The following is a 57,671-nucleotide window of genomic DNA, read 5'->3' as shown; positions in this document are numbered from 1 at the left end:
CCATCCCTAAGTTTCCTGTACGTGCGTGCATAACTAATTTCATAAGCGCCTCCGTTTTTAAAGTATTTTCCATTCCCCCGTCTGGGTGTCAAGATATCGTATGGTATAGGCCTTAGTGCCAAAATCTGCTTCCAGAGTCACGCAGCTTTCCCCCTTTGTCCAGGTGATAGACAGGGAGCCGTCCTTTTTGTCGGGTCCCACAGTAATGTCTCCGCCAAAGGCAGGATAGGAATTGCGGAAACGCATGATCTCATACATCCGCTGCAGCATGGGCTTTTTTATGGCCCTGTCAATTTCTTCCTCCGAGAAAGTATGACGGTTGATGCTGCGGGGCTCTTCTCCGCGCTTGAGCGCCTCTACGTCGTTTTCTCCCGCCAAAAGCCCCACGTAATAAACCTGTGGAATTCCGGGAGTGAAAAACTGCACGATGCGGGCCAGAAGATAGGCGTCGTCGTCACAGTTTAAAGCAGAGTAGTAGGTGCATCCAAGCTGGTAGAGCTGGGCCTTTTTACCGCTTGTCTTTATGGTAATGGGAAATTTCATATAGGGCTTGGCGTCTTTCAGGATTTCATCCACATCCTCCCTGACCAAATCGATCTCGTCCATGGAAAGCAGTCCCACCACGTCTACAACGCCGATCCCGTCGTGGGTGTCCAGGGTGGTGAATTGTTTTCGGGGACAGATGTTCAGCCAATGGATCAGGCGGTCTGTGCGCCCGGTTTTTAAGCCGTGCAGAAGCAGCATGGGGAGGGCAAAGTCATATACCCAGTAACCCTTCTCTGCCATTTTCATTTGAATGGTATAATTTTCGTGGATTTCCGGGAGCATCTGTGTGCCGCTTTCCCGAAGGGGCTTCATGCCGATTTCAAGCACCTCCCAGATGTCCGGCTCCACAAAAAAGCAGCTGGTGCCGGGACGCTTGGAGGCGTAGGCGAAGGCATCAAACCGGATCAAAGGCACATGGGAGGCAATCCGTTTCAGATTTCTGTCATAGTAATCCTGGGTGGCCTCTGCGTAAGGATCAATGTCCACCTGTTCTTCAAAAAAGGTGTTCCAAAGACGCACCTGTTTTCCGTCCTTGCGGGTAAAGGTCAGATAAGGTCCTCCCTCCTTTCTGCGGTACATCACCTCCATATCTTCTTTTGTGGGACGGCCCTTGGGCCAGAATTCATCCCAGTGGATAAACATATTGCGGTAAGGGGAATTGTCGCCCTTTTCCATATAATCCTTAAATTCATGGCTGCGTATGGAGACATGATTGAGCATGAAATCCGCCATCATATAATACTGGTCCGCCAGCTGGTCAATGTCCTCCCAGGTGCCGAAGGAGGGCTCCACTGAGTCATAATCGATTACGGCAAAGCCCCTGTCGCCTGAGGAGGGATAAAAGGGAAGGACGTGGAGGCCGCCAAAAAGCCCCGGAAACTTTTCTGATAAAATCCGGTTCAAATCCTTCAGGTCTCGGCCCAGGGTGTCCGCATAGGTAATCAGCATGATCTTATTTTCTATCTTTCGCATAGATAACTCCTTTCTGTCAGCCCTTTACAGAACCGATGGTAATGCCCTTTACAAAAGACTTTTGGAAAAAGGGATAGGCAATCAGAATGGGGATTACCGCAATCACAGCCAGGGCCATGCGGATGCTGACGCTGGGAAACCGCTGAGCGTTGCTTAGGCCCGTGGAGTGGGACTGCAGTGCAGTTACATTATTCATAACAGAATTCAGGAAATTCTGAATGCCGTATAAATCCGTTCTTGTGGAGATAAAGTAAACGCCGTTGGTCCAGTTGTTCCAATAAGAGATAGCGGACATCAAAGCGATGGTGGCCAGAATGGGACGGGACATGGGGATCACAATGCGAAGCAAGTTTTGAAATTCGTTGGAGCCGTCGATCATGGCCGCCTCTATAACCTCATCGGGTACGTTTGACATAATATAGGTTCGTGCCATGATCACATAAAAGGCGTTCATCAAAAGGTAAGGGACAATCATGGCCGCCAGGGTGTCGTTGATATGGAATACATTGGAATAAATCAGGTAGGTGGATACAAAGCCGCCGTTAAACAGCATGGTAAAAAACAGGAAGAAGGAAAAGAATCTTCTTCCGGGAAGATCCTTTCTGGAAAGGGGATAGGCAAACAGAAAGGTTAAAGTCATATTTACCACAGTGCCTATGGTGGTAATTAAGATACTCATGCCATAGGAGCGGAAAATGGATTCCCTTGTGGTCCACAAAAATTCATAGGCGGCCGCGCTGAATTCCCTGGGAATCAGGGAGTATCCGTTCAGAGCCAGGGACGCCTCCGAGGTAATAGAGCTGGAAAATAAAAGAATAAAGGGAATGATGCAGGCCAGAGCCAGAAACAGCATCACAAGGTGCATGAAAAATTGAAAAAGCTTATTGTTATAAATCATGTAAAAACCTCCTTTGATCAATGGCCTCGGACTTTTAGAAAAGAGCGCTGTCCTTATCAATTTTGGACACCACAAGATTGGCGGCCAGAATAAAGATAAATCCCAGCACGGACTGCAGAAAGCCCGCCGCAGTGGAGCGTCCGATATCGTTTAGCTGAAGCAGGGCCCTGTATACATAGGTATCGATGGTCTGAGTGGTATTGTATAAAAGTCCGCTGTTCATGGGCACCTGATAAAACAGGCCAAAATCGGAATAGCAGATCCGGCCTACCGCCATCAGCACCAGCGTGATGACAGTTGTTTTCAAGGCGGGGAGGGTGATATAGCGGATCTGGGAAAGAATTCCCGCGCCATCCACCACGGCCGCTTCGTAATAGGTTTTATCGATGCCAATCAGCGTGGAATAGTACAGGATGGAATTGTAGCCGAAGGTCATCCACAGATAGACGATGACGAGTATGACCGGCCAGTATTTGGCCTCGCTGTACCAGCTGATGCTGTCCATTCCCAAAAGGGGAAGCAGCGTATTGTTTACAAAGCCGTTGCTTCCGCTTAAAAAGGCGTACACAATATAGCTGATAATCACTGTGGACAAAAGAAAGGGAATCAGGATAACAACCTGGCTGAATTTCTTGAAAAATTTGTTCCGGATACAGTCCAGCGCAACGGCCGTAAAAATTGCCATGATATTCCCAAAAACAATAAACGCCAGGTTATAAAGTATGGTGTTGCGGAAAAAAATAAAAGCGTCCTTTGTGCTGAACAGATATTTAAAATTGGATAGTCCTGTCCAAGGGCTTTCAAAAATGCCTACGGCGTAGTTTACTTTTTTAAAGGCCAGCACCAGCCCCGCCATAGGCATATAATTGTTGATAAACAGGTACATAATGCCGGGGAGAAGCATTATGTACAAGGGAAGAAAACGTTTCATTCTGACCAGGGTCCTTTTTTTTCTTTTCATGGGATCAGAAAATCTCCTTTCGCTGATTTTTGATGGTTCTTCTGAAGTACTAAAATCACAATAGCATCAAAATGTACAATACAGCTATCATTTTTCTGAAATAATATGTCATTTTTCTGCTCAGTCACAGAGAAATAAATATAAAAAAGGATAAAAGGCACAATTAAAAAAGCATAATTGTTAGAAATGTGACGATTTATGACAGAAAAGTGATAGAGGGATACAAAAGGGCTCTGTTAGGATAAGGTTACAAAACAAAAACGCCAAAGGGCGGAGAAAATTCAAAAAGGAGGAAAAACTATGAGAAAGAAACTGGTATCGCTTCTGCTGGCCGTATCGACTGCAGCTATGCTGCTTGCGGGATGCGGAGCGCAGGAACAGGAGGATAGCACAGCATCCAGCCAGCAAGCCTCGTCTGAACAGCAGGAGAGCAGTCCCGCGTCAGAGACGCAGACGGAGGATGGAGAATATCCGGTAATCCGGATGGGATATTTGATCGTGGGAGATGTGTCTCTGGAGACAGAAATCGAGGAACGTCTCAATGAGATTTTAAGGGAAAAGGCGGGAGCTGAGGTGGACTTGATCGGAATTGAATTTGGAAATCTTTCCACCCAGATGAACCTGATGCTTACCGGAGGAGATACTGCTCTGGATTTATTTAATTCCTTCTGGTATACCTCTGAAAGCAATCTGGTAGCCAATGGCCAGGTAATTGCCCTGGATGAGCTTATGGAGTCGGACGGTGCCGATATTCTGGCACAGTACGAGGGTTATGAGGAGTATCTTGACTGCGCCAGAATCGACGGACAGCTATACGGTATTCCAAGCATCTATGCCTGGAGCTGTGAAAACCTGTATCTCGTATCCAAGGAAGCTTCTGACGCAGCCGGGATCGACTGGAGCCAGGTAAACGATCTGGATACCCTGACAGACGCAATGATTCAGATGAAGGAGGCGTCCCCTGATAAATACTTTATTCCCGGTTCCACACAGACCTATTGGATTCCCAAGGATATCGACTATCTGGGAGACACCAACTTCCTGGGAGTTTTGACGGACCCTACCAACAGCACCACAGTGGAAAACTATTATGAATCTGAATATTTCCTGGATTTTCTGGAGCATGTAAAGCAGTGGAAGGAGGCGGGACTGATCAGCCCGGATCCTATGAGCAATACGGACGCTACTCTGGTAAATCTGCAGTACGGTGTAGTGGACGGCACACCCGGCTATAACTGGGATACGGAAGTGGGCCGCAGAAATTCAGAAGTAAACTATGGCGTAGAGCTGTATGGAACAGCTTTGTCAAAGCCTCTGGCAACCAGCGGAGATGTGACCACCTATATGTGGCATATCAGCAGCTTCTGTGAGGATCCGGCGGCTGCCATGAGAGTTTTGAACGTGCTGTATTCCGACGTGGAAGCCGCACAGCTGGTAGGCATGGGAATTGAAGGGAAAAACTATGTTTTAGATGAGAACGGGCAGATGACCTTCCCCGAGGGAAAGACCCTGTGGGATGCAGGCTGGGGATGCTCCGGCTCTGCATTGTGGCCCAACATTACGTTGTGTAAAACCTGGTATTATGAGCCTGTGGATGTGTATGAGCAGATGAAGGAAAAGAATGCCTCTGCGGAGAAATCACTGGCTCTTGGCTTCCAGTTTGACTCCACGCCCGTGGCGGATCAGATGGCTGCCTGTGCAAACGTAGTTGCCCAGTACTACCTGCCGTTAATCAACGCGGAGGCCGATATTGACTCAACGCTTCCCGTATTCCAGGAGCAGCTAAAGAGCGCGGGCATTGACGAAATCATTGCCGAAAAGCAAAGACAGCTTGACGAATGGCTGGCTTCTAAGTAAAGAATGTAAAAGCAGGCACAGCGGAAAAGGCAACCTTTTCCGCTGTACTGAATATGAAAAAACGGAATATGGGAATAAGGGAGGCTTAAGAGAACGTGTCTAAAAAGGAAACTCTATGGAACCGCCATTACATCATGGTGCTTACCATCAATATTCTAAATGCCTTTTCCTTTTACATGATTTCCAACATATTGTCCAGCTATTTGGTGGATATCGGAATCAGCATCGCCCTTGCGGGCTTTGTGGTAGGTCTTTTTTCGCTGACCTCTCTTTGCTTCAGGCCCTTCAGCGGCCTGATGTCGGACAGACTCAATAATGTGACTTTGTTAAAATGGAGCAATGTGCTTCTGGGAATCGGTCTTTTGGGCTTTACCGTGGTTACCCGGCTGCCTCTTATCATTTTGTTCCGCATTATCAACGGAATTGGCTTTGCCATAGGGGGTACTGTGCAGATTTCCCTGGCGTCAAAGTATATTCCCGACGGAAGGATGGGAGAGGGCATCGGCTACCTGGGACTTGGGATGGTGGCCGGCTCCGCAGTTGCCCCTGGTATTGGATTGGCTATTTCAGATTATGTTGGAATGCGGGCGACCTTTCTTCTGGCGGCAGCTCTGGCGGCAGCAGCTTTTGTGATACTGTGCCTGTTCAAAGAGGATGCGGCGCCAAAGAGGGATCTGGTAAAAAAGGAAAAGAAAAAAATACGGTTAAACGATATTATTGCGCCCAAGGCCCTACCGTTTACGGTGATGGCAGGAAGCTATTCTTTGATCAACGGAATCATCGCTTCTTATCTTGTCTTATATACCCAGGAGCTGGGAATCCCCCAGATCAGTATTTATTTTACAGTATGCGCAGCGGCGCTGTTTTTGATGCGGCCCGTTTCGGGAAAACTGATGGACAAAAAAGGGATCAGAATCACCGTGATTCCGGGAATGCTCTTGACAGCCAGCTCCATGTTTATACTGGGAAGAGTGGGAACACTGCCCCTTGTCCTTTTGACTGGAGTGATCCGTTCCCTGGGACAGGGAGCCGCCCAGCCCTCTCTGCAGGCCGGATGTATTCAGAGGGTGGGCTTAAAGCAGAGCGGCGTGGCCACCAGCACCTATTACCTGGGCGGAGATATCTGCCAGGGGCTTGGACCCATGGCGGGCGGCCTGATCGTGGGACATATTGCAGGACTTGCAGGCTATAGAGTGGTATTTGACTTATGCGGCATTATCATGCTGTGCGCGCTGGTCTATTTTATATTTTACACTAGAAAACGGAATGGAGATTAATATGGACAATCGATTTTTGTTAGAAAGAATCAGCCCGGAGGAGGCGGGAATCTCCAGCAGCCAGGTTGCTTTATGCTTAAAAAGCCTCATGCACGGGCGCACGGAAATGAATGGGTTTATGGCTGCGAGGGACGGGAAGGTTTTTGCCGAAGCATGGTGGAAGCCCTATGGGCCAGAACTGGTGCACAGCAACCATTCCTTTGGAAAAAGCTATACGGCCACAGCCATTGGGATTGCCCTGGGAGAGGGGAAGCTTTCCCTGGATGAAAAAATGACGGATATTTTCGCGGAGGAAATCCGGGAAAGGAAAATTCAGGTTTCGGAGCTTGCAAAAAAGATAACGCTGCGTCATGTATTGTCCATGAGCAGCGGACACGAAAAGCATCCTCCTGTGACGGAGGACTGGATCGGAGATTACTTTAAAACCCCTGTGATCTATGAGCCGGGAACCAGGTTTTTGTATAACTCCTCTGGTTCCTTCCTTTTGGGGGCAGTGATCAAAAAAAAGACAGGGCAGAATCTGAAAGAATATCTGACCCCCAGACTGTTTGACAAAATCGGAATCGATGCAGGGCGGTTTGTGTGGCTTAAGTTTCATAACGGAATTGACGCGGAGCCGGGAACCTTTGCTGCTACAGAGGATAATCTGCGTCTTGCAATGCTTTATTGTAACGGAGGAAGCTGGAAGGGAGAGCAGCTTCTGCCTTCAGAATTTGTGAGGGAGGCTCTGTCCGTACAGATAGAAAACCCCTATGCCCCGGAGCAAAAGGACGGAAGATGCGGGTACGGCTATCAGCTTTGGGCCTGCAGCAGGCCGGGTGTGTACCGCTTTGACGGAGGCCAGGGGCAGTACGGAATTATCTGGCCCGAGAAGGGGGTGGTGGTTTCCATCCACGAGGGAGCCATGATGCCCTATGGCCCCCAGGCCACATTGGATACGGTCTATGAGTGTCTGCTTGACCATATAAAGGACGAGCCCCTTCCCGAAAATAAAGCAGAGTGCCAGAGCCTTTTGGAAATGGAGGAGAAGCTGGCCATTTCTGCGGATGAGGTAAATGTGCCCTCCGTAAAGGAAAATCTTACGGGAAAGTACAGAGTAACCGAAGGAACGCCGGATCCCTGGATGTCCATAGCGCCTCCCGGGGGCGAGGATTTCTTCCGGCTGTTCCGCACTGAATATGAGCAGGGGGGCATGAAGGAATTTGAGCTTGTGGTATGCGATGAGGAGTGCATTTTCACCGTAGACAAAAAGGTAGCGTTTACTGCTTCTTTGGATGGAATCTGGAGAAGGAGGGAAGTTGAGAACGTATTTCCCGGACTGCGTGATTATTGTGCTACGGCCCGCTATATCAATGCCTATACGCTGGAAATTACCATCCACTGGCTTAACAGCTGGGCGGAAACGAAGCTTCGGTTTGAATGGCAGCGGGAGAAAATGTATCTGACTGTGATGAAGCTGAGACTGAATGAAGAGGATAACTGGCTGGTAAGCCACGGGCAGGCTGAAAAGGTCACTGCCTAGGCGCCTCGGAATGGAGGAAAAATGGAACATAATACGGAACATAAAATTTTCATACTGCCCGGCGAGCCCAACGATGCCAACAGGGAATATCTTCCGGAGGCGATCAAGGGAAGTAATATGGTGGTAAATGAAAATGGGAATAATTCCCAGGTGTATCCGCCTGGGTTAAAGGAATACAAAGGCTGTCTGGCTGATGGCGTGGAGGATGTGTGGTATGAATATGTGCCCGCTTCCTATCAGCCCCACAAAAAAACGCCCCTTGTAGTGTCCATGCACGGGGGTCTGATGACGGGCTGGGGGCAGGCGATCTACACCTCCTGGACTCTGGTGGCGGACAGGGAGGGCTTTATCGTGGTGTTCCCCAACGCCCACTCGGGACGTATGTGGATGATCGAGTGCGACCCCGAAAAGGTGGAGCTTATGATAAAGGGAATGCCGGGAGTGCCTCCTGTACCTTTGCCGGAGGGGACTGTGGAGGAATATCACGATGTGAAGGCAGCCGCCGCTTTGATTGCCCTGATGCAGGAAAAATATAATATTGACGAGGGCAGGATTTTTATGCAGGGAATGTCCATGGGAAACGCCATGACCAGCCAGTTTGCCAGATATATGGGACATCTTCTGGCAGGCGCGGCAGGCTCCGGCTGTCCCACCAGTCTGAACCTGCTGTTTGACAAGGAAGGAAACCCCATAAACCGCGGGGGAGCCATGGATATCTGGCAGTCCCGCCTGGAATGGGACAAGGTGCCGCCCCACTATGGAACGGACGATCACGACACGGTTTTGGGAAACTGCAGATATTGGAATCTGGTAAACGGCTGCAGGGGACTTCCCAAAATCAAAATAGAAGGGGAAAACAATTACGCCTTCTGGTCAGGAGAAAAGGCGGATATGGTGCTGCGGGATGTGAGAAACAGAGATCACGGACAGACCTTTGACGATGCACAGTGGGTGTGGGATTATCTGTTTTCCGGCACGAGAAAGGAAAAGGATGGAACCATAGTCCATGAAAGGCCTTTGCTGGAAAGAGAGGGAGATCGTTTTGCCATTGCCGCAGCTTGGGGAAAAAGCAAAGCCTGGGTAAGCGGCAGAGTGGTCGATATGGGGGCGGAGGCAGTAAAATGGCAGAAGCTGAAATACCATGGGCTTAACGGCGATTCCATTGTCCGGGGAGAATATGTATGCGTGCCCCTTTCCTTTGTGGCAGAAATCTTTCAGGCAGAGTATGAGGAGCAGATGGAGGGAACGGTAGTTTATCTGAAAATGCCGGATGGAAAAACCCTTCAGTTTGCAAGGGGCTGTATAGGCTGCGTGATAGACAACAGAGTGGAAAGCATGCTCTGCGAGGCCCTGTACAGAAACGGCAGGCTCTATGTCTCCCTGGAATGGTTCTGTACCAGAGTGTGCGGGCTTAGAAGCTCGTCCTATGATCAGGTCTTGTATGTGACAGACCACGACGCGCAGCTTTCCAGATATATGGCATGGCTGCTGGAGGATATTTTAAAGGACGCGGACCGGCAGGATGACGGTACTAAGGAAAAACAGGAGGGTATTTATGGCGCTGAATAAAATTATTTACTTTTCTGAGCAGCTGAATATGAAAATGGGAGTCAATGTGATCATCCCGGAAAATAAGTGGGGATATTCCCTGGCGGAAAGGCCCATGGATTACAAATATCCAGTGATCTGGCTGCTGTGCGGAGGCGGCTTTGACTATTCGGACTGGCAGCGTTATACGGCAGTGGAGCTGTATGCCGCCCAGGCCGGCGTTGCGGTTGTAATGCCAAGCGCTTATTATTCCGGGTATATGGATACGATTCATGGGGACTATCACTATTTTTCCCAGATTACCAGGGAGCTTCCGCCCTTTTTGCGCAGTCTGTTTCCGCTGTCGGACAAACGGGAGGACAACTTTGTAGCGGGCTTCTCCATGGGGGGATACGGAGCCTTCAAATGGGCCATGCAGCAGCCTCATATGTTTGCCGCCTGCGGCGTCTTTTCGGGACCTGTGGGCATTGTGCCCCGTACGCCCACTGCGCTTAAGGACGATCAGATCGGGCTTAGGGAAAACGATACGGATCCGGCCCCGGAGGGCTTTAAAACCATGCTTGCCGTGTTTGGCTCTGCGAAGGACAGGAGAAATACTCCTGACGACAATTTGTATATGCTGGAGCAGCATCTGAAAAACAAAACAAAGCTGCCCCTGTTTTACATTTCAACGGGACAGGAGGATGCAGTGGCTGTGGACAATTACAAGCACGCAGACACCATGCACGAGATGGGCTTGGATTTTGTGGATATCAGAGACCATGGGAAGCATAACTGGGAGTACTGCAACCGGAAAATCGAAGAATTCATTCACTGGATTCCCCTTAAAAATGTGTTCAGAATGGAGGAAGAGTAATGGCATATATTGAATTGAATGCGTTGTCCGTCTGCCTGTCGGGCACCTTTGAAGCCTGCATATTTGCGCCGGAACCCAGGGACCTTCAGCGGGGGAAGGCCTTTCCGGTTCTATGGTATATTCCTGAGGACGGCGATTCTCCCTATGGAATATTAAAATACGCCAATTTTTTGGAAAAGCTTGCGGTGGAAAAGAAGCGCTTTGTCATAGCGCCCGCAGTCAGCCACGCACTTTGCACAGACATGGTCTGGGGCACCAAAAATGAAACCTTCCTGTCCAAGGAGTGTGTGGAAATTTTCCGCTTTCTGTATCCCTTAAGCACCAAGCCGGAGGAAAATACGGTGATGGGAATCGGCACGGGGGCCTATGGGGCCTGCAAGCTGGCCTTGAACCATCCCGACGTGTTTGGCGCAGGAATCGCCATCGAAGGAGAGCTGGATCTGGCGGCAAAATGTGAAAGACTGCAAAAAGACCGGGAAGAAGGAAAGGAAAGCTTCCCCTTCCAGTCGAGGGCATCTCTGGAAGCCATATTTGGGGACTTAAGCGCAGTGGCTGGCAGCAGAAACGACCTTTTTGCGGCGGCAGGACAATCTGCAGGAAAGCTTACTCTTCTGTGCGGCGAAGCTTCCCCTGTGTACCGGGAAAACGCAAGGCTTGCGGCTGTAAGTCAAAATATCAGCCTGGATGTGACCCAGGACGATGGGAATGGAAGATGCCCTGTGGAAAGGCAGCTTGAGAGATTTTGCAAAAATATTTGAAAAAAACTTGACAAAGTGATTTTGCAGGGGTAAGATTAACGCCATAAGACGAAGATGTCAGAAAAACACATCTTCGTCTTTTTTTATTTTTTTATAGGGAGGTAGTCATTATGGATACTACTATGATCATCGACACATTTTGGGTACTTGTGGCAGCTATCCTGGTATTCTTTATGAATCTCGGATTTGCGGCTGTGGAAGCGGGCTTCGCCCGGGCGAAAAACACGGTAAATATTTTGTCCAAAAACTTTATTGTGTTTGCAGTTTCCTCTCTGGGCTTTCTGCTTTTAGGCTGGGGACTGATGTTCGGCGGGGATCATCCCTTTGTGGGAACCAGTAATCTGTTCATTCTGGGAAGCTCAGACCTTTCGTTTTATGACGACACATTGACGTCGAACGTTCCCTTCTGGGGGAAATTTTTCTTCCAGCTTGTATTCTGCGGAACGGCGGCAACCATCGTGTCCGGCGCGGTGGCTGAAAGAATCAAATATGTTTCTTTCATTATTTTTTCCTTTGTGCTGACGCTGATCATTTATCCCATTGTAGGACACTGGGTATGGGGCGGCGGCTGGCTGGCTCAAATGGGATTTATGGACTTTGCAGGTGACACCGTAGTGCATTCCCTGGGAGGCTGGGGCGCTCTGACAGGCGCTATGATCCTTGGGCCCCGTATCGGAAAATACGGCAAGGACGGAAAGGCCCGGGCAATTCCCGGACACAGCATGTCCCTGGCAGTGATCGGTCTGTTCGTCCTGTGGCTTGGGTGGTTTGGCTTTAATCCTGGTTCTACCATGAGTTTTCAGAATCCTTCGGATGTTATGTACATATTGGTTACCACCAATACTTCTGCCATTGCGGCAGTGCTGACCTCAACCATCACCTCCTGGATCTTTTTAGGCAAACCGGACCTTGGCATGACCATCAACGGCTGTCTGGCAGGTCTTGTGGGAATTACCGGCGGCTGCGCTTATGTAAGTGTACAGAGCTCTTTGATCATTGGAGCCATTGCCGGCGTCTTAGTGGTATTTGCAGTTGTATTCTTTGATAAATTAAAAATTGACGATCCTGTGGGTGCAACCTCCGTTCATCTTTGCTGCGGTATATTCGGCACTATTTGTATCGGATTGTTTGCCCAGGAAGGCGTCACCAGTCTTTCCACCAGAAACGGTTTGTTCTTCGGCGGCGGCTTCGGGCTGCTTGGCACACAGGTTGTAGGAATTCTTGCGGTGGCGGTATTTTCCTTTGTGACCACCTCTCTGGTTTGGCTGGCTTTAAAGAAAACCGTAGGCATCCGCGTATCCCGCGAAGAGGAAATTGCCGGACTGGATATTGGAGAACATGGCAACCTTGCTTATCCTGATTTTGCGCCTGCAGCCAGCGCTTCCATGGATGATGAATTCATGGCTGAGACCAAGGAAGGAACGGCTGTCATAGAGACGGAGGAAGCGGCAGTGGATATATCTGCCGAAAAGGCCGTATCAGAAGCTGTCCCTGTGATTCACAAGGAGCGCCAGGGAGCAAAAATGACAAAGGTTACCATCATTACCAACCAGGCAAAATTCAATCAGCTGGAGACGGCCCTGACAAAGCTTGGCGTTACCGGTCTTACCATTTCCAATGTATTTGGGTACGGTATGCAGAAGGGGCATGAGGCTTCCTTCCGAGGAGCCCCCATAGAGGCACGTCTGCTTCCCAAGGTGAAGGTGGATGTGGTAATCTGTAAAATCCCTACCGATACTGTGGTAAACACGGTGCAGAAGGTGCTCTGCACTGGCAAGGTGGGCGATGGCAAGATTTTCGTCTATGATGTGGAGGATGTTGTGAAGGTTCGTACCAATGAGCACGGTTACGACGCTCTTCAGGACGAGGAATAATTCTGACGTTTTCTTTCATATGAAAAAGATATCCTGGGCTGTCCTGGACGGCGCAGGATATTTTTTATTGTAATTGACATTTGGATTTTTCTGCATTATACTTAAAATATAATTATACAGTGTAATATTAAAGTTTTTACTTAAATAAAAGGAGAAAAAATCTTATGAAAAAGCTGTATGTCAATCCAAATGTAAAGAGAGGACATATCAATCCGGAGCTTCAGGGACATTTTTCCGAGCACCTGGGCCGCTGTATTTATGAGGGGATTTACGTGGGAGAGAAATCCTCCATCCCCAACGTAAACGGCATGAGAACGGATGTGGTGGAGGCCCTTAAGGAGATTAAGGTTCCGGTGCTTCGCTGGCCGGGGGGCTGCTTTGCGGATGAATACCACTGGAAGGACGGTGTGGGGCCCAAGGAAAAGCGCAAAAAAATGATCAATACCCACTGGGGAGGGGTGGTGGAGGACAACAGCTTCGGCACCCACGAATTTATGGAGCTTTGCAGGCAGCTTGGCTGTAAGACCTATGTAAATGGAAACCTGGGCAGCGGAACCGTACAGGAGATGAGCGAATGGGTGGAATATATGACCTTTCACGGGGTCTCTCCCATGGCGGATCTGCGGAAGGAAAATGGACATGAGGAGCCCTGGAGGGTGGACTACTTTGGCGTGGGCAACGAAAACTGGGGCTGCGGCGGCAATATGAGGCCGGAGTATTACGGAGATTTGTACCGCAGATACCAGACCTATGTGAGAAATTATGACCCCAAGGCTCCTATTTACAAGATTGCCTGCGGCGCAAGTGCGGATGATTATCACTGGACGGACAAGGTGCTGGAGACTGTCTTTGACCACGGAACCGGTTTTATGAACGGCATGTCTCTTCACTATTACACCCTCTGCACAGGGGATTGGGGGCACAAGGGTTCAGCCACGGATTTTGACGAAGCAGCGTGGTACCGCACCCTGAAGGCCACCCTGAAGATGGAAACGCTCATCAAACGCCATGGAGCCATTATGGATCAATATGACCCGGACAAAAAAATCGGCATGGTCATTGACGAGTGGGGTACCTGGTTTGATGTGGAGCCAGGCACCAATCCGGGCTTTTTGTACCAGCAAAACACTATGCGGGATGCGCTGGTGGCAGGCATTAATCTGAATCTTTTCAACAAGCACTGCGACCGGGTGAAGATGGCAAATATTGCCCAGATGGTCAATGTGCTCCAGGCAGTGATCCTGACTGAGGGTGAAAAAATGATCAAAACCCCCACCTGGCATGTATTTCATATGTACAAGGCTCATCAGGACGGAGAGCTTGTGGAATCCTCCATCGAAAATGAAACCATCGGCGTGGAGGCAGACAGCATGGTGCCAAAGCTTACGGAATCCGTATCCATGGCGCCAGACGGCAGGCTCCATGTAACTCTCACAAATCTGTCGGTGGATTCCTCCGAGGAAATCCAGGGCATTTTTGCCCAGAGTCCTGTGAAGTCGGTGAAGGGAACGGTGCTCACAAACCACTTTAAGGCCCATAACACCTTTGAGGAGCCGGATGTGGTACATACCCGGGAATTTAAGGAAATTTCTGTAGATGGAAACAAGCTTACCTTTACTCTTCCGGCCTGCAGCGTGCTGCATTTGGAGGTGGAGATTTGACAGGAAGGGAAGGCTGCCCGCTAAAGCGGGCAGCTTTTTACCTTGACTTGGAGCGCAGACAGTGATAAATTAATTCCATGTAAAATAAAAGAAACGTCAATTACCGCCGGGTAACGTCTTATTCATTCCGTCAGGCCTTTGCAGGAATGAAGTAAGACGTTTTATTTTGCGGATTTTGGAGGTATGATTTCATGAAAAAAGAGTATTTGTGTCTGCAGGAATTTATCAAATATTCCTCTCTCAATGTGCTGGGAATGATCGGCTTGTCCTGCTATATTCTGGCGGATACCTTTTTTGTGTCAAAGGCTTTGGGGGCAGATGGCCTGACAGCCTTAAATCTTGCTATCCCTGTTTACAGCTTTATCCATGGCAGCGGTCTTATGATCGGAATGGGAGGCGGCATTAAATATGCCATTGTGAAAAGCCAGAAGGATGCAGACAGAGCAGATCGGATTTTTACCAATGCCGCGGCGCTTATGGTAATCATAGCCGGTATCTTTTTCCTTTTGGGCATTTTTGGCACAGGATTTCTGGTCAGACTTCTGGGGGCGGATGAAGCGGTTTTTGAGATGACGCAAACCTATCTTAAGGTGATATTGCTGTTTGCACCCATGTTTATGACGAACAATCTGCTTTTGTGCTTTATCAGAAACGACGGAGCGCCCCAGCTGTCTATGACGGCCATGATCTGCGGCAGCCTGTCCAATGTGGTTTTGGATTATGTATTTATGTTCCCTCTGGGAATGGGGATTTTTGGGGCGGCCTTTGCCACAGGTCTGGCTCCGGTGATCAGCATTTTAATACTCATGCCCTTTTTCGTAAAGAAGAGAAATCAGTTTCATCTGCGAAAGAGAAGGCTTTCGGCACGGCTTTTTTGCGGCATCTTTTTAAACGGAGTGCCGTCCCTGATCACAGAGGTCTCCTCAGGAATTGTGATGATTGTATTTAATACCCTTTTGCTTGGGCTGGCAGGCAACATCGGGGTTGCCGCCTACAGTGTGATTGCCAATCTCTCCTTGGTGGTGATTTCTATTTATACGGGAATTGCACAGGGAATACAGCCTATTGTCAGCAGCAATTTCGGAAAGGGAAACAGGAAGCATGTGGAGGCGATTCTTCGGTATGCCCTGATTGCAGCGGCAGTGGTGTCTGTCCTTGTTTATGGGGTGGTCTTTTTGGGGGCTGAGGGTATTGTGAGCGTGTTTAACAGTGAGCAGAATGCACAGCTGCAGGAAATTGCAGTCACTGGAATGAGGATTTACTTTACTGCTTGTATATTTGCAGGCTTCAATATTATTGTGGCTGTGTATTTTACCGCAACGGAGCATGTCCTTCCGGCACATATCATTTCCCTTCTGCGTGGTTTTGCTGTTATTATTCCTATGGCGCTTGCGCTGTCGGCGGCGGGTATTTTGGGAGTCTGGTCGGCATTTCCCGCAACGGAGCTTTTGGTGGCCCTGCTTGGAACAGTCATGCTTTTGAAAAGAAAAAAGAGCCATCCATCTGGGGTTTCTGTGTTATAATTCTATGTAACCAGGCGTTTGCGAAACTCGCTCCCTGATATCAGAAATTGGGCATAATAACCAAAATAAGGGTGACTAGCCACTGCTTCGGAACCCGTTTTTGGTTATTATGACCAGATTCGTGACTTTGCCAGCGAGTTTTGCAATTACCTATTCTATGTAACAGACATAAGGAGGAAAGTAATGTTTGATTATAAGGATACCGTGGATGGGCTGATACAAAAGGAGATAGAGGAGGGAAGACTTGCGGGGGCAAGTCTTTTGGTGCGCTGCCGTGACAGAGAGGTTTATTTCAACGCCTACGGACAGGCGGATATGGAAAAGAAAAAACCAATGAGGAGAGATACCATTATCCGGCTTTTTTCCATGACAAAGCCCATTACGGCAGCAGCCGTTATGATTTTGGCCCAAAGAGGGGAACTTGATTTAAAGGACCCGGTGTCCAAGTATCTTCCCTACTTTGCGGGGCAGACGGTCTGGACTCCCCAGGAAAGGGTGCTTCCGGTAAACCGGGAGAACACCATCACCGATCTTTTGAACATGACCTCGGGCATTCCCTATCCTGATTTGTCCCATGTGCCGGGCAGGCGTATGGATACTGTTTTCAAAGAGCTTTGGGAGCGCAGAAAAAGGGGAGAGCGGGTGGATACCCAGGAGTACTTAAGGAGAATTGCGCAGATTCCTCTGTGCTTTCAGCCTGGTGAAAGATGGATGTACGGACTGTCTGCGGATGTGCTGGGCGGCGTGGTGGAAGCGGTCAGCGGGATGACCTACGGCGCGTTTTTGAAAAGAGAGCTGTTTGAGCCGCTGGAAATGCCGGACACAGGCTTTTTGGTTCCGGAAGAAAAGAGGGAACGCTTTGCCCAGATCTATCAGTGGGAGGAAGAGGGAAAAAGGCTTGTGCCCTATGAGGATTCCCACCTGGGAGAATATTACGGGGAGGATACGTCCTTTGAATCCGGCGGCGCAGGACTGGTATCCACGATTGACGATTACAGCCATTTTACGGAAATGATGCTGCACAAAGGGGAATATAACGGAAAACGCATATTGGGAAGAAAGACGGTGGAATTTATGACCAGTGACCGTCTGACCAGAGAACAAAAGTCGGGATTAAACTGGGACAGCACGGCGGGATATGGTTACGGATGCCTGATGCGCATTCTCATAGATCAGGGGGAGGCCGGAACCATAGCGCCCCTTGGAGAATACGGCTGGGATGGCTGGACGGGCAATTATGTAACCATGGACCCGGAGGATGATATGACGCTTATCTTTTTCATGCAAAGATGCGGCTCCGGGTGTACACCCTTGGTGAGAAAGCTGCGGATGGCCACCTTCGGGGCCCTGGAGGAGCTGATGGGCAAAAAGGACTAGAGAGAAAGCAGACTTCTCTCTAGTCCTCTTCCCTATCAAAATCGTCCACGTCTGCGGCGACTGCAGCGGTAACAGAAGCGGCTACAGCGGCGATTACGGCGAAAATGATGATCAACAATCCGCCTGCAAGAATCAAAAACATAGGTCTCCCCCTTTCTTTGAGAGCTATTCCACAAAGGAATTGCTTATGATATAAAATTCCTCCTGGCTGGGAAGGTATTTCTTTTCCAATGCTTCAAAGCCCTGGTCATAGCTTTGCGCTTCCTGTTCATTTATATTCATGACAGGACTTTCCCGGTAAAACCATTTTCTGCCGTCGAAAACGCCTGGAATCAGTTCCTTTACCAGCATTCCCGCAGGATACCTTCCCTGTGGCCATTTGCTGTCCGCAACACAGACGTTAAACTTTTTACAGCTTTGAAATCCCCGGCTCACATAGTTGGCGGGGCTCCCAAAGATGACGATGCTGTCATAACCCATTTCCACGGCCCGCTGAAAGGAATGCTCCATGAGCTGCTTTCCATAGCCCATTCTCTGATATTCGGGCGAGATGGAGACCGGACCAAAGGTAAGGGTTTCTTTTTCTGTACCGCTTTCATCGGTCAGCATTGCCCTTGTATACATGATATTGCCAATCACCTGGCCGTCCATTTCCGCCACAAAATCTAATTCCGGTATGAAATCCTGATGGCTGCGCATGATGTGAACCAGATAATGCTCCGTACATCCCGGCATATAGCGGTTATAGAAAGCCTGCCTTGTGATCTGCTCTACCGTTTCGTAGTCCTCTATTCTTTCATTGCGAATATTCAGCATGACAAATCCTCTTAGCTTTTTTTCTTTTCCTTTATGTGATAATATGATGTTGAGGTCAAAAGGGTTTTCAGTCACAAATCCTCAGAATTGTTTGTCATCTGCAGGAGCAACTTGACTCCGAAGCCGCAAACAATTCTGAGAATTTGTGACAGGGAGACCTTTTGACCCTGACATCATAATATTAATTTAATACAAATATTACGATATGTAAAGGAGGGGAATTGCATGAATTTCATGACCGCGTCTATTTATTTCAGTTATCTGCAGGCCATTATAGAATTGGCTGCCAACATTCTGATTATAGCCTGCGCTATAAGCTATCTGAGAAACAAAAAATAACCCCTTTTTGTTTCACTGGGCGTAATCACCAAAATAAGGGCGACGAGGCACTGCTTTGAAGCCCGTTTTTGGCGATTATGACCAGTTTCGTGACTTTGTCAGCGAGTTTCGCAGTCACCTGCAGGAATTTAAAATACACCTGCAGGAATTTAAAATAGGGGGTTGACAAATAACCCGGTCAGGGTGTAGATTGTAAATCACCAACAAGAATGTTTCCATTCAAATTTTATTTTTTCTTAAGCTGAATCAGCTGATTTTCCAATGTATTTTTTATGAAGCTATACGGCGTTGTACTTTTCCTTTCCGTTTTTGGATGATTGCCGCGAAATGGATTTTTGGGGAACGCCGTCAATATCGCAGAAATGTCCGTTTTGGCGGACGGGGAGGTATCAGAATGAAAACGCAGGATGACGTTTTGCGGCAGCTTCCGGTATCCGGTGACATGGAGGAAAAGCTGCAGGCGCTGGTAAATGATTACACCACCAGAAAGCAGCCGTCCCTGATGCAGATGAAGCGGGGGCTTTTAAGCAAAGAGGATTTTCTGAGGGAGGCCTCGGAACACATAGCGGCCTATTATTCCACGCCGGGAGGCGATAAAGAGCTGCTGGGGCTGTTTGAACAGTATATTTTCGGTTACTCCAGATTGTCGCCGCTGATAGACGACAGTACCATATCGGATATCCGCGTGGTAAGCTTTGATCAGATCCGCATCAAACGAGAGGGAAAACGGCAGGATGCCGGAATCGCATTTCAAAGCCCCAAGGAGTACAGGCAGTTTATTGATTATGTGGCCACCAGAAACCAAGTGAATGTGTCCAATCTCAACGCCATACAAAGGTTTACAGACACGGAAAGCCATCCGGATTTTATTCTGAGATTTACGCTTTCCATGCCTCTTGTAAATACCTGTAAGGAACCCTATCTCTGCATTCGCAAAATTCCAAAAAATTTTCCACAGATGAAAGAATTGATTGAAAAAGATATGCTGGATTTGGAGACGGCGCAGCTTTTGATTCAAAGATTTCGAAAAAGCTCAACCTTAATCTGCGGCGGAAATTCTTCAGGGAAGACCACGCTGTTAAATGCACTGAAGGAGACCCTGCCGGATGATCTGGCGGTGCTTGTGACCCAGCAGGCAGATGAGCTGACCACGAAATTCCACCCGGATATGATGTTTCTCCATTCCCTTCCCGGAACAGGGGAAAGTCAGGTGAGCTATGACTTGAAGCATATCAGCATTGCGGGTTTGACCATGGATGTGGATTTTTTTATCATCGGGGAGGTGAAGGGAGCGGAGGCCCTTTATCTTTTGAATGCAGCCTATACAGGGCAGATATGCGCGGCCACTATTCATGCGCCCTCTGCGGACCGGGCGCCGGATAAGCTGGTGGATTATGCCATGTATGACAGCCGCTATTCCAGAGATGAATTGATGAAGATGCTGGACTGCTTTCAGACGCTGATTTTTATGGAGCACTACAAAGTAATGGAGATTTTTCATTGTAAGGGCTGGGACGAGGAAAAAAGAAAACTAATTTTTGAAAGGATTTTATAACAGGTCATGGGTGTGAGAAGCATTATTTTCGGCTGTATTTTTCTAGGGTTTTACCTGCTTTTCCGGAGGATACGCTGGCTGGAGGAAATCACTGCATTTCTGCAGAAAACGCAAAACGGCATGGAGGAGGCGGCAAGGAAACGAAGCCTGCTAAACAGGCGTAATCTTCTGCAGATACACAAGGAGTATTCCTTTCTGCTCCTGCTGGAGCGCCAGTTAAGCTATGCGGGACTGAACGGACATTTCCCCTTTTACTGCGTAGAAATATGGATTGTCTGCAATGTGACAGTCCTGGCGGGGGTGTTCCTGGCAGGCTTTCTTTTATCCGGGGGCGTGGCAGCAGCGGCGGCCGTGGCTACTGCCTTAGGAGGAGAGTATTTGTTTTTTAAGCTTCGCAGAGCAAGGGCCATGCGGTCCGTAAATGATAATCTCATGAAATTTCTTGATTTTCTAGGTAATTACAGTATCACAGCCGGAGAAGTCACCGGCATTCTCAATCAGGTGAGTAAATATATGGATGAACCCTTAAGAAGTGCGCTGGACCAGTGCTATTATGAGGCACAGATCACGGGAGATGCGGGGCTTGCCCTTTTATCCATGGCGGAAAAAATAGAGCACCCTAAATTTAAGGAGCTTGCCAGGAATCTGGAGATCAGCATCCGATACTGCGCTGATTTTACGGCCCTTGTACAAAGCAGCCGGAAAAATATCAGGGAATATCTTCGGAATGTGGAAGAACAAAAGAGTATGCTGCGGGAAGGAATGTTGAATATGCTGCTTTTGCTTGCCATGTCCGGGGCTGTGCTTCTTATGGCGGACAGCCTGATTGAGGTCTCTGTCTGGGAAATTCTATTTCATACACTGCCAGGCAGAGCAGCCCTTGGAATTCTGGCTGTGGTTGTGCTGCTGTTTCTGGGGAAAATCAACAGGATACATTAAAGAATAAAACGTTTGGAATGGAAAGGAGAAAAACTTTGGGAGAAGCACAGCTGAAAATATGGCTTGCGGTTTTGCCTGCCGCAGCCTCGGTACTTTTGTTTATGCTTTTGATATCACTGCAGGCGGCTTTCCGCCCAAGACGTTTGATTCTGAAGGCATACGAGGAGCTGTCCGGATTTTTAAAGGTCAGGGGACAGGAAATGGCATGGTATCAGACAAGCGGCGCGTGGCTGCAGAAAAACGGAGCTTCCTTTCACTTTGGCAGATGGATGAATCCGGTATGCTTTCTGGCAGTGAGAACGGTGGCGGCCGCCATAGGACTGGGAGCTTTTCTTAGAATTTCATGGGCTGCAGGAGTGCTGGCTGGGGGATTTTTGTTTTTTCTTCCGGGGCTGTTGCTTGTCTGGCAGAACAAAAAGGACAATGAGAGGATGCTTCCTGAGCTGCGGCTGGTTTATAACGCGCTGGAAATTCAAATAAAGGCCGGAGTCTATGTGACTGACGCGCTGGCGGAATGCTATGGAAGTGTTGGAGAGAGGAGACTGCGTCAGGCATTTTTGGACCTTACCGGAGATATTGTGATGAAAGCGGACATATACGAAGCTCTGGAACGGTTTCAGGAAAAATTCGACAACCGTTATGTGGATTCTCTGTGTATCACCGTGCTGCAGGCATTGGAATCGGGGCAGGCTGTGGAGCTTTTGCGTGATATCGGAGAGCAGGTTAAGGATATGGAGACCATGGTATTGGAGCGCAAAAAAGCTTCCCTGGACAGAAGCATGACCTTTTATCAGCTGGGAGTGCTGACTGCGGCGCTGGGGGTGGCTCTCTATGCCTGTGTCATGGATATGTTTGCAGCGGCTGCAGGATTTTAAATGGAGCCGGACAAAAGAAAAAGGAAAGGAAGGTTTTATGATGGAAACTGGAAAAAGGAGACAAATTGCAGTTTATGTAAAAGAAATGCTTTCAAAAGGATGGGAGCGCGTAACGGGAAGAGCCCTTCAAAAGGAGGATGGGATCGACGGAATCCTTGTGACGGTTGGATTGTGCATCATAGCGCTTTTGCTCTGTGTGGTAATGAAGGACAGTCTGAAGGTATTTATAGAGACTATCGTATCGTCCCTGACAACAGAGGCGCAGAATATTCTTACAGGAGTATAGCACAGGAGAAAAATGATATGAAAAAAGAGACGGGGAATATAGGGAATCTTCTCATGACGGGAATCTGTATTCTCGCAATGACCATAGTGATGGCAGTCTATTTGGACTGTACGGAGCTGATCAGACAAAAGGGGCAGGTAAGCCAGCTGGCCAGAAGGTATATTTTGAAAATGGAAACCACAGGCTGTCTGGAGGCCGGAGACCGCGGACGGCTGCTTTTAGAGCTTGAGGAAATAGGGGCAACGCAGATCGACCTGACAGGCACCACGTTAAACCAGGCGCCCTACAGCGCTCCGGTGACTTTGAAAATACAGGGAAAGCTGGGAGGGAAATTTACATTTGAAGAAAAAAGAGTGTCTACCTCCAAAAATTAAAAGCCTGCTGGGAAGAGGTCTGGGAAAAAAGGAAAAAGCACAGGCGGAAGCCGCAGCGGGAGTGTTTTTTGTGGTTTTTCTCAGTATTCTTTTATATTCCTTGCTCCAGATCGAAGTTTACCGGGCGTCAGCTCTCTATCTGGAGGATGCGCTGGCGGCGTCAAATCTGGCATCGGCAATTATTGATATTGAGGAATATGGGAGCACCCAGAATCTGATCATAGGCGATCCCCTTCTTGCTTTTGACAGGTATACCACGGCGTTAAAGGGAAATTTGAATCTGGACGACAGCTGGCAGTGCGAAAATAAGAGAATGATATCCGGCAGGGTGGAGGTTATAGATTATGTGATTTATAACTGTGTAAAGGAAAAGATATATGCCTGCCGCGTGGGAGAGGAGGGGATTTTGGCAAGCTGGGAAGGAACATTGGGACAGGAGAGGGCTCCAAATGGAATTTTAGTGGAATCCACAGGGGTGTACAGTGAAATCACATTTCCGGTGGAAGGAATTTTGGGAGTGTGTACCCAGGCCAGAAAAGGGAAGCTTGTGGATATTGTCGCAAATGATTGAGAAGGGAGAGTTTTATGAAGCTGCGAAAAAAGAAAAAATTGGAAAGCAGAGAAGCGGGAGCCGGCCGGGGCTGGATTATCAGTATTGCAGCGGCATTTATTGCTGCGCTGGCAGTTTATGGAGTGATGCTCAGCTTAGAAAAAAATATGCTGACACAGTATGAAAAGGGATGTATTTACGTGGCAGCCAGACAGATTCCGGAAGGACAATATATCACGGAAGAAAATTGCGGGGACTATTTTGTGAAAAAGGAATTGGATAAAAGCTGTATTCCCCAAACGGCTATCAGCAGCCCCAAACAGGCACAGGGGTTGATTGCAATTACTGGAATCGAGGAAGGCGTTTTGCTTACGGAGGGTATGTTTGAGGAATTAAACGAAATCACAAGCAAATTGGAAAATCCTGTGATAGCCGGGTTTAAAGCAGAGGATTTGTATCAGGTTGCAGGAGGCGTTCTGCGTTCCGGAGACCGCATACATATCTATTCTGTGAAAGAGGAAGGTAAAGAGGCTTCCACTGTGTGGAAGAATGTTTTTGTACAACAGGTATTTGATACGTCGGGAAACCGGATTTCCAATGAAGACGGCGACACGGCGGCACAGCGGATAAATATATATCTTGCGGAGGAGGATGTGGAGCGTTTTTACGAACAGCTTTCTGCCGGTTCCCTGCGGGCGGTAAAGGTATGTGATTAAAGTGCATCAGCTGTGCTTTTCTGCTGCTTTGCAGCTGAACCTGCTCATGTCCGGGCACTGTAATGCTTGCGAAATGCTTCCATTTGTGTTATTTTTTATCAAGACAAATGGCAGATGCAGGAATCAGGCAGTGTACCTTGAAAACTGCATAGGCCGGAAAACTTTACAATCATTTAATTGTAGTATGGGGGATTTTCCATACGGAAAAGGGGGGTTATGAAAAAGAAAGCAGTAAATGCAGCATTCTGCCTGGCTGTGTCCCTGATGCTGGCGCTTGCAGGCTGCGGGAGCACAGCGGAAGAGGGCGCGGGAGGACAGACCCAGGTGCTGGATGAAAGGGAAGTGGAAGTACAGGAAGAAAAAGAGGTGGTGGCCACCGGAAAGATCACCATGGAGCCGGAGGAGACGGAGGAAGCAGAGCAGACGGCGGAAACAGAGGAAACGAAGGAAGCGGCCGGGACGGAGGAGACAGAGGAAACGGAACAGGCGGCAGCAGAAACAGCGGAGGAAACAAAGCAGGCAGCTGCTTCCCAAAGCACTAAGGCCGCCCAGACGAAGGAAAGCACAAAGGCCTCCAGCAGCACCGGCAGCACGGCGGCGTCGAAGCCTGCGGAAAGCCAGGCAGCCTCCGGCAGCGGAACCGGCAGCACGGCGGCGTCGAAGCCTGCGGAAAGCCAGGCAGCCTCCGGCAGCGGAACGGGCAGCACGGCGGCGTCCAAGCCTGCAGAAAGCCAGGCAGCCTCCGGAAGCAGCACAGGCAGCACAGCGGCATCCAAGCCTGCAGAGGCCCACACCCACAGTTTCACGTCTGTGAAAATTTCGGACGCTGACTGCGAATCCGGCGCCGTGTATGAGGAACGGTGCAGCTGCGGGGCCACAAACGGCACCCACACGGAGGGCAGCGGCCTGGGCCATGACTACCAGTACAGCGGCCCCTACGTGGCAGCCACCTGCTCCGGCGGGGGGATTGATGAAGACAAGTGCACCCGGTGCGGCGCCATAAGGTGGACAAATGTGCCCGCCCTCCCCCACAGCTGGACGGAGACCCTGACCTACGGGGGAAACTGCATCAGCCCCCAGGAATACACTATCACCTGCAGCGTGTGCGGGGCCCCCGGCGGCACCCGGCTGGGAGACTATACGGACGACCATGACTGGCAGACAGTGTCCTGGCAGGAAGCAGACCCGGTGACCATGGAGTACATCACAGTCACCAAGGTAAAATGCAGCCGCTGCAATGCGGAACAGTAACGGAATAAAAAAACATTGTAAAGGAACCGGAGAAATCCGGTTCCTTTCTGCGTGGAAAAAAACAGAAAGAAGGGATAAGCCTATGAAGAAAAAAAGGAAGAAGCCCGGCAGGCTGCTTTTGTCCCTGGGGGCGGCGGCCTTTGCGGCGGCCCTCCCCGGCCTGTCCTTAAAGGCCGAGGCTGCGGGGAGCATCTATGAAAGCCCCTATGTGAGCTTCTCCCCGGACGGGGCATGGTGGACGGTGGCGGAGGACCTGCCGGAGGGGACCCAGGGGAATTTTAAGGACCCGGCCTGCTGGTATGACTCTGACACCGTGGTGGATACAGGAATAGAGAGCACCCTGCGGGGGCTGGAGACGGGGGAGCACTATTATGCCTATGACAGAAACGGGATCATCCCGGTGGGGTACTGGGAGATCGGATACCGGGGGGCCAACTGCTGCCACACCAACGGCGGCGCCACTGACATCGGGGGGATCACGGACATCAACAACAGCCGCCTGTGCCTGCAGCCCTACTGGTCCGGATGGCTGGCCTACTGCGCGGACTGCGGGCAGCGGATTGTAAACCGGCTCCATTACATGAGCCTGGATGCGGTGAGTTCCATCAACGCCATCGACGTGGACATTTCCTATTTTTACCTGTGCCCCAACGAGAACGGGGACGGCACCCAGTGCAGGCACCTGGAACAGGGAGCGCCCGCTTACCCACACCAGTGCAGCGCGGTTTCCTGGAACCGGTACCAGGTGGTTTATGATGCCAGTGCAGATACCGTGAAAGGAATGATGGCCCCAAGTTTCCATATATACAACAATGCAGAGGAGTATGAGGGGAGCCGGGTCACCCCCCAGACGAGGCTGAGCCTGAACACCTATTCCCGGCCGGGGTATGAGTTTGTCTGCTGGAACACAGAGCCGGACGGCAGCGGCACTTCCTACGGGGACGGGGCGGAAATCCGGAACCTGACCGCAGAGGAGTACGACAAAGCGGCGGGAAAGGGAGTGGTGACCCTGTATGCCCAGTGGAAAAAGACCACAAGCACCCTCCTGGTCGACCCGGCAGGCGGCACTTACGAGGGGAAAAGCGGGACGCAGGCTGTCACCCAGGGATACGGCACTTTTTATGATGCGGACCCGGAAAAGATAACGGCCCCCGGGGGGCATACGGTGTCCTTTGAGACCAACGGAGGGAGTGAGATCGCCCCCATCACGGGAACCCAGCATTTTTCCCACTGGGAGTTTTCCCATGACGAAGCCCTGCCGGGGGACGGGGTGTTCTCCTCAGAGAAAAACAGGTACCTGTTCCGGGGCCCCCAGGACGCCGTGGACAGGCTGCAGGCGGCATACGAGAAGGACGCCATCATCCTGCCCACGCCGGAGAAGCCAGGCTCCTCCTTCGGGGGCTGGTACAAGGATCCGGAGTGCACTGAGCCGGCGGGGGCAGGCGGGGATGAATACACGCCCTCCCAGGATGAAACCCTGTATGCCCTGTGGGCGGAGCTGGTGCTCCAGTCCCGGGACAACTACACGGCAAACGGCGGGAAGGGGGCAGTGGACCTGGCATGGCAGCAGAAGGACAGCGCAGACAAGAGCTACAGGCTGTACCAGAGCCGGGACGGGGTGCATTTTTCACAGATCTACGGCGCAGAGGAGACCATAGACCGGAATGCCTCCGATGAAACCTTCTCCTACAGCGGCAGCATGCGCCAGTACACGGTGCCCTATACGGGCTTTTACACCCTGTCCGCTTACGGGGCACAGGGCCAGGGCTGGCAGGACATCCCGGGCGGCCTTGGGGGAAGCGCGGAAGGGAAGTTTTATTTAAAGAAGGGGGACGTGCTCTCCATCCTGGCAGGCGGAACCGGCGGATACGGCGGCGGGGGAACCGGCAGTGTCTATGGAACCGGCGGGGGCAGGACAAGCATTGTCTCCCGGATGCAGGGCACCCTTTTAGTGGCCGGAGGAGGCGGCGCGGCCACCCCCATGGGCGCGGGAGGCGCAGGAGGGGCCGGGGGAAGCCAGACCTCTTCTGCGTCCGGCGGAAGCGGCGGAGCCGGAGGAGGCGGCGGATACAGGGGCGGCAGCGCCGGGGAGCTGGTCATCCATGAGCATACGGACGAATGCTATTATGTGAAGGACCTGTCCTACACCTACAGCACGGCTGGCATACACACCATCGCAGGCTGGGGCCTCAGGGGGGCCAGGAGATTTGCCGGATGCACAAGCCCCAGCTGGGTGACTGATGAAAATGGCATGACGGAAAGCAGCCTGATCCCCACAAAAGGGAACCCCACGCTGGAAATCGACCTGCATGTGAACGCCTGGTCCAACAACGCCATGCAGACTTATGTCTATGTAACGGTTTATGACAGCAGCAGGCGGCAGATCTACAGCTGGCGGGCGGATGAGTACAGCCAGGTGACAGACGGGAATCCCGGGGAATCCTGGGAGGACGGGGACGGCTGGCACGGCACGCCGGACGTTTTTGACATTGAAACGGTGCTTTCCGTGGATGTGTCAGGGACAGACGGCGTCTGGGTGGCATACGGGATCGGCACCACCAGCCGGGATGACGAGGGAGAGCCCTTTGCGGCCTGCCACTATGGCTATAACCTGAACACCATTTCCCTGTCAGGGGGCGTGGAAAAGGAACTGATCTGCGGGTACAAGGAAGGGGAGGTCATCTCTGCAAAGCCTGCCTATGGGGGGACCAGTTATGTAAATACCGCTGCCGCATCCACTTACCAGAGCAGGGCCGGTGTAAGAAGCGGAAACGGCTCTGCCTCCATAGCAGTAAACACGGTGGGCTTTATGGACGCCCTTTCCTTAAACGGTGTAACAGCTACGGACTATGCAGCGCCGGATGCAGTGGATGCAGACAGTGTGGAAATAGAAGCGGCGGGAGCCGGGGCCGTGCTGGTGTCCTTTGACAGGCCGGAGGATAACGGCACACCCTACTATCACAGGGCGGAATCCTATCTGACAGGGACGGCTTCCCTTTTATGCACCTCCAATATCACAAAGAACATCCTCACAAGCGGCGTGGCAGGATACTATTATGTGCTGGACACAGAAGAGAAAACTGCTGCAGGAGCCGGAAACGGCAGGTTTACGGCGGATGAGAGCCTGACGGTGCAGGCAGGAGGACAGGTGCAGTACCTTCATGTAGCGGCAGTGGACATAGCAGGAAATGTAGGGGAGACAGCCCACATTCCCATTAACGAAGGGGAAGTGCTGTGGAAGCTTTATACCAGGCAGCTTTCCATTGAGGAAGCAGACAATGTGTATCCTGCAGGCCGGGAAAAAACCTGGTATGTGCGGGCGGACGGCAGCACCCCGTTTACACTGCGCCACAGCGCATACATGGACGGTACCGCCAGCAGGGACTATCAGATCAACTATACCATCTTCCAGACCAGGACGGAGGGAAGCATCGGCAGAAATATCGTGTTTACGCCAAGCCATGACATCAAAGACGGTACCATCCTGACAAAAGCTGCGGAGCTTTCCTATACTGTGGAAGGAGAAACGCTGCTTGGGCAGTATCCTTACATTGTCACGGAGAGAAGCAGCCGGAACCGGGAGCTTTCTGCCACCCAGAAGTTTACCTTAGACAGGGCAGCCCAGGGACAGCAGATAGAGGTTGCGCCCATGGCCGGGGCGGCCCATGCACAGGGAATACAGTACACAGAGGAAAGTGCGGACCGCTTAAATGGCATTGTGCTGATCGGAGACGGGGAGGCGCCTGTGGTAAACGGCCTGGAGCTTTTGGAAAACAGGGAGCTGATTGACAGAAGGGAGGGAACCGTCACCCTGGATGTGACAGCGGCGGATGCCCTGAGTGGGGTGAAGGAATTTTATATAGTGATAGAAAACAGGGATAATGCTGCCACCCAGACCTACACCGGGGATGAAAATGGGAGGATACAGATCGAGATTACAGCGGATGAGCCCATTTTCAGCGGGGATTTCACCGTTACGGCCCGGGCGTTGGACAATGTGGGGAATGTGGCGGAAAAGACCTGCAGCGTCACAGAATTTGCCCTGGAGGCAGAGGTGGAAAGAATCTTAGAGCCCCATACGCCGGTATTTAAGAGGGGGGAAAGCGGCATTTTAACGGTCACGGTCTGGGGCTATGCAGACCGGGTAGAGGTGGAATTTCCAAAAGAGCTGACAGATTTAAACCCGGATTTGAACCAAACCTATGTGTACACGGATGCACCCCAGTACAGGCAGGAGGAGAAGCTGCAGTTTATGATTCCCCTGTATGCCCCGGAAAAGGAAAGCTATACCATAACGGTCCGGGCCTATAAGGGAGACAGGAGGCTGGAGGAGCATCCACGCCTTGGGGTGGTATCTGTGGAGGGCAGTGTACTGCAGGATTTTAGGACAAGGCTGAGGTAAGGGGATATGCTGATATTTCTAATGACCCGGGGAGCGTTATTTCAAATCTGCAGTCTGGACAAGGAAATGAAGGGCTGCGAAGAAATACTGCGCGGAAAGGGAGCGGCTGTGTTTGGAGCTTTATGCTGCATAAACGGCGTAATGGCCTATATCCTTGCAGCACAAAAAGCCAATGCCTTTTTTCAGGGGCCGGCGGATGACTGTTACGCAGGTCTTGTGCGTTATCTGCTTTTTTGTGTAACGGCGGCCTGTTTTTTACTGGCTTGCATAGAGGACTGCTGGATATGCCAGGTTCATAATTTTGTGTGGTGGACCGGGGCGGCTGCGGGGGCGGGACTGTTATTTTCTGCCGGAGAAAACAGAGGGAATGTGTTCGATTTACTGCTGTTTATTCTTCTGCAAGAGCTTTTCTTCTGCCGGTTTTACGGGAGGGCCGATTGCCACAGCTTCTGTGTCTGCGCCATGGTACAGTGTGCCCTTGGCGCAGGATTTACAGCCTATCTTTTTTTGATGCTTTTGGCTGTAGGGATGCTTGGCCTGGTACAGGCATTTCGGCACAATATAAATAAGAAGGGAAATCTGAAAATTCCTGTCCCCTTTCTGCCGTATATTACCATATCTCTTTGGCCGACGCTTTTTCTTGTATATTTATTCAAACATAGTTGATTTTTTCCCAGAAAGGTGATATATTAATCCAGATTCAAAGTATGTTTCAGGAGGATGTAATTATGAAAAAAATAATTGCCATGACCCTTGCTGCGGTAATGTGCGCAGCGGCACTTACGGCCTGCGGCAGCGACGCTGCAAATGCAGACGTGCAGAGCACTGTTTCAGAGACGCAGAGCGCGTCCACCGAAAGCGCTTCTACAGAAGCACAGGAGACCCAGGCTGCTTCTGAGGAAAGTGCTTCCACAGAGGCAGAGACTGCAGACGGCGACAATGTGCTGATTGTAGGAACCAATGCCGAGTTCCCGCCCTTTGAGTATGTGGGGGATGACGGAGAACCCGACGGCTTTGATATTGCGCTGATTAAGGCGATCGGCGAGAAGCTGGGTATGGAGGTACAGGTGGAGAACATGGAGTTTAACTCCCTGATTGCTTCCATCGGCACTAAGATTGACGCAGTCATCGCAGGCATGACCGTGACAGAAGAGCGCGCGGCTGCAGTGGATTTTTCCGACACCTATTATGAGGCTGTACAGTCTGTGATTGTTCCTGCAGATTCTGACATTAAGGCGGCTGCGGATCTGGAGAACAAGACCATCGGCGTTCAGCTGGACACCACCGGCAACTTTATCGCAGACGAAATTCCCGGAGCTACGGTGCAAGCTTATAATAAGGGCGCTGATGCGGTAAACGATCTGATCAACGGAAGAGTGGACGCTGTCATCATCGATACCAATCCGGCACAGGTGTTTGCACAGCAGTTTGAGGGAGAGCTGGTTGCGCTGGACGGTGCGGACTTTGATTTTGAGGCGGAGTACTATGCGATTGCCCTTCCCAAGGGAAGCGATCTGGTGGAAAAGGTAAATCAGGCCATTGCCGATCTGAAGGCAGACGGCACCTTTGACGCTCTGGTGGCACAGTATATCGGCGAAGTGGAATAGTTATTTTGTATAAATAAACAAATTTCGCACATTTTGGAGGATAATGGTTGTACCGTTATCCTCTTTTTGGTATGATAGATATCATGATATCTATATCTATCACGACAAAAGAAAGAAGAGGATTCTGAGCTATGGAATGGTTAAATTCTGTCTGGCTGAAGATTGAGGCCGCCTTTATCACGGGAGACAGGTGGAAGCTGTATGTAAGTGGTCTTGGAATTACCATGGAGGTGGCTTTTTTTGCGGCTATCATCGGTGTGGTCATAGGCACTGTGGTGGCGTTTATGAAGCTGTCGCGCAGAAAAAACGGCAAGCCCACCATATTGACCCATATTGCGGGAATTTACATTGACATTATCAGAGGTACGCCCTCTGTCCTGCAGCTGATGATCATGTGGTTCGTGGTACTGGCAAGCTGTAAGAACGGAATTCTGGTGGCCAGCATCACCTTCGGGATTAACTCCGGGGCTTATGTGGCGGAGATTGTCCGTGCTGGGATTCTGGCGGTGGATAAGGGACAGACGGAGGCAGGCCGTTCCCTGGGACTGAACAACTTTCAGACCATGCGCTATATTGTCATACCCCAGGCGTTTAAAAATGTGCTTCCTCCTCTGGGAAACGAGTTTATCGTGCTGATCAAAGAGACTGCCATTGTAGGCTATGTAGGGCTCAGCGATCTGACCCGTGTATCCAATCAGGTGGGCTCCAGGCTGTTTGACTCCTTTACGCCACTGGTAGGCGCGGCGATCGTCTATTTTATCATCATTAAAATATTGACCAAGCTGCTGGAAAAACTGGAGAGGAGGCTGCGGAAAAGTGATAACCGTTAAGGATCTGCATAAAAAATTTGAGGACAACCATGTTTTGCGTGGAATCAACTATGAGATACAGCAAGGGGAAAAGATCGTGGTCATAGGCCCTTCCGGATCGGGGAAAAGCACCTTTTTACGGTGTCTGAATCTGCTTGAGACGCCCACAAGCGGAGAAATATGGTTTGACGGACAAAACATTACCGATCCCAAAACAGATATCAACAAGGTGAGAGAGCATATGGGTATGGTGTTTCAGCACTTTAATCTGTTCAATAACCTTACCATCATGGACAATATCACCCTTGCGCCCATAAAGCTAAAGCTGATGAAGCCCGAGGAGGCGAAGGAAAATGCGCTGAAGCTGCTAAACCGGGTGGGGCTTTCCGAGAAGGCCGACGCCTATCCCAGCTCTTTGAGCGGCGGGCAGAAGCAGAGAATTGCCATTGTCCGTTCTCTGGCCATGAGCCCGAAGGTGATGCTGTTTGACGAGCCCACCTCCGCCCTTGACCCGGAAATGGTGGGAGAGGTTTTGGAGGTTATGAGAGAGCTGGCAGAAAGCGGCATGACCATGGTGGTGGTGACCCACGAGATGGGCTTTGCCAGAGAGGTGGGAACCAAGGTAGTGTTTATGGATCAGGGGAATATCGTGGAGGAAAATACCCCGGCTCAGTTTTTTGCAAATCCCAAGAGTCCCAGACTGCAGGAGTTTCTTTCCAAAGTGCTGTAGGAGCGAGGACTCTGCAAAGGTGAAAGGACAGGGCAATGATAACCATTTCATTATGTATGATTGTAAAAAATGAAGAGAAGGTACTGGCACGGTGCCTGGACAGCATTGCGGATCTGGTGGATGAAATTATTATTGTGGACACAGGCTCCAGTGACAGTACAAAAGAAATTGCAGCCCGGTATACCGGGCTGCTTTACGACTTTCTGTGGACGGATGATTTCAGTGCGGCCAGGAATTATGCCTTTTCCAAGGCCACTAAGGAATATATTTATTCTGCGGATGCGGACGAGGTGCTGTCGGAGGAAAACAGAGAGCGCTTCCGGATATTGAAGGAAACACTGCTTCCTGAGATTGAAATTGTCCAGATGAAATATGGGAATCAGCTTCAGTATGGCACAGTTTACAATTTTGATGAGGAATACCGTCCCAAGCTTTTTAAAAGACAGCGGGAATTTGTGTGGGAGGAGCCAATCCATGAACAGGTACGGCTGGCTCCTGTTTTGTACGACAGCGATATTGTGATCACCCATATGCCCCAGCAGAATCATGCCGGACGTGATCTTGCAAATTTCAGGAAGCAGACTGCAGCCGGCCGGCGGCTTTCCAGAAGACTGCACAATCTGTATGCCAGAGAGCTTTACCTGTCCGGCGGGAGAGAGGACTTTGCGCAGGCGGCGGATTTCTTCCAAAAATCTGCGGCAGATGTGAACAGAAGCAAAGAGGAGCTGGTGGAGGCATGCTGCGTTGCGGCGAAAGCGGCCAGACTTTCAGGGGATGTGGGAGCCTTTCTGAAATATACGTCAAAGGTCATTGCAGGGGAGGGCTGCTCGGAAATCTGCTGTGAGCTGGGTCAGTTTCATGAGGAGCGAAAGGACTATGAAGAGGCTGCAATTTGGTATTACAATGCGGTCTATGAGACCGCACCGGCGTTAAGCATCGCCTGTGGGGACAGAGAGGGCCTTAAGGGGCTGATCCGCTGCTATGAGGCCCTTGGAAACAGGGAGCAGGCCGAAGCGTATAGAAAAGAGCTTGCAGCATTGGAGGAAGGATAAGAGCATGGAAAACAGAAAGTGGGAAGAGAATATAAGAAGGGTGATCCCCTATGTGGCGGGGGAACAGCCAAACAAGGCGGGGATGATAAAGCTGAACACCAATGAGTGCCCCTATCCCCCCTCTCCGCAGGTAGAAAAAGCACTAAAGGAGCTGGATTCCAAAGCGTTTCGTCTGTATCCTGATCCTGACAACAGACTGCTTACCCGGGCTTTGGCGGAGTACTACCATGTGGAGCCGGAGCAGGTCTTTGCGGGGGTGGGCTCAGACGACGTGCTGTCCATGGCGTTTATGACCTTTTTTAACGGCAAAAAGCCCATTTTATTCCCGGATGTCACCTATTCCTTTTACGATGTGTGGGCTGGTCTCCATCACATACCCTATGAAACCTGCCCGCTGGATGAAAGCTGGCATATCAGGCCAGAGGATTACAGGCGGCCAAATGGAGGCGTGATTTTTCCCAATCCAAACGCCCCTACGGGACTTTGCGAAAGTCTGGATACGGTGGAAGAGATTGTAAGGGATAACAGGGACTGTGTAGTGATTGTGGATGAGGCTTATATTGACTTTGGGGGAGAGAGTGCGCTGCCCTTGTTAAAGAAGTATGATAATCTGTTTGTGGTGCAGACCTTCTCAAAATCCCGTGCCATGGCAGGAATGCGCATCGGCTTTGGCATTGGGAATGAGCGCCTGGTGAAATATTTGAACGATGTAAAGTTTTCCTTTAACTCCTATACCTTGAATCTTCCCGCACAGGTGCTGGGGGCGGAAGCAGTAAGAGACGAAAAATATTTTCGGGATACCACAGACAGGATTATTGCCACCAGGGAAAGGGTGAAGCAGAGGCTGGCAGAGTTAGGCTTTACTTTTCCGGACTCTATGGCAAACTTTATTTTTGCGTCCCACAAGAGCATACCGGCGGGTGAGATTTTTCAGGCGCTGCGTGAGAGAGATATTTATGTGCGGTATTGGAATAAACCCAGAATCAACAATTATCTTCGGATCACCATAGGAACAGATGAGGAGATGGATGTGCTTCTTGCCTTTTTGGAGAACTTTATTGCCGGAAAGGGGTGCAGGTAATGGAGAGAAATGACGGTATTTATGGAGACTTTGCCGCTGTATATGACAGGTTTATGGACAATACTCCCTATGGGGAATGGTGTCTTGTACTGACGCAGCTGATAGAAAAATACGGTGTGTCGAAACCTGAACGGGATAGTGAGGAACTGCTGGAGGCAGAACGAAATCTGGTGGTGGATTTAGGCTGCGGCACAGGCACTCTGACAGAGCTGCTTTATGAAAAGGGCTATGACATGATCGGCGTGGACAGCTCCCAGGATATGCTCAATATCGCCCTGGAAAAGCGGGAAATGAGCGGTTCTGAAATCTTATACTTACAGCAGGACATGCGAGAGCTGGAGCTGTATTCCACGGTGGGAACCGTAATCAGCGTCTGTGACTCCTTAAATTATATTCTGGAGGAGGAAGAGCTTTTGGCGGTCTTTTCTCTGGTAAACAATTATCTTTATCCCGGGGGCATTTTTATCTTTGATTTCAACACAGCCTATAAATACCGCGAGGTGATCGGGGATACGGTGATTGCGGAAAACAGAGAGGACTGCAGCTTTATCTGGGAAAATTTCTACGACCCTGAGGAGGAGATCAACGAGTATGATCTCACTGTATTTGTGCGGGAGGAGGAAGAGCTGTTCCGTAAGTTTACAGAGACCCATTTTCAGCGGGGCTATACCAAGGAGCAGATAAAAGCCCTGTTGGAAAAGGCGGGAATGACGCTGGTAGAAATGTTTGACGGGGACACCAGGGGAGCGGTGACTGATATGAGCCAGAGAATCTGCGTGGTTGCCAGAGAACGGGGAAAGGAGCAATGAAAATGTCTGATTATATCGTGAGAGCTTCGGCTGCAGACGCCCAGATCCGCGCTTTTGCCTGCACTGCAAGAGAGGTGGCGGAGACGGCCAGAAGGGCCCATAATACAAGCCCCGTGGTAACGGCGGCTCTGGGACGGCTTTTGAGCGCCGGGGCAATGATGGGCGTTATGTTAAAGGGAGAACAGGATATTTTAACGCTGCAGATCAGTGGGGACGGTCCGGCGGGAGGGCTTACTGTAACTGCAGATTCTCATGGAAATGTAAAGGGCTACGCCAATGTGCCGGATGTAATTCTTCCCGCAAATGCCGTGGGGAAGCTGGATGTGGCGGGAGCCATAGGAAAGGGAAGCCTGCGGGTCATAAAGGACATGGGCTTAAAGGAGCCCTATGTGGGACAGACTCTTTTGCAGACGGGCGAGATTGCGGAGGATTTGACCTATTATTTTGCTGCCTCCGAGCAGGTGCCCTCCAGCGTGGGGCTGGGCGTGCTGATGGAGAGAGACAACACTGTGAAGCAGGCGGGCGGCTTTATCGTACAGCTGATGCCCTTTGCAGAGGAAGGGGTGATAGACAGGCTGGAAGAGAATCTGAGAAAAATCACCTCAGTGACCGCTCTGCTGGAGGCAGGAAATACCCCGGAACAGATTCTCGGACAGCTTCTTGCGGGACTAAACATGGAGATCACAGATACCATCCCCACAGCGTTTGTGTGCAGCTGCAGCAAAGCGCGTGTGGAAAAAGCTTTGATCAGTATCGGAAAAGAGGAGCTTAAGGACATGATTGAGGAAGGAAAAGAAATAGAGGTTAACTGCCATTTCTGCAATCGAAATTACTGCTTTAGCGTAGAGGAGCTAAAGCAGCTGTATGAAAAGGCTCGCTGAGAGGAGGGGAAAAGGCATGCAACAGGGATTTATCAAGACGGCGGCGGTCACTCCTAAGATCAGGGTGGCGGATCCGGCGTATAATGCCCAGGTGATTTTGGAAAAGCTGGAGGAGGCCTGGGAGCATGGGGCCAGAATCATTGTGTTTCCTGAACTGTGTCTTACCGGATACACCTGCGGCGACTTGTTTTTACAGCAAAAGCTGTTGGAGGAGGCCAAGAGACAGCTTCTTTTGATTGCGAATGCCACAGAGGGAAAGGACGCTCTTGTGATGGTGGGGCTTCCCCTGGAAAGGGACGGCAGGCTTTATAATGTGGCTGCGGTGCTCCAGGACGGAGCCATTCTGGGAATGGTGCCTAAATCCAATATACCAAGCTATGCCGAATTTTACGAGGGGAGGCATTTTTCCCAGGGAAACGCTCAGGTGGTCAGCTATTATCTGGAGGGGGAGGAAATTCCCTTTGGAACCAATCTTCTGTTCGAATGTATGAATCTGCCTGGGCTTACCGTGGGCTGTGAAATCTGTGAGGACTTGTGGGTGGCAAGCCCCCCTGGAACCAATCACGGACTGATGGGAGCCAGCGTGATTGTCAATCTTTCGGCCTCCAATGAGACGGTAGGAAAGGGTGAATACAGGGAGCTTTTGGTAAGGTCTGCCAGCGCCCGACTGATCTGCGGCTATATTTACGCATCAGCAGGGGAGGGGGAATCCACCCAGGACCTTGTGTTTGGCGGTCATAATCTCATTGCGGAAAACGGTGTGATTCTGGCCCAGTCAAAGCGCTTTACGGGGGAGACTGTCTATGGGGACCTGGACCTGCAGAGGATTGCAGCGGAACGCCGCAGGATGGGAACCTTTGGAAAGGAACCGGATCTTTCCTATGTAGCGGTGCCCTTTAAGCTGAATATCATGGAGACGAAGCTGGAGAGAAGCTTTGAGCGCATGCCCTTTGTGCCTAAGGATCAGGCGGCCAGAAACAAAAGGTGTGAGGAGATTTTGTCCATTCAGGCTTTTGGACTGAAAAAGCGTTACGAGCACACCGGCCTGAAAACGGCGGTGATCGGCGTTTCTGGGGGACTGGATTCCACCCTCGCTCTTTTGATTACCGTACGGACCTTTGACATGCTGGGATTAGACAGGCGGGGAATCACAGCGGTGACCATGCCTTGCTTTGGCACCACGGATCGAACCTATGAGAATGCCTGCAGACTTGCAAAAACCCTGAACACTACGCTGCGGGAGGTGGATATCAGGGATGCGGTGCTGATTCATTTCAGGGATATCGGGCAGGATCAAAAGAATCATGACATCACCTATGAAAACGGGCAGGCCAGGGAGCGCACCCAGGTTCTTATGGATATTGCAAACCAGCAAAACGGACTTGTGATTGGCACCGGAGACATGTCGGAGCTTGCGCTGGGCTGGGCTACCTACAATGGGGATCATATGTCCATGTACGGTGTCAACGCGGGAGTGCCAAAGACCCTGGTGCGGCATCTGGTGAAATACTATGCGGACACCTGTGGGGATGAAGCCCTTGCGGCGGTTTTGCTTGACGTATTGGACACGCCCGTAAGCCCGGAGTTGCTGCCCCCGGTGGACGGAGTGATCTCCCAGAAAACGGAGGATCTGGTGGGGCCCTATGAGCTCCATGATTTCTTTTTGTATTATATGCTCAGATGTGGATTTCCACCGGCCAAGGTATACCGGGTTGCAAAGAAAGCGTTTCAGGGAAGCTATGACAATGAGACCATTCTGAAATGGCTTAAGACTTTTTACAGAAGATTCTTTGGCCAGCAGTTTAAGCGTTCCTGCCTGCCGGACGGACCCAAGGTGGGCAGCGTAGCTTTGTCTCCCAGAGGGGATTTACGCATGCCGTCGGATGCAAGCGCACAAATATGGCTTAAGGAGCTGGAGGGGCTGTTATAACCTCTCCGGCTCCTTAAGCCTTTATCGTAAAGAAGGAAATTTAAAAGGTCTGTCTCAGCTTGAAATTCCCGGTGAGATCCTTGAGAACCTGTGCCTGTGCGGACAGCTCTTCACTGGCAGCCGCGCTCTCCTGCGAGGTGGCCGAATTGGACTGCACAACGTTTGAAATATCATTGACGCGGGTTACAATCTGCTGCAGACCGGAGGACTCCTCATCTGTGATCTGTGCGATTTCCGCCATTCTGCCCTTGATATCCTGACTTTTGGCCGAAATATCCCCTAGCATGGAAGCTGTTTTTTCTGCCTTGTCAGAACCATCTGCCACAGCAGCCATAGTGTCCTCGATGAGCTGAGAAATTTCATCTGCGGCATCCCCGGATTTGCGTGCCAGCTCTGTGACCTCGTCCGCCACAACGGCAAAGCCCCGCCCTGCCTCTCCGGCCCTGGCCGCCTCGATAGAGGCATTCAAGGCAAGGAGCGTGGTCTGGGAGGTAATGTCGTTGATAATGCTGATAATTTTTTTGATCTGCTGGGATTTATCGGAAATGCCCTCCATGGACAAAATCATTTCCTGCATTTGCCCGTTGCCGTCGTTTATCAGACCGCAGGTTTCATTTATCATGCCCTCCATCTCATGGATGTTTTCCACTGTCTCGTTGAGCTGGGAGGAAATGTCTTTCAATACCTTCGTAAGCTCCTCCACGCTGTTTGCCTGGCTTTCCGCGCCGGTTGAAAGATCCTGGGCGCCGCAGGCAATCTGGTCGGCGCCCTGTGCGACCTGATCGGAGGAAAGCTTTACCTCGTTTAATGTTTCGCTGATACGCAGCGTAAATTCTGTGATGGACTGTTCGATCTGCTTGAAATCCCCGATAAATTCCACGGGAGATTCCAGGGCAAGATTTCCCTTGGCGAATTCCTGCATGCCGTAATTGATGGCCTGTATATAGCGGGAAAGCTCCCCACAGGAAAAGTCCAGGCTGCTTTTCAGCTCATTGATCTCGGCAAGACTGGTGTCAAAGCTCAGATCAAGATCCAGACACCCCTGGGAGAGCCTCTTTGTCTGAGAGACAATAGCGCTCAGATTGCCAATGATTTCAGCTTTAATCAGATAATACAGACGCAGGCTGAAGAAGCTGATTGATACCAGCACAAGGAAACAGGAAAATCCTACAGTGAGCAGAGTCAGGTTGAAATTAGAACTTGCGGAGGCAGAAAGCTCATTCAGCTGGCCGATGAAGGAATTTATCTCCGATACCAGAGCGTCTATGCTGGAGACTACCTGATTCTCATACGCCGTGAGGTATTGGGGGTCATTTGCAGCCTTCAAGGCTAAGACTTCCTCCGCAGAATCATGAATCTGCCTGTGCAAGGGCTCTACAGCCGCTAAAAAATCTGAAAAAAGCGGGTCGGACGCAGTTTTCTCATTGTAAATAAATTGTCCAAAATCACAGGCAGTACAGTCGGTGCTTCCCGTAAATTCCACATCCTCCAGAAGAGACTGGCTCAAAGCGTTCAGCCATTTGTAGTGAGCGGTTTCAGCAGCGTAAAGCTCGCTGGTATAGGCATCGTATGTCTCAATGGCGTTATTCGCCGAATTTACTCCTGCAATCCCGGAAACCGCTACCACAGTCACCAGCGCCGTGGAGATAAAAATACCGCCGAAATTAATTTTCATTTCTCTTTTTAGTGTCTTTTGTACTTTGTTTTCTTTTCTCATGTTTTTTCCTTTGTCATTTTTTTTTAGTTTACATGGAAGAAGCAGCTTTAGGCAACTATTAATTTCATAAAAAACAAGGAAATAAGTACTATATTTTAGATAATTACGCAGTATTGTCTCCTAAAAAGAGCCTTCAGAGGATGAAGCGTCCAATGAAGCCTTATCTAACGAAGCCTGGATCGCCTCCATCAGCACCAGGGAGGTGTATTTGTTATCCGATGTGTAAGAAATTTCATCCAGAGACTGATTCTCATAAATCTGCTCACAGATGGAATCAAAGGTGGGCTCAAGCAGCGGGTACATAGTGGTCAGGGATTCATCTGGATCTGCCATGCGTATGGATTCAATAGAGGATTCCTCCACGATGACCTCTATCTCTACGGACTGACTGCCCAGAACCAGCTCGGTGGTGTAAATGCCGGGTATGTATACGGAGCCGGAGGCTGAGACGGAGGAAATGCCTTCCTCTGTGCCGCCCGGGGCAGAGCCATCCTGCGGTTCTTCTTTCCTTCCGGGCAGAAACATGACGATCATAAGCACGATGAACAGGATTCCCAGAGCGGCAAAAATACCTGTATAGATTAACTCCTTCATGTGAAGTACCACGATTTTAGTTTTTGCACTCATCTGTATTCTCCTTTTTGCCCAAACAGGGATACTTTTCTTTTTAAAAGATATGCGTTTCCCGGCGGCAATATTCTAAGGAAACTTTGCATTGACAAAGAACGAGCCGCGTTGCTATTATGGGAAAAAGGAGATTATGCGCAGAAATGAGGAACAATATGAAAATAAGCACCAGAGAAGACGTGATCAGAGTGGTTGAAGAGGAGGACGTGGAGTTTATACGTCTTCAGTTTACGGATATGCTGGGAAATCTCAAGAATATTGCCGTCACGGCAAGCCAGCTGGACAGGGTTCTGGACAACCGGTGTATGTTTGACGGTTCGGCCATTGACGGATTTGTGAAGGTGGAGGAATCGGATATGTATCTGCATCCCGATTTTACCACGCTGGAGATTTTCCCCTGGAGACCCCAGCAGGGAAAGGTAGCGCGGATGATCTGTGACGTGCACTATCCAAACGGAGACCCTTTCGAGGGAGATCCCCGGTACGTCTTAAAGCAGGCCATCTCAGAGGCCAGGGCGCTGGGCTATGAGTTTAGAGTGGGGCCCGAATGCGAATTTTTCCTATTTAATACGGATGAAAATACACTGCCCACCACCCAGACCCACGAGCAGGCAGGTTATTTTGACATTGGTCCACTGGATTTTGGCGAGAATGCCAGACGTGATATTGTGATGACACTGGAGAACATGGGGCTTGTGGTGGAGGCCTCTCACCACGAGATGGCTCCCGCCCAGCATGAGATTGATTTCCGGTATGACGAGGCTCTGGCCGCAGCAGACAATATTATGACCTTTAAGCTGGCGGTGAAAACCATTGCAAAGCGCCACGGGCTTCACGCCACCTTTATGCCCAAGCCCAAGTACGGCGTCAACGGCTCCGGTATGCACATCAATATGTCCCTGCATCGGGGGGATGTCAACATTTTTGCGGATAAAACAGACTCCCTTGGACTGAGCAGAGAGGCCTATTGGTTTATGGGCGGCATTATGAAGCATATCAAGGGAATGGCAGCCATCACCAATCCTCTTGTGAATTCCTATAAGCGGCTGGTTCCGGGATATGAGGCTCCCGTCTATATTGCCTGGAGCGCTACCAATAGAAGTCCTCTGATCCGGATTCCTTCTGCAAAGGGAGAGGGTACCCGGATTGAGTTAAGAAGCCCGGATTCGGCGGCTAACCCTTATCTGACGCTGGCGGTGTGCCTGCGGGCGGGACTGGATGGCATTGTAAATAAAATCGAGCCGCCAAAGAGCGTGGACGGAAATATATTTGCCATGACAAAGCAGGAGAGAATCAGTCTTGGAATAGAACAGCTTCCCGGCACGCTGATCGAGGCAGTGGAGGAATTAAAGAAGGATACCTTTATTTGCAGCAGCCTGGGACCTCATCTGGCCAAAAAATATGTGGAGGCCAAGGAGGCGGAATGGCACAAATACCGCTGTCATGTGTCTGAGTGGGAAATAGAGGAGTATCTGTACAGATATTAGTACCGCACCTCTTGCAGAAATTTTTGGAAGGTAAGGAGGTAGCGCGTGACCAATATCATAGTAGTACTGCCTAAGCTGGAGGATGCAAAGGGCCTTAAGAATATTCTTGTGCGAAACGGCTTTCAGGTGACTGGGGTATGCACTACGGGAGCACAGGCCATAAGCCAGGCGGACGGACTGCACGACGGTATTGTCATATGCAGCTACAAGATGATGGATATGGTTTATGACCAGCTGCACGAATGTCTGCCGGGCGGCTTTGAGATGCTGCTTTTGGCCTCTCAGAGGCTGGTGAATGAATGCTATGGCAATGACATTGTATGCCTGTCCATGCCCCTTAAGGTGAACGACCTGATTGATACCGTAAATATGATAACGGAGGGCATTGAGCGCCGCAGACGGCGGTTAAGGAAGCAGCCCAGGGCAAGGACTGCGGGGCAGGAGGCCGTGATTAAGGAGGCCAAGGAGCTTTTGATGGCCCGCAACCACATGACAGAGGAGGAAGCCCACCGCTATCTGCAAAGATGCAGTATGGACAGCGGCACAAATGTGGTGGAGACGGCCCAAATGGTGCTGTCTTTGATGGGAGGACCATAAAGTTATCCTGATAAAAGCTGACTGTGGAGGCAGAGAAAGGAAGGGTTTATGAAATTTACCAAAATGCAGGGATGCGGTAATGATTATATTTATGTGAACGGTTTTGACGAGCACGTTTTACAGGAGGAAAAACCCAAACTGGCAAGAAGGCTCAGCGACCGCCACTTTGGGGTGGGCGGGGATGGCTTGATTTTTATCAACCCGTCTAAGGAGGCGGACTTTGAGATGGAGATGTACAACGCTGACGGCAGCAGGGCGGAAATGTGCGGAAACGGCATCCGCTGCGTGGCAAAGTATGTGTATGATAACGGGATGACCGACAAGGAGCGCATTAGTATCGTCAGTGCCGGGCAGATAAAGTATCTGGATTTGACGGTGGAAAAAAAGGCGGGAAGAGCGCAGGAGAGAGGCGAGGTGAGTCTTGTGCGTGTAAACATGGGAAGCCCTGTGCTCTCTCCTGCACAGATACCGGTTCTGGTTTCCGGGGACAGAGCGGTGGATGAGCCCATCCTGGTGGAGGGAAAGGAATACCGGATGACCTGTGTCTCCATGGGAAATCCCCACGCGGTTATTTTCACCAAGGGCGTGAAGGAGCTAAAGCTGGAGCAGATCGGCCCTTTCTTTGAGAATCATCCCTGTTTTCCCAACAGGATAAACACGGAATTTGTGGAAATCATAGACCGAAAGACCGTATCCATGCGGGTGTGGGAGCGGGGAACGGGAGAAACCTTAGCCTGCGGCACCGGTGCCTGCGCGGTGGCTGTGGCCTGTGTGCTGAACCAATTGACGGAACCTTCGATTACTGTTAAACTATTAGGCGGCGAGCTTATGATAGAATGGGACCATGAACAGAACCTGGTATATATGACTGGCCCCGCTGCCACGGTTTTTGAGGGAGAAGTCAAAGAATTGTGAATTTATCATTTTGAAAACGTTCGTTGTGTATGCTGCATATTTCAACACAGACACGCTTTCGCTCCGAGCTGACCGCAGCGGTACCTAAGGCTGCAAAGTACGCAGCCTAAGTACCGGCGGTCAGCAAGGGTCTGTTTATGAAATATGCAGCACCAGAAACTGGGCATAATAACCAAAATAAGGGTGACTATAGAAGAGAGGAGAACATTATGTTTAAACTGAATGAAAATTATCTGAAGCTGCCCGGGAGCTATCTTTTTTCCACCATTGGAAAGAAGGTAAACGCTTATTCGGCAGCTCATCCTGATAAAAAGGTGATTCGCCTGGGAATTGGAGACGTGACCCAGCCTTTGGCGCCGGTGATCATTGAGGCGCTGCACAAGGCGGTGGATGAAATGGGACATGCGGAAACCTTCCACGGCTATGCGCCTGATCTGGGATATGAATTTCTTAGAAATGCCATTGCGGAAAACGATTATAAGGCCCGGGGCTGCAGCATCAGCGCCGACGAGATTTTTGTGTCGGACGGAGCAAAATGTGATTCCGCCAATATTCAGGAAATTTTCAGCCTGGACAACAAGATCGCAGTATGTGACCCTGTTTATCCCGTATATGTGGACTCCAATGTGATGGCGGGCAGAACGGGCACCTATGACGAGACCACGGAAACCTGGAGTGATGTAATCTATATGCCTTGTCTTGAGGAAAACGGCTTTGCGCCGAAGCTTCCGGAAAAGACCCCCGACCTGATCTATCTGTGCTTCCCCAACAATCCCACCGGAGCCGTTTTGAAGAAGGAGCAGCTCCAGGAGTGGGTGGATTACGCCAATAAGGTGGGAGCTGTGATCTTGTACGACGCGGCTTACGAGGCATATATTTCAGAGGAGGACGTGCCGCACAGCATTTACGAGTGCCAGGGGGCGCAGACCTGTGCCATAGAGCTTCGCTCTTTCTCCAAAAATGCAGGCTTTACCGGCGTGCGCCTGGGCTTTACGGTAGTTCCCAGGGAATTAAAGTGCCAGGGTGTGTCTCTGCATTCTCTGTGGGCGAGACGCCACGGCACAAAATACAATGGCGCGCCCTACATCGTGCAGAGGGCGGGAGAGGCCGTATATTCGGAGGCTGGAAAGGCGCAGCTGAAGGAGCAGGTGGCCTACTATATGAAAAACGCAAGGTATATTCTGGAGGGCTTAAAGAGCGCAGGCTATACCGTGTCCGGCGGCGTGAATGCGCCCTATATCTGGCTGAAGGCGCCTAAGGGCATGACCAGCTGGGAATTCTTTGACTGCCTTTTGGAAAAAGCCAATGTGGTGGGCACACCGGGGTCAGGCTTTGGGCCCAGCGGAGAGACCTACTTCCGTCTCACCGGCTTTGGAAGCTACGAGAATACCGTGGAGGCAGTGGAACGTATCAAGGCGCTGCAGCTTTAGGAAAATATAAGCCAAATTTTAGAAAATGCTCATAGATCGTTCACATTTATGAGGTATGCTTAAAAGGTCGGCAGCTGGCGTATGTCAGCAGCCGGCCTTAAAGCAGCTGGGAAACGGGTGGGAAACCAATGACGAATGAGCAGTATTATGAGTTGATCAAGCCATATGAGGATGTCAGCCAGGTCATGCTGACAAAGCTTGAAATATTGAATCACAGCATTTACAGCAAGGACACGGGAAAGCCGATTCATCATATCCAGAACCGTATTAAGGACAAGAAAAGCATTGAGGGAAAGCTGGAGAGGCTTGCGCTGACGGACAGTGTTATGAATGCAAAGGATCATCTGATGGACATTGCCGGCATACGGGTGATCTGCTATTTTCCGGAGGAAATCTATGACCTGGTGCAGTGCTTGAAAAGGCAGGCTGATCTGATTGTCATCAAGGAGTCTGATTATATTAAAAATCCCAAAAAGAGCGGCTACCGCAGCTTCCACATTGTGTTTGGAGTGCCAATCCACTGTCTGGACGCTATGGAATACTATCCGGTAGAGGTGCAGTTCCGCACACTTTCCATGGACTTTTGGGCAAGCATGGAGCACCGAATCTGCTACAAGAAGGAGTACGACGACAAGGACAGGGTAAGCCGGGAAATGCAGCAGTACGCCATGGCGCTGGAGCTGATTGAAAGCCGTTTTGAGCAGCAGCTTAAGGACCGGCAGATGCAGTGAGGGAAAAAGGGAAAATGAAAGGAAAACAAAACCGTATTCTGACGGGGATTGCAGCGGCGCTTGTGCTTGTGACTGCAGTTGTGATGTACGCTGTTCACAGAGCCGTTCCTTTTATGATGGACGATCTGTGGTATGCTACCCTTCTTTCGGAGGATACTCCTGTCAGGACGGTGTCTGATATTTTTAAAAGCCAGATATGGCATTATTTCAACTGGGGCGGAAGAAGCATGACCCACAGTATTCTGCAGCTGACGCTGCTGGCCGGAGAAAACGCAGCGGATGTTTTAAATGTGGGGGTAACCTTTTTACTTGCCCTTTTGATATGCACAGTGGCGGGAAATAAGAGACTTCCTGCTTTTTTTGCTGCCTGCGGTATGCTTCCTGCACTAAACGCCAACTGGAAAATGAGTATGTTCTGGCAGTCCGGGGCAGCCAATTATCTGTATATCACCGTGTTTTTAATGGCCTTTTTGTACTGCTATTTAAGAGAGCTTTCAGATACAGGAGGCTTTGGCAAAAACGCACAGCCCTTTTTGCAGGAAGGAATTAAGCCATTGCCGGGAATCGGGGTATGGATTGTTCCACTGGGGATTCTGGCAGGCTGGAGCAATGAAAATATGGGGCCTGCGGTGTGGCTTTCCAGTCTCTTTGTAATGGTGCTTCTCTTCAGGGAAAATAAGAGAATAAAGCCCTGGATGGTTCTTGGGAGCCTTTCCTGCCTTTTTGGCTGGGTCATGATGATTGCCGCTCCAGGCAACTATGTAAGAAGCGCCCAGACGCAAGAAGATCAATACGGTCTTTTGTGGAGGTGCTTTCTGCGGGGATATGCCCAGAGCAAGGCGGCTCTGGAATATCTGTTCCCGGCGCTTTTGGTGGTGTGCGCCATGCTTTTGCTTGCCAGGGCTTTAAAGCTTAAGCTTGGCAGGAGAAATGTGATTCTGCTGGGGTGTGCGCTGCTCTCCTGGGGAGCCATGATCCTGTCCCCCCATTACCCGGACAGGGCCTGCTTTGGAACCATGGTTTTGCTGATCTGCGTGGCGCTGCGGATTGGAGGAAGAATCGCAAGGGAAAGAAAGGATATGGCCATTCCCCTGTTTGCAGTCTCCGTGCTTGTCTGGCTTCGAGGCATGTATTTTCTGGGAGAATTTCTCGCCATCAGCTGGGGCTGGATACGGTGAGAACGGAGCACGGTTTTCAGGTGAGAACAAAGCACGGTTTTCAGTGCTTGTTGAAACAGGGAATTTATGGTATCATGGGAAAAGCATCCGCCCGGTCTAACCAGAAAAAACCGGAGGGCAGGCGGCCAAAAATGAGGAAATATGAACGACATTATCTTACAATTACAGGATTTGCACAAGAAATTTGATGGCACCGGAGTTCTTAACGGGGTGAATCTTGACATCCACAGGGCAGAGTTTATTACGCTTTTAGGCTCCTCGGGATGTGGAAAGACCACCACGCTGCGCATCATTGCAGGGCTGGAAGCGCCGGATCAGGGAAGGGTTATCCTGGAGGGACAGGATATCACCGACCTTGAGCCCAATAAGCGAAATGTAAATACGGTGTTTCAAAATTATGCCCTGTTTCCTCACATGAACGTGGAGGATAATGTGGGCTACGGTCTGAAAATCAAAAAAGTGCCCAAGGCGGAAATTGCCAGGCGGGTAGGAGAAATGCTGAAGCTGGTGCAGCTGGAGGAATACGGAAAGCGTATGCCGGATCAGCTTTCCGGCGGCCAGAGGCAGCGTATCGCCATCGCCAGGGCGGTGATCAATGAGCCCCGAGTGCTTCTCTTAGATGAGCCTCTGGGAGCCTTGGACCTAAAGCTGCGCAGGCAGATGCAGCTGGAGCTGAAGCGGCTTCAGAAAAAGCTTGGGATTACCTTCATCTACATCACACACGATCAGGAGGAAGCCATCAACATGTCCGACCGGATTGCCGTGATGAATCAGGGTGTGCTGGAGCAGGTGGGGACTCCCAACGAGATTTATTACCGCCCCCGAACAAGCTATGTGGCGGATTTTGTGGGAAATGCCAATATTTTCCGGAAGGGAGCAGAAACCTTTGCCATTCGGACGGAAAATGTGCTTCTGGAGGGGGAAGGCCCCTGCGTCCACGAGGCTGTGGTGGCAGAGAAGTCCTTTGTAGGGGGACAGCTGCGGATTTTGTTTACCCTTTCAGACGGTCAGAAAATCACTGCCAGCCGTTTTGGCATCGATGCGGACATTCAGGTGGGCAGCAGGATAAAGATCGGCTGGCTGCCGGAGCATGCCGTGCCGGTGATAGATGACGGACAGTAAGGGAGGATCACATGAAGAGAAAAGGCAACTGGCTTTTGCTGGCTCCTATTTATCTTTTTACCATACTTTTTGTGGCGCTGCCTATTTTGTATATGTTTTTACTGAGCTTTTTGAGCCGCGCTGAAGTCTGGGGAGTGGATTTTACCTTCACTCTGGATAATTATAAGCGAATTCTGGAGCCGCTTTATTTAAACACTTTTGTAGAATCCTTAAAGCTGGCATTTTTATCCACGGGACTGATTGTATTGATTGGGTATCCTTATGGCTACTTTATGGCGAGAATGAACGCTGTCTGGAAAAAGAGAATGATGCTGCTTCTCATGATACCCTTCTGGACCAGCGCACTGATTCGTCTGTATGGCTGGATTATTGTATTTCGCAGCAATGGCGTTTTGGATAAGGTGCTGATGGGGCTGCATATTACGGATGAGCCCTTAAAGCTGCTTTACACCTATCCGGCGGTGGTGGTGGGTATGATTTATGCACTGCTTCCCTTTATGATTCTGTCGGTTTACTCCAGTGCGGAAAAGCTGGACTTTACTTTGGTGGAGGCGGCCAGAGACTTGGGGGCCTCCTCTTTTCGGGCCTTTTGGACGGTGAGCTTTAAGCTGACGCTGCCGGGACTTTTGTCCGGAGTGGTGCTGTCCTTTATTCCGTCCATGGGACTTTTCTTTATTGCGGATATCCTGGGAGGCAACAAGATCGTCTTGGTGGGCAGTATGATTCAGGAACAGGCTACCAAGGGTAGAAATCTGCCCTTTGCGGCGGCTCTGGCGGCGGTGCTTATGATTTTAACCTCCCTGATGATACGGCTGTACCGCAGGATTACGGGAGCGGAACAATTGGAGGGACTTTTGTGAAAACAAAAAAATGGCCTTTTATCTATGTGGGAGTCATTACGGTTATCACCTACATTCCCATTTTGCTTACAGTGGTTTATTCCTTTAACGCCTCGAGAATTTCCTCCATATGGGAGGGCTTTTCCCTGAAATGGTATGCGGAGCTTTTTCATGACCGGGATATCTGGGAGGCTCTGCGAAACAGCCTGATCCTGGCGGTCTTAAGCTGCCTGGGGGCTGTGGTGATCGGAAGCATGGGGGCTCTTGGGATGTATCGGAAAAAGAGCCGGTTAAACGATGCGGTGGCATACTTATCCATGCTCCCTATCATGATACCGGAGATTATTTTAGGAATGGTGTTTTTGTCTGTTTTTTCCCTGATGGGGCTTCCCTTTGGCATGGTCACTCTGGTGATTGCGCATACTACCTTTTGCATTCCGTATGTGTATTCCACGGTAAAGGCCAGGCTGGTGGGAATGGACAAATCCCTGGAAGAGGCGGCCCTTGACCTGGGGGCCTGCGGCTGGCGCGTGTTTTTTGATGTGACGCTGCCCTTGATCGCCCCGGCCATCTGGTCCGGCGCAATGCTGTCCTTTGCCATGTCCTTTGACGATGTGGTAATCAGCATTTTCCTCACCGGGCCTACAGTGAATACCCTTCCTGTAAAAATATATACAAAACTGAAAACAGGCGTGACGCCTGAAATCAACGCTTTAGCGACTCTCATGCTGGGCGTTACCATTCTTTTGCTTGCGGGAGCGGCTCTTGTGGGCAGAGGGAAAAGAAAGAAGTAAGGAAGAGAGGACAATTATGAAAAAGAAAATTGCACTTTTGGTGACATTGCCAACCCTTATCATGTCTCTTGCAGGCTGTGCAGGAGGAAATAACGCATCTGACGGCGGCACGGATACGCTGGCGGAGGAATCCAGACAGAATGCAGCGGTAAACTACATCGGCGGGGAGATGAATCTCTACACCTGGGACGGCATGTTCCCTCAGGAAATCCTCAGAGGCTTTGAGGAAGAAACGGGAGTGCGCATCAACTATTCCAACTTTGATTATGATGAGGATATGCTGGCAAAGCTTGAGGAAACCCAGGGAGGCGATTACGATTTTGTGATTGCGGACGACTATATTCTGGAGCTTGTGATTGCGGAAGGACTGGCACAGAAGCTGGATACCACAAGGTTTGAAAACTATGAAAACCTGAATCCTGTGTTTATGTCCCAGTTTTACGATCCGGACAATGAATATACAGTTCCCTACGGGGCGGGCATCCCTTTGATTGTATACGATCCGGCCCTGACCAATGTGGAAATTACCAGCTATGAGGATTTGTGGAACCCCTCCCTGGAGGATAATGTAGCGATCACTGCCAATTACCGCGTGATCAACGGCATTACCTTAAAAACCATGGGAGAATCTTTCAACACAGAGGATTTGGATGTGATCCGCCAGGCAGGAGAAAAGCTTCTTTCCCTGGCGCCCAATATTCGTGTGATCAATGACAGCAATACCCAGGATTATATTGTCAGCGGAGAGGTGGCGGCGGCCTTTTTATATACCTCTCAGGTTTATGCAGCGTTAAATGCCAGAGATGACCTTGAGGTGGTATATCCCGAGGAGGGCCTGGGCTTTGGGATTATGGCAGGCTTCATCCCTTCGGACGCACCGAATCCCGATGCGGCGTACGCCTTTATCGACTATATCAACCGCCCGGAAAATGCGGCGGCCTGCTTTGAATACATCGGCTACTATTGCACCAACAAGGCGGCCGAGGAATACATTTCCGATGAGATGAAGGAATTTATTGTACTTCCTGAGGACGCGGCGGAAGGAGAGATTGTACAGAATATCTCTCAAGAGGCGGAGGATCTCCACGCGGAAATCTGGAATCAGTTCAGGGCTGCCTGCGACTAACAAAGAGGGATGAGAGGAAAAAAGTACTTGACATTTCCTCGTTTCCGTCATATGCTAAATAAAACGGCAGAATACTCAATGGCGAGTGACCAAGGGAGTATTCTGTCTTTTTGTTTTCCGGAAGAAAAAGCTTGAGAATATTTTTCTCTATTTCGGAAATTCTATCTTGCAAAATAGCAGAGAGTGTGATACCATTTCACACAAATCAGAAAAATGCCTTGAAGGAGACTCTTGCTGGGAAAAACAACAGGAATACGGCGTCACCGACTGAGAGCGCCGTTTGTGGGAACCGGTGAAGGGAACACTCTGGAGCAGGCTGCCTGAACGGACAAAGACGCTGGGACAAAAGCGGCGGATGTGCGCTAGGGCAGCACGTAACACGCGTTAAGTGTAAGAGAGGACAGACCGGGCAACATTCTTGTTAGAGGATGCGGTTTGTCAATGCGGGTGGTACCGCGGGTAAGAGATTATCCGTCCCGGAATACGTTTTTGTATTCCGGGATTTTTTTATCCCGGAATATCTGGCACAGAAAAGTATCTGCAGTTTTTTAGAAACTAAAATCAGGAGGGAACTTATGTACAGAGATCTGACTATAGAAGAAATCGGAGAACAACACATCGGGCAGGAGCTTCAGATGGCGGGATGGGTGGAAAACATCCGGGATCACGGCGGTGTCTCTTTTATTGATCTTAGGGATATGTACGGCGTGCTCCAGGTGGTGATCCGGCAGCCCCAGCTGCTTAAGGGAATCACAAAGGAAATGTGCCTGTCCATTGCAGGAAAGGTGGAAAAAAGAGACGCACAGACCTATAACCCCAAGCTCCCTACGGGCACCATCGAGCTGGAGGCGGCCCGGATACAGGTTTTGGGAAAGGTCTACAAGCAGCTTCCCTTTGAGATCATGACCTCCAGAGAGATCAGAGAGGATGTGCGCCTGAAGTACCGCTATCTGGATTTGAGAAATGCGAAAGTAAAGGAAAATATTATGTTCCGTTCCAGGGTGATCAGCTTTTTGCGGGAAAAGATGACGCAGCTGGGATTCCTTGAGATACAGACCCCCATACTCTGCGCGTCCTCCCCCGAGGGAGCCAGGGACTATATTGTGCCCTCCAGGAAATTTAAGGGGAAATTTTATGCGCTTCCACAGGCTCCCCAGCAGTATAAGCAGCTTTTGATGACGGCGGGCTTTGACAAATATTTTCAGATTGCACCCTGCTTTCGGGATGAGGATGCCAGAGCAGACCGCTCCCCCGGAGAATTTTACCAGCTTGACTTTGAGATGAGCTTCGCCACCCAGGAGGATGTGTTCCGGGTGGGAGAAGAGGTGCTTTCGGAAACCTTTGAAAAATTTGCGCCCCAGGGAAGCAAGATTACGAAGGCTCCTTTCCAGGTGATCAGCTATAAACAGGCTATGCTGGAGTTTGGAACTGACAAGCCGGACCTTAGAAATCCTCTGCGGATCATGGATTTGACGGAGTTTTTCCAGAAATGCACCTTTAAGCCCTTTCTGGGCAAAACCGTGCGGGGAATCAAGGTTCATGCGGATATGTCCAAGGGCTTTCACGAAAAGCTGCTTTCCTTTGCCACCTCTCTTGGAATGGGAGGCCTGGGCTATCTGGAGGTGGAAGAGGATTTGTCCTACAAAGGGCCCATCGATAAGTTTATCCCTGAGGAGCTGAAAGGAGAGCTTCGCGCGCTTGCGGACTTAAAAGCGGGAGATACGATTTTCTTTATTGCGGATAAGGAGGCAAGGGCAAACTATTATGCGGGCAGGATTCGGAATGAGCTGGGGGAAAAGCTGGAGCTTTGCGAAAAGGACGCATACCGTTTCTGCTATGTAAACGACTTCCCCATGTTTGAGAAGGACCCTGAGACCAGAAAGATTGGCTTTACCCACAATCCCTTTTCCATGCCTCAGGGAGGATTGGAGGCCCTGGAAAAGGAGGATCCGCTGGAGGTTTTAGCCTATCAGTATGACATTGTGTGCAACGGAGTGGAGCTGTCCTCCGGGGCGGTGAGAAACCATGACATTGAGATCATGAAAAAAGCCTTTGCCATAGCGGGATATGATGAGGAGACCTTAAAGAGCAAATTCGGCGCGCTGTATCAGGCATTTCAGTTTGGAGCGCCTCCCCATGCAGGCATGGCTCCCGGAGTGGACAGAATGCTGATGCTGCTTCGGGGAGAGGAGAACATCAGGGAGGTAATTGCTTTCCCTATGAATGGAAATGCCCAGGACCTTATGTGCCAGGCACCCTCGGAGGTGACGGAGCAGCAGCTTAGAGAGGCACATATCAGAATCAGAGACTGATGATGGGAGGATAGCGGATATGGCAAATGAGATCAGCGATAAAACCATAGAGTATGCGGCAGCTTTGGCGAAGCTGGAGCTGTCCGGCGAAGAAAAAGAACAGGCAAAGAAAGATATGGGAAGGATGCTGGATTATATTGACCAGTTGAACGAGCTGGATACCAGCCAGGTGGAGCCTTTGTGCCACCTGTTTCCCGTAAGGAATGTATTTCGGGAGGATGTGGTGGTAAATGGAGACGAGAGTGAAAAGCTGTTAAAGAACGCGCCGGAGCAGAAGGACAATATGTTTGCGGTGCCCAGAACCTTTGATTAAATGAAGGAGGACTCTATGGATAGTTTGACATATACGGCCACAGGTCTGGGAAAGGCTATAAAGGAGGGCAGGCTCACCGCAGTGCAGGCGCTGGAGGCGGTTTTTGCCCGGATAGAGGAATCGGAGGAGTTGTATCACTGCTATGTCACGCTGGAAAGGGAAAAGGCCTTTGAGAGGGCGGCTGCGGTACAGAAAAAAATAGAGGCCGGAGAGCTTACGGGGCCTTTGGCGGGCGTGCCCTTTGCCATAAAGGACAATATCTGTACGGAGGGGATTCCCACTACCTGTTCTTCTAAGATATTGCAGAATTTTGTGCCGGTATTTGACGCGGAGGCCATACTTAAGCTGAAGCAGGCGGGGGCTGTCATTATAGGAAAGACAAACATGGATGAATTTGCCATGGGAAGCACCACGGAGACCTCCTATTTTGGGGTCACAAAAAATCCCAGCAATCCCGCCCATGTGCCGGGGGGCTCCTCGGGAGGCTCCGCAGCAGCAGTGGCGGCAGGGGAGTGCTTTGCGGCTCTGGGGTCTGATACCGGAGGCTCCATCAGGCAGCCCGCCTCCTACTGCGGTGTGGTGGGCATGAAGCCTACCTACGGAACAGTTTCCCGGTATGGCCTTATCGCTTACGGCTCTTCCCTGGATCAGATCGGACCCTTGACGAAGGATGTGACGGACTGTGCCGCTGTGCTGGAGGCTATCTCCTCCCATGACCCAAAGGATTCCACCTCCATGGAGAGAGAGGACACAGACTTTAGCGCAGCTCTTTTGGAGGATGTGCAGGGGATGCGTATCGGTATTCCCCGGGATTATTTTGGGGAAGGGCTGGACCCCCAGGTGAAGGCGGCCGTGTTAAAGGCGGCTAAAGTGCTTGAGAAAAAAGGCGCCCTTTTGGAGGAGTTTGACCTAAGCCTTGTGGAATATGCCATTCCCGCCTATTATACCATAGCTGCGGCGGAGGCAAGCTCCAACCTGGAGCGGTTTGACGGCGTAAAGTATGGTTACCGGGCGGATGCCGAGGAGCTCCATGCTATGTATAAAAAGACCAGATCGGAGGGCTTTGGCCCGGAGGTGAAGCGTAGAATTCTTCTGGGCTCCTTTGTGTTAAGCTCCGGTTACTATGACGCCTATTATCTGAAAGCGCTGCGGGTAAAGGCTCTGATCAAAAAAGCCTTTGATGCGGCCTTTGCCAAATATGACCTGATTCTGGGCCCCACAGCGCCCACCACGGCGCCTAAGCTGGGGGAGAGTCTGGCCGATCCCATCAAAATGTATCTGGGGGATATCTACACCATTGCAGTGAATCTGGCCGGGTTGCCCGGCATCAGCGTTCCCTGCGGTAAGGATGACAAGGGGCTTCCCATTGGTCTGCAGCTGATCGGGGACTGCTTTCAGGAAAAGACCCTTATCCGGGCGGCTTATACCTATGAACAGACAGCAAAACAGGAGGGAAACTGATATGGCAAAGCAATATGAAACAGTGATCGGCCTTGAGGTGCATGTGGAGCTGGCAACAAAAACAAAGATTTTCTGCGCCTGTTCTACGGCCTTCGGCGGCGCTCCCAATACCCATACCTGTCCTGTGTGCACGGGAATGCCGGGAGCTTTGCCGGTGTTAAACAGACAGGTGGTGGAATATGCGGCGGCAGTGGGGATGGCTGCAAACTGCCAGATTACAAGGGACTGCCGGTTTGACAGAAAAAATTATTTTTATCCGGACAATCCTCAGAATTATCAGATATCCCAGCTCTATCTGCCTATCTGCAGAGACGGATGGATAGAGATTTCGGTTCCTGAAAAGGAAAAGACCGTCACAAAAAAGATCAGGATACATGAAATTCACATGGAGGAGGATGCGGGAAAGCTGATTCATGATGAGTGGGAGGACTGCTCTTTAGTGGACTACAACCGTTCCGGCGTCCCGTTGATTGAAATTGTATCTGAGCCGGATATGCGAAGCGCTCAGGAGGTGATCGCCTATCTGGAGGAGCTTCGCCTGATGATTCAATATCTGGGAGCCTCCGACTGTAAGCTGCAGGAGGGATCTATGAGAGCGGATGTGAATCTTTCTGTGAGAGAGGCGGGAAGTGAAGCTTTCGGCACCCGCACGGAGATGAAAAACTTAAATTCCTTCAGCGCCATCGCCCGTGCCATCGACGGGGAGCGGGAGCGGCAGATTGATCTTTTGGAGGCGGGAGAGCAGGTGGTGCAGGAGACCAGACGCTGGGATGATGAAAAAGGAGAGTCCTATCCCATGCGCTCCAAGGAGGATGCACAGGATTACCGCTATTTCCCCGACCCGGACCTTACGCCCCTTCACATCAGCGAAGAGTGGCTTGCGCAGATTCGGGCAAAGCAGCCGGAGCTTCCGGCAAAAAAGCGCCTTCGCTACAAGGAGGAATTTTCCCTTCCTGACTATGATATCCGGATGCTTACTAATTCCAAGGCTATGGCGGATATCTTTGAGGAGACGGCGGCCCTTGGGGCACAGCCGAAGAAGATTTCCAACTGGCTGCTGGGGGAGACGCTGCGGCTTTTAAAGGAGAAGGAAATGGAGCCGGAGGACATCACTTTTTCACCCAGGCATCTGGCAGGACTTATTGAGCTGGCGGAAAACAAGGTGATTAATTCCTCTGTGGCCAAGGACGTCTTTGAAGTGATGTTTGCATCGGATGTGGATCCAAAGCAGTATGTGGAGGAAAAGGGCTTAAAGATGGTTAACGATGAGAATGCCTTAAGAAAAACCGTGGAGGAGGTCATTGCACAGAATCCCAAGTCTGTGGAGGATTATAGAAGCGGGAAAGAAAAGGCCCTGGGCTTTTTGATGGGGCAGACCATGAAGGCTATGAAGGGAAAGGCAGACCCCGCAGCCGTAAACCAGCTTCTGCGGGAGCTGCTGAAACCCTGAGACAAAAAATTATTCTTCAAACAGATAATCAATAAAACGAACCGCCGTGTCGAGATGGGTGGTGTTGGCGTATACGCCCACTACCACACCCTCGCCGCGGAAATAATAGCTTTCCTGCAGCGCCGCATTCTCCACATAGATGGCAACGGGAACAGGCTCCTCCATTTCTTCCGGCTTCGTAGGATCGGGGTAATCCGGCTCATAGGTATCGTCCAGATTGTCCTGGGCCTCTTCTATCTGGCGCACCACTGCCATATCTACATAATAGAAATAAGGCTTATAGGCTGTCACCTGTTCCGGGGAGAGAATTTCCCTAAGATCGCAAAATACACTGCTGTTGGCATATTGTCTGATGGAATCACTGTCGGTCACCATTACATCAAGCTCGCCTGCGGCAAGATACACGGCCAGCTTTTGCGTAGAGGTCATGGTCACATCGTCTATAATATCCGAATCAGTGGAAATACGAATAGATGTGTCAAAATAAACGTCATAATCTTCTAAATCAAGGTCCGCATATTCGTAAAAATCCTGATTAAAATCAGCTGCTGTTTCCAATTCTGTGGCATTTAGCATGACCGCATAAAACGCATTTTCTTTGCTGGTGAGCATTTCGTATGCAATGGAACAGATTCCCGCAACGATTAAGACGGCTGCGATCACATGCCACTTATAATAATAGAAAAAATAACTGACTTTCTTTTTAAATCCGGCGTTCTTTAATGCCTCCCGCTCTTCCTTAAATTCATCCATCACTGCCATAAGCGGCACCTGCCTTTCTGCTGCGGCGTAAGCCGCTTACGTCCCTTGTAGTATCTTTCCTTATCATAAGTGCTTGGGGGCGGATTGTCAATGAAGGGCTTCTACTTGAGTTTCCGCAGAATTATCTCCACCAGGCAAATCTGCCGTATCCTGTTATCCACAACTTTCAAAAAATGCC

General features: G+C 50.4%; 51 protein-coding genes (1 of these 51 running past the window's edge). 42 read left to right on the top strand and 9 right to left on the bottom strand.

Annotation, left to right across the window (positions count from 1 at the left end):
- The 4 genes in view from SHK35_RS03050 to SHK35_RS03035 are tightly spaced (at most 34 nt apart) and all read right to left on the bottom strand, a layout consistent with a single transcriptional unit that may run on beyond the window.
- Positions 1-43: the 5' end (the start) of a hypothetical protein gene (locus SHK35_RS03050; protein WP_318708522.1), read on the bottom strand. The gene continues 1,028 nt to the left of window position 1, outside the view; 43 of the gene's 1,071 nt are visible here — the first part of the coding sequence; it begins with the start codon at positions 41-43; the stop codon falls past the left edge of the window.
- A 14-nt stretch (positions 44-57) separates the two neighbouring features.
- The gene (gene gtfA, locus SHK35_RS03045) at positions 58-1,518 is read right to left on the bottom strand and encodes a sucrose phosphorylase (protein ID WP_318708521.1); all 1,461 of its coding nucleotides are present in this window, start codon (positions 1,516-1,518) and stop codon (positions 58-60) included.
- 16 nt (positions 1,519-1,534) lie between these two features.
- Positions 1,535-2,416, bottom strand: coding sequence for a carbohydrate ABC transporter permease (locus SHK35_RS03040; RefSeq protein WP_318708520.1), 882 nt, complete (start codon positions 2,414-2,416; stop codon positions 1,535-1,537).
- A gap of 34 nt (positions 2,417-2,450) precedes the next feature.
- The gene (locus SHK35_RS03035) at positions 2,451-3,377 is read right to left on the bottom strand and encodes an ABC transporter permease (RefSeq protein WP_318708519.1); all 927 of its coding nucleotides are present in this window, start codon (positions 3,375-3,377) and stop codon (positions 2,451-2,453) included.
- 300 nt (positions 3,378-3,677) lie between these two features.
- On the opposite strand from SHK35_RS03035, the gene SHK35_RS03030 reads away from it, so the two are divergent.
- From SHK35_RS03030 to SHK35_RS02985, 10 genes are all read left to right on the top strand, one after another.
- Positions 3,678-5,234: an ABC transporter substrate-binding protein gene (locus tag SHK35_RS03030; RefSeq protein ID WP_318708518.1), complete on the top strand. Its 1,557-nt coding sequence runs from the start codon at positions 3,678-3,680 to the stop codon at positions 5,232-5,234.
- Positions 5,235-5,329: 95 nt separating this feature from the next.
- Positions 5,330-6,511 carry an MFS transporter gene (locus SHK35_RS03025; protein ID WP_318708516.1) on the top strand — a complete coding sequence of 394 codons (1,182 nt, stop codon included), beginning with the start codon at positions 5,330-5,332 and terminating at the stop codon, positions 6,509-6,511.
- Between the two features lies 1 nt (position 6,512).
- Positions 6,513-8,033, top strand: coding sequence for a serine hydrolase domain-containing protein (locus SHK35_RS03020; RefSeq protein ID WP_318708514.1), 1,521 nt, complete (start codon positions 6,513-6,515; stop codon positions 8,031-8,033).
- Positions 8,034-8,054: 21 nt separating this feature from the next.
- Positions 8,055-9,602, top strand: coding sequence for a hypothetical protein (locus SHK35_RS03015; RefSeq protein WP_318708512.1), 1,548 nt, complete (start codon positions 8,055-8,057; stop codon positions 9,600-9,602).
- A complete protein-coding gene (locus SHK35_RS03010) occupies positions 9,589-10,437 on the top strand; it encodes an alpha/beta hydrolase (RefSeq protein WP_318703831.1) in 849 nt (282 codons plus the stop codon). The genes SHK35_RS03015 and SHK35_RS03010 overlap by 14 nt, the downstream gene beginning before the upstream one ends.
- Complete coding sequence (locus SHK35_RS03005) at positions 10,437-11,195, top strand: hypothetical protein (protein WP_318708510.1); 759 nt, start codon at positions 10,437-10,439, stop codon at positions 11,193-11,195. The genes SHK35_RS03010 and SHK35_RS03005 overlap by 1 nt, the downstream gene beginning before the upstream one ends.
- Before the next feature lie 110 nt (positions 11,196-11,305).
- Complete coding sequence (locus SHK35_RS03000) at positions 11,306-13,069, top strand: ammonium transporter (RefSeq protein WP_318703827.1); 1,764 nt, start codon at positions 11,306-11,308, stop codon at positions 13,067-13,069.
- A gap of 164 nt (positions 13,070-13,233) precedes the next feature.
- Entirely contained in the window at positions 13,234-14,730 is a 1,497-nt protein-coding gene (locus SHK35_RS02995; RefSeq protein WP_318708508.1) for an alpha-N-arabinofuranosidase, read from the top strand.
- 191 nt (positions 14,731-14,921) lie between these two features.
- Positions 14,922-16,253: an MATE family efflux transporter gene (locus SHK35_RS02990; protein WP_318708506.1), complete on the top strand. Its 1,332-nt coding sequence runs from the start codon at positions 14,922-14,924 to the stop codon at positions 16,251-16,253.
- A 183-nt stretch (positions 16,254-16,436) separates the two neighbouring features.
- The gene (locus SHK35_RS02985; protein ID WP_318708504.1) at positions 16,437-17,630 is read left to right on the top strand and encodes a serine hydrolase domain-containing protein; all 1,194 of its coding nucleotides are present in this window, start codon (positions 16,437-16,439) and stop codon (positions 17,628-17,630) included.
- Between the two features lie 19 nt (positions 17,631-17,649).
- Here SHK35_RS02985 and SHK35_RS02980 read toward each other — a convergent pair whose 3' ends face one another.
- Together SHK35_RS02980 and SHK35_RS02975 are read right to left on the bottom strand one after the other, a co-directional pair.
- Positions 17,650-17,772, bottom strand: coding sequence for a hypothetical protein (locus tag SHK35_RS02980; RefSeq protein ID WP_318708502.1), 123 nt, complete (start codon positions 17,770-17,772; stop codon positions 17,650-17,652).
- A 23-nt stretch (positions 17,773-17,795) separates the two neighbouring features.
- The gene (locus tag SHK35_RS02975; protein ID WP_318703816.1) at positions 17,796-18,446 is read right to left on the bottom strand and encodes a GNAT family N-acetyltransferase; all 651 of its coding nucleotides are present in this window, start codon (positions 18,444-18,446) and stop codon (positions 17,796-17,798) included.
- A gap of 733 nt (positions 18,447-19,179) precedes the next feature.
- Here SHK35_RS02975 and SHK35_RS02970 point away from each other — a divergent pair.
- The 18 genes from SHK35_RS02970 (at position 19,180) to SHK35_RS02885 (ending at position 38,632) form a co-directional block, all read left to right on the top strand.
- The gene (locus tag SHK35_RS02970) at positions 19,180-20,340 is read left to right on the top strand and encodes an ATPase, T2SS/T4P/T4SS family (RefSeq protein ID WP_318708501.1); all 1,161 of its coding nucleotides are present in this window, start codon (positions 19,180-19,182) and stop codon (positions 20,338-20,340) included.
- A gap of 12 nt (positions 20,341-20,352) precedes the next feature.
- Positions 20,353-21,279, top strand: coding sequence for a type II secretion system F family protein (locus tag SHK35_RS02965; protein ID WP_318708500.1), 927 nt, complete (start codon positions 20,353-20,355; stop codon positions 21,277-21,279).
- A 35-nt stretch (positions 21,280-21,314) separates the two neighbouring features.
- Positions 21,315-22,154 carry a type II secretion system F family protein gene (locus tag SHK35_RS02960; RefSeq protein WP_318703810.1) on the top strand — a complete coding sequence of 280 codons (840 nt, stop codon included), beginning with the start codon at positions 21,315-21,317 and terminating at the stop codon, positions 22,152-22,154.
- A gap of 37 nt (positions 22,155-22,191) precedes the next feature.
- Positions 22,192-22,440 (top strand): hypothetical protein, encoded by a 249-nt coding sequence (locus SHK35_RS02955; protein ID WP_318703808.1) that lies wholly within the window; start codon positions 22,192-22,194, stop codon positions 22,438-22,440.
- A 17-nt stretch (positions 22,441-22,457) separates the two neighbouring features.
- On the top strand, positions 22,458-22,814 hold the full coding sequence (locus SHK35_RS02950) for a hypothetical protein (protein WP_318708499.1): 357 nt from the start codon (positions 22,458-22,460) through the stop codon (positions 22,812-22,814).
- A complete protein-coding gene (locus tag SHK35_RS02945) occupies positions 22,780-23,385 on the top strand; it encodes a hypothetical protein (protein ID WP_318708498.1) in 606 nt (201 codons plus the stop codon). Before SHK35_RS02950 ends, SHK35_RS02945 begins: the two co-directional genes overlap by 35 nt.
- A 14-nt stretch (positions 23,386-23,399) precedes the next feature.
- Entirely contained in the window at positions 23,400-24,080 is a 681-nt protein-coding gene (locus SHK35_RS02940; protein ID WP_318708497.1) for a hypothetical protein, read from the top strand.
- Between the two features lie 216 nt (positions 24,081-24,296).
- Positions 24,297-25,331 carry a hypothetical protein gene (locus SHK35_RS02935; RefSeq protein WP_318708496.1) on the top strand — a complete coding sequence of 345 codons (1,035 nt, stop codon included), beginning with the start codon at positions 24,297-24,299 and terminating at the stop codon, positions 25,329-25,331.
- A gap of 82 nt (positions 25,332-25,413) precedes the next feature.
- Positions 25,414-29,733 carry an InlB B-repeat-containing protein gene (locus SHK35_RS02930; protein ID WP_318708493.1) on the top strand — a complete coding sequence of 1,440 codons (4,320 nt, stop codon included), beginning with the start codon at positions 25,414-25,416 and terminating at the stop codon, positions 29,731-29,733.
- Between the two features lie 6 nt (positions 29,734-29,739).
- Complete coding sequence (locus SHK35_RS02925) at positions 29,740-30,399, top strand: hypothetical protein (RefSeq protein ID WP_318708491.1); 660 nt, start codon at positions 29,740-29,742, stop codon at positions 30,397-30,399.
- Between the two features lie 62 nt (positions 30,400-30,461).
- Entirely contained in the window at positions 30,462-31,340 is an 879-nt protein-coding gene (locus SHK35_RS02920) for a basic amino acid ABC transporter substrate-binding protein (protein WP_318708487.1), read from the top strand.
- Positions 31,341-31,471: 131 nt separating this feature from the next.
- Positions 31,472-32,170 (top strand): amino acid ABC transporter permease, encoded by a 699-nt coding sequence (locus SHK35_RS02915; protein WP_318704432.1) that lies wholly within the window; start codon positions 31,472-31,474, stop codon positions 32,168-32,170.
- Entirely contained in the window at positions 32,157-32,879 is a 723-nt protein-coding gene (locus tag SHK35_RS02910) for an amino acid ABC transporter ATP-binding protein (RefSeq protein ID WP_318704431.1), read from the top strand. The genes SHK35_RS02915 and SHK35_RS02910 overlap by 14 nt, the downstream gene beginning before the upstream one ends.
- 35 nt (positions 32,880-32,914) lie before the next feature.
- Complete coding sequence (locus SHK35_RS02905; RefSeq protein ID WP_318708485.1) at positions 32,915-33,931, top strand: tetratricopeptide repeat-containing glycosyltransferase family 2 protein; 1,017 nt, start codon at positions 32,915-32,917, stop codon at positions 33,929-33,931.
- A gap of 4 nt (positions 33,932-33,935) precedes the next feature.
- On the top strand, positions 33,936-35,012 hold the full coding sequence (gene hisC, locus SHK35_RS02900; RefSeq protein WP_318708483.1) for a histidinol-phosphate transaminase: 1,077 nt from the start codon (positions 33,936-33,938) through the stop codon (positions 35,010-35,012).
- Entirely contained in the window at positions 35,012-35,821 is an 810-nt protein-coding gene (locus SHK35_RS02895; RefSeq protein WP_318704428.1) for a class I SAM-dependent DNA methyltransferase, read from the top strand. The genes hisC and SHK35_RS02895 overlap by 1 nt, the downstream gene beginning before the upstream one ends.
- A gap of 2 nt (positions 35,822-35,823) precedes the next feature.
- Positions 35,824-36,702 (top strand): Hsp33 family molecular chaperone HslO, encoded by an 879-nt coding sequence (hslO, locus tag SHK35_RS02890; RefSeq protein ID WP_318704427.1) that lies wholly within the window; start codon positions 35,824-35,826, stop codon positions 36,700-36,702.
- Positions 36,703-36,718: 16 nt separating this feature from the next.
- Entirely contained in the window at positions 36,719-38,632 is a 1,914-nt protein-coding gene (locus SHK35_RS02885) for an NAD(+) synthase (RefSeq protein WP_318708481.1), read from the top strand.
- A 40-nt stretch (positions 38,633-38,672) separates the two neighbouring features.
- Here the strand turns inward: SHK35_RS02885 and SHK35_RS02880 are convergent, their stop codons facing one another.
- Together SHK35_RS02880 and SHK35_RS02875 are read right to left on the bottom strand one after the other, a co-directional pair.
- Entirely contained in the window at positions 38,673-40,349 is a 1,677-nt protein-coding gene (locus SHK35_RS02880) for a methyl-accepting chemotaxis protein (RefSeq protein WP_318708480.1), read from the bottom strand.
- Between the two features lie 120 nt (positions 40,350-40,469).
- Positions 40,470-40,976, bottom strand: coding sequence for a hypothetical protein (locus SHK35_RS02875; RefSeq protein WP_318708478.1), 507 nt, complete (start codon positions 40,974-40,976; stop codon positions 40,470-40,472).
- A gap of 155 nt (positions 40,977-41,131) precedes the next feature.
- On the opposite strand from SHK35_RS02875, the gene glnA reads away from it, so the two are divergent.
- The 14 genes from glnA (at position 41,132) to gatB (ending at position 56,731) form a co-directional block, all read left to right on the top strand.
- On the top strand, positions 41,132-42,463 hold the full coding sequence (glnA, locus tag SHK35_RS02870) for a type I glutamate--ammonia ligase (protein WP_318708476.1): 1,332 nt from the start codon (positions 41,132-41,134) through the stop codon (positions 42,461-42,463).
- 45 nt (positions 42,464-42,508) lie between these two features.
- Positions 42,509-43,060: an ANTAR domain-containing response regulator gene (locus SHK35_RS02865; RefSeq protein ID WP_318708474.1), complete on the top strand. Its 552-nt coding sequence runs from the start codon at positions 42,509-42,511 to the stop codon at positions 43,058-43,060.
- A 48-nt stretch (positions 43,061-43,108) separates the two neighbouring features.
- On the top strand, positions 43,109-43,975 hold the full coding sequence (gene dapF, locus SHK35_RS02860) for a diaminopimelate epimerase (RefSeq protein WP_318708472.1): 867 nt from the start codon (positions 43,109-43,111) through the stop codon (positions 43,973-43,975).
- A gap of 209 nt (positions 43,976-44,184) precedes the next feature.
- Positions 44,185-45,405, top strand: coding sequence for an LL-diaminopimelate aminotransferase (locus tag SHK35_RS02855; protein WP_318708470.1), 1,221 nt, complete (start codon positions 44,185-44,187; stop codon positions 45,403-45,405).
- 128 nt (positions 45,406-45,533) lie between these two features.
- The gene (locus SHK35_RS02850) at positions 45,534-46,136 is read left to right on the top strand and encodes a GTP pyrophosphokinase (RefSeq protein WP_318708469.1); all 603 of its coding nucleotides are present in this window, start codon (positions 45,534-45,536) and stop codon (positions 46,134-46,136) included.
- Positions 46,137-46,150: 14 nt separating this feature from the next.
- Positions 46,151-47,314, top strand: coding sequence for a DUF6056 family protein (locus SHK35_RS02845; protein WP_318708468.1), 1,164 nt, complete (start codon positions 46,151-46,153; stop codon positions 47,312-47,314).
- A gap of 141 nt (positions 47,315-47,455) precedes the next feature.
- Positions 47,456-48,436 (top strand): ABC transporter ATP-binding protein, encoded by a 981-nt coding sequence (locus SHK35_RS02840; protein WP_318708466.1) that lies wholly within the window; start codon positions 47,456-47,458, stop codon positions 48,434-48,436.
- 11 nt (positions 48,437-48,447) lie between these two features.
- Positions 48,448-49,296: an ABC transporter permease gene (locus SHK35_RS02835; protein WP_318704416.1), complete on the top strand. Its 849-nt coding sequence runs from the start codon at positions 48,448-48,450 to the stop codon at positions 49,294-49,296.
- Positions 49,293-50,069, top strand: coding sequence for an ABC transporter permease (locus SHK35_RS02830; RefSeq protein ID WP_318708464.1), 777 nt, complete (start codon positions 49,293-49,295; stop codon positions 50,067-50,069). The genes SHK35_RS02835 and SHK35_RS02830 overlap by 4 nt, the downstream gene beginning before the upstream one ends.
- 16 nt (positions 50,070-50,085) lie before the next feature.
- A complete protein-coding gene (locus SHK35_RS02825; protein ID WP_318708462.1) occupies positions 50,086-51,195 on the top strand; it encodes a polyamine ABC transporter substrate-binding protein in 1,110 nt (369 codons plus the stop codon).
- Between the two features lie 575 nt (positions 51,196-51,770).
- The gene (gene aspS / locus SHK35_RS02820) at positions 51,771-53,507 is read left to right on the top strand and encodes an aspartate--tRNA ligase (RefSeq protein WP_318708461.1); all 1,737 of its coding nucleotides are present in this window, start codon (positions 51,771-51,773) and stop codon (positions 53,505-53,507) included.
- Positions 53,508-53,526: 19 nt separating this feature from the next.
- Complete coding sequence (gene gatC / locus SHK35_RS02815) at positions 53,527-53,820, top strand: Asp-tRNA(Asn)/Glu-tRNA(Gln) amidotransferase subunit GatC (protein WP_318704412.1); 294 nt, start codon at positions 53,527-53,529, stop codon at positions 53,818-53,820.
- A gap of 15 nt (positions 53,821-53,835) precedes the next feature.
- The gene (gene gatA / locus SHK35_RS02810) at positions 53,836-55,281 is read left to right on the top strand and encodes an Asp-tRNA(Asn)/Glu-tRNA(Gln) amidotransferase subunit GatA (protein WP_318708459.1); all 1,446 of its coding nucleotides are present in this window, start codon (positions 53,836-53,838) and stop codon (positions 55,279-55,281) included.
- A gap of 1 nt (position 55,282) precedes the next feature.
- Positions 55,283-56,731, top strand: coding sequence for an Asp-tRNA(Asn)/Glu-tRNA(Gln) amidotransferase subunit GatB (gene gatB, locus SHK35_RS02805; RefSeq protein WP_318704410.1), 1,449 nt, complete (start codon positions 55,283-55,285; stop codon positions 56,729-56,731).
- Positions 56,732-56,740: 9 nt separating this feature from the next.
- On the opposite strand, the gene SHK35_RS02800 is transcribed toward gatB, so the two are convergent.
- On the bottom strand, positions 56,741-57,493 hold the full coding sequence (locus SHK35_RS02800) for a hypothetical protein (protein ID WP_318704409.1): 753 nt from the start codon (positions 57,491-57,493) through the stop codon (positions 56,741-56,743).
- Positions 57,494-57,671: the final 178 nt, after the last annotated feature.

It is taken from the genome of Candidatus Acetatifactor stercoripullorum, assembly GCF_944382095.1.
GTDB lineage: Bacteria > Bacillota > Clostridia > Lachnospirales > Lachnospiraceae > Acetatifactor > Acetatifactor stercoripullorum.
The sequence above is the reverse complement of the archived record's forward strand: the minus strand, read 5'-3'. Positions and strand labels throughout refer to the sequence as shown.

Bases quoted from the DNA above. Each gene is read 5' to 3' on its own strand.
- gtfA (WP_318708521.1), bottom strand. From the start codon at position 1,518: ATGCGAAAGATAGAAAATAAGATCATGCTGATTACCTATGCGGACACC.
- SHK35_RS03040 (WP_318708520.1), bottom strand. From the start codon at position 2,416: ATGATTTATAACAATAAGCTTTTTCAATTTTTCATGCACCTTGTGATG.
- SHK35_RS03035 (WP_318708519.1), bottom strand. From the start codon at position 3,377: ATGAAAAGAAAAAAAAGGACCCTGGTCAGAATGAAACGTTTTCTTCCC.
- SHK35_RS03030 (WP_318708518.1), top strand. From the start codon at position 3,678: ATGAGAAAGAAACTGGTATCGCTTCTGCTGGCCGTATCGACTGCAGCT.
- SHK35_RS03020 (WP_318708514.1), top strand. From the start codon at position 6,513: ATGGACAATCGATTTTTGTTAGAAAGAATCAGCCCGGAGGAGGCGGGA.
- SHK35_RS03015 (WP_318708512.1), top strand. From the start codon at position 8,055: ATGGAACATAATACGGAACATAAAATTTTCATACTGCCCGGCGAGCCC.
- SHK35_RS03010 (WP_318703831.1), top strand. From the start codon at position 9,589: ATGGCGCTGAATAAAATTATTTACTTTTCTGAGCAGCTGAATATGAAA.
- SHK35_RS03005 (WP_318708510.1), top strand. From the start codon at position 10,437: ATGGCATATATTGAATTGAATGCGTTGTCCGTCTGCCTGTCGGGCACC.
- SHK35_RS03000 (WP_318703827.1), top strand. From the start codon at position 11,306: ATGGATACTACTATGATCATCGACACATTTTGGGTACTTGTGGCAGCT.
- SHK35_RS02995 (WP_318708508.1), top strand. From the start codon at position 13,234: ATGAAAAAGCTGTATGTCAATCCAAATGTAAAGAGAGGACATATCAAT.
- SHK35_RS02990 (WP_318708506.1), top strand. From the start codon at position 14,922: ATGAAAAAAGAGTATTTGTGTCTGCAGGAATTTATCAAATATTCCTCT.
- SHK35_RS02985 (WP_318708504.1), top strand. From the start codon at position 16,437: ATGTTTGATTATAAGGATACCGTGGATGGGCTGATACAAAAGGAGATA.
- SHK35_RS02980 (WP_318708502.1), bottom strand. From the start codon at position 17,772: ATGTTTTTGATTCTTGCAGGCGGATTGTTGATCATCATTTTCGCCGTA.
- SHK35_RS02975 (WP_318703816.1), bottom strand. From the start codon at position 18,446: ATGCTGAATATTCGCAATGAAAGAATAGAGGACTACGAAACGGTAGAG.
- SHK35_RS02970 (WP_318708501.1), top strand. From the start codon at position 19,180: ATGAAAACGCAGGATGACGTTTTGCGGCAGCTTCCGGTATCCGGTGAC.
- SHK35_RS02955 (WP_318703808.1), top strand. From the start codon at position 22,192: ATGATGGAAACTGGAAAAAGGAGACAAATTGCAGTTTATGTAAAAGAA.
- SHK35_RS02950 (WP_318708499.1), top strand. From the start codon at position 22,458: ATGAAAAAAGAGACGGGGAATATAGGGAATCTTCTCATGACGGGAATC.
- SHK35_RS02940 (WP_318708497.1), top strand. From the start codon at position 23,400: ATGAAGCTGCGAAAAAAGAAAAAATTGGAAAGCAGAGAAGCGGGAGCC.
- SHK35_RS02935 (WP_318708496.1), top strand. From the start codon at position 24,297: ATGAAAAAGAAAGCAGTAAATGCAGCATTCTGCCTGGCTGTGTCCCTG.
- SHK35_RS02930 (WP_318708493.1), top strand. From the start codon at position 25,414: ATGAAGAAAAAAAGGAAGAAGCCCGGCAGGCTGCTTTTGTCCCTGGGG.
- SHK35_RS02925 (WP_318708491.1), top strand. From the start codon at position 29,740: ATGCTGATATTTCTAATGACCCGGGGAGCGTTATTTCAAATCTGCAGT.
- SHK35_RS02920 (WP_318708487.1), top strand. From the start codon at position 30,462: ATGAAAAAAATAATTGCCATGACCCTTGCTGCGGTAATGTGCGCAGCG.
- SHK35_RS02915 (WP_318704432.1), top strand. From the start codon at position 31,472: ATGGAATGGTTAAATTCTGTCTGGCTGAAGATTGAGGCCGCCTTTATC.
- SHK35_RS02905 (WP_318708485.1), top strand. From the start codon at position 32,915: ATGATAACCATTTCATTATGTATGATTGTAAAAAATGAAGAGAAGGTA.
- hisC (WP_318708483.1), top strand. From the start codon at position 33,936: ATGGAAAACAGAAAGTGGGAAGAGAATATAAGAAGGGTGATCCCCTAT.
- SHK35_RS02895 (WP_318704428.1), top strand. From the start codon at position 35,012: ATGGAGAGAAATGACGGTATTTATGGAGACTTTGCCGCTGTATATGAC.
- hslO (WP_318704427.1), top strand. From the start codon at position 35,824: ATGTCTGATTATATCGTGAGAGCTTCGGCTGCAGACGCCCAGATCCGC.
- SHK35_RS02885 (WP_318708481.1), top strand. From the start codon at position 36,719: ATGCAACAGGGATTTATCAAGACGGCGGCGGTCACTCCTAAGATCAGG.
- SHK35_RS02880 (WP_318708480.1), bottom strand. From the start codon at position 40,349: ATGAGAAAAGAAAACAAAGTACAAAAGACACTAAAAAGAGAAATGAAA.
- SHK35_RS02875 (WP_318708478.1), bottom strand. From the start codon at position 40,976: ATGAGTGCAAAAACTAAAATCGTGGTACTTCACATGAAGGAGTTAATC.
- glnA (WP_318708476.1), top strand. From the start codon at position 41,132: ATGAAAATAAGCACCAGAGAAGACGTGATCAGAGTGGTTGAAGAGGAG.
- dapF (WP_318708472.1), top strand. From the start codon at position 43,109: ATGAAATTTACCAAAATGCAGGGATGCGGTAATGATTATATTTATGTG.
- SHK35_RS02855 (WP_318708470.1), top strand. From the start codon at position 44,185: ATGTTTAAACTGAATGAAAATTATCTGAAGCTGCCCGGGAGCTATCTT.
- SHK35_RS02850 (WP_318708469.1), top strand. From the start codon at position 45,534: ATGACGAATGAGCAGTATTATGAGTTGATCAAGCCATATGAGGATGTC.
- SHK35_RS02845 (WP_318708468.1), top strand. From the start codon at position 46,151: ATGAAAGGAAAACAAAACCGTATTCTGACGGGGATTGCAGCGGCGCTT.
- SHK35_RS02840 (WP_318708466.1), top strand. From the start codon at position 47,456: ATGAACGACATTATCTTACAATTACAGGATTTGCACAAGAAATTTGAT.
- SHK35_RS02835 (WP_318704416.1), top strand. From the start codon at position 48,448: ATGAAGAGAAAAGGCAACTGGCTTTTGCTGGCTCCTATTTATCTTTTT.
- SHK35_RS02825 (WP_318708462.1), top strand. From the start codon at position 50,086: ATGAAAAAGAAAATTGCACTTTTGGTGACATTGCCAACCCTTATCATG.
- aspS (WP_318708461.1), top strand. From the start codon at position 51,771: ATGTACAGAGATCTGACTATAGAAGAAATCGGAGAACAACACATCGGG.
- gatC (WP_318704412.1), top strand. From the start codon at position 53,527: ATGGCAAATGAGATCAGCGATAAAACCATAGAGTATGCGGCAGCTTTG.
- gatA (WP_318708459.1), top strand. From the start codon at position 53,836: ATGGATAGTTTGACATATACGGCCACAGGTCTGGGAAAGGCTATAAAG.
- gatB (WP_318704410.1), top strand. From the start codon at position 55,283: ATGGCAAAGCAATATGAAACAGTGATCGGCCTTGAGGTGCATGTGGAG.
- SHK35_RS02800 (WP_318704409.1), bottom strand. From the start codon at position 57,493: ATGGCAGTGATGGATGAATTTAAGGAAGAGCGGGAGGCATTAAAGAAC.